This window comes from Pelomonas sp. Root1444 (assembly GCF_001426885.1).
In the GTDB taxonomy this organism is placed as follows: domain Bacteria; phylum Pseudomonadota; class Gammaproteobacteria; order Burkholderiales; family Burkholderiaceae_C; genus Pelomonas.
The window spans coordinates 880,141-922,689 of record NZ_LMFP01000003.1; the positions used below are offsets into that span (position 1 = coordinate 880,141).

Here is a 42,549-nt window from a genome sequence, read left to right on the forward strand (position 1 = left end):
ACATCTTGCTCGACGCGATCGGCATCGAGGGCCAGCAGCGCCTGCTCGACGCCAAGGCGCTCATCGTCGGCTCGGGCGGCCTGGGCTCGCCGGTGGCGCTGTATCTCGCATCCAGTGGCGTCGGCCGCATCACGCTCGTCGACCACGACGCCGTGTCGCTGACCAACCTGCAGCGCCAGATTGCCCACGACATGAGCAGCCTCGACCAGCCCAAGGTCGAGTCGGCCGCCGCGCGCATGGCCGCCCTCAATCCCGGCGTGCAGGTGCGCGCGCTCAACGCGAAGGCGGACGCGGCCCTGCTGAACGCGGAGGTGCCGCGCGTCGACGTCGTCATCGACTGCACCGACAACTTCGCGACCCGCCATCTCGTCAACGCGGCCTGCGTGCGGCATGCCCGGCCACTGGTGTCCGGCGCGGCCATCGGGTTCGACGGCCAGATCAGCGTCTATGACAGCCGCTCGCGGGAGCAGCCCTGCTATGCCTGCCTGTTCCCGCCCGAGTCGGGCTTCGAGGACGTGGCCTGCGCCACCATGGGCGTGTTCGCGCCGATGGTGGGCATCATCGGCAGCATGCAGGCCGCCGAGGCGCTGAAGCTGCTGGCCGGCGTGGGCGAGCCGCTTGCCGGGCGGTTGCTGATGCTGGACGGCCGGCGCATGCAGTGGAGCGAGATCGCGATGCAGCGCGATCCGCAATGCGCCGTCTGCTCTGGATGAAATCCCGCGGGGCCGCGGCAACGCGGCACAAAATCCGGCGTTGACCTGCCCACAATCGCCCCTCTCATGAAGCCCACCGACGTCCCGACGCGCAACTTCCCGACCGCCAAGGAAGAGTGCCGCAACCTGCCGCCCCACCCCGAGTACGACGGCCCCGGCAGCGCCTACGAACTGGCCTTCAAGGACGAGAGCTTCCTGCTGCGCCAGGACATGCGTCACGTGCGCATGCAGCTGGAGCTGATGAAGCCCGAGCTGATGCTCAACGAGCAGGGGGTCAAGTCCACCATCGTCATCTTCGGCAGCGCGCGCATCCTGTCGGCCGACGCCGCGCATGACCTGATGGCCGCGGCCGAGGCCAGCGGCGACGAGGCCGCGCTGCGCATCGCGCGCAGCAAACTGCAGATGAGCCGCTATTACGAAGAGGCCCGCCGCTTCGCGCAGATCGCGACGACCGGATGCGCCGAGCGCGGCCGCCCCGTCGTCGTCGCCACCGGGGGCGGCCCCGGCATCATGGAGGCCGGCAACCGCGGCGCCTACGAGGTGGGCGGCAAGAGCGTCGGGCTGAACATCGTGCTGCCGCACGAGCAGTACCCCAACCCGTACATCACGCCGGAGCTGTGCTTCCGCTTCCACTACTTCGGCCTGCGCAAGATGCATTTCCTGATGCGCGCGGTGGCCCTGGTGTGCTTCCCCGGCGGCTTCGGCACGCTGGACGAACTGTTCGAGACGCTGACGCTGATCCAGACCCGCAAGAGCCGCCGCCGCCCCATCCTGCTGTTCGGGCGCGAGTTCTGGAGCAAGCTGCTCAACATCGAGCTGCTGCTCGAAACCGGCATGATCAGCCCGGGCGACGAGAAGCTCTTCCATTACGTCGAGACCGCCGAGGAAGCTTGGAGCGTGCTCGAGGCCGAACCCGAACTCTCCAGCGTGACTGCCCCATGACCAAACTACGCAATGTCTCCCTGATCGGCGCGCCGACCGACGTCGGCGCCGGCGTGCGCGGCGCCAGCATGGGCCCCGAGGCCATCCGCGTGGCGGGCCTGGCCGAGGCGCTGCGGGCGCGCGGCGTGGACGTCGTCGACCGCGGCAACCTGGTCGGCCCGTCCAACCCCTGGGCCCCGCCGGTGGCCGGCTACCGCCACCTCGACGAGGTCGTGGCCTGGAACCGCATCGTCCACGACGCCGTCTACCAGGAACTCAAGACCGGCCGCATGCCCATGCTGCTGGGCGGCGACCACTGCTTGGGCCTGGGCTCCATCGCCGCGGTGGCCCACCATTGCCGCGACACCGGCAAGAAGCTGCGCGTGCTGTGGCTGGACGCGCACACGGACTTCAACACCAGCGCGCTGACCCCCAGCGGCAACATCCACGGCATGCCGGTCGCGTGCCTATGCGGCTTCGGGCCGAAAGAGCTCATCGAGATCGGTGGCCATGTGCCCGCCGTGAGCCCCAAGTGGATCCGCCAGATCGGCATCCGCAGCGTCGACGAGGGCGAGCGCGCCTTCGTGCACGAGCACGACCTGGAAGTGTTCGACATGCGCTTCATCGACGAGATGGGCATGCGCCACACGATGGAGCTGGCGCTGGCGACGCTGGACGACAACACCCACCTGCACGTCAGCTTCGACGTCGACTTCCTCGACCCCGTGATGGCGCCCGGCGTCGGCACGACAGTGGGCGGCGGCCCGACCTACCGGGAGGCGCACCTGTGCATGGAAATGATCAACGACACCGGCCGGCTGGCGTCCATGGACGTGATGGAGCTGAACCCGGCACTGGACGAGCGCAACAAGACGGCGCTGGTGGCGGTCGACCTCGTTGAATCGCTGTTCGGCAAGAGCACGCTGATGCGCAAGTAGCCAGGGCCGAAGCACCTCGCGCCCGATTCATCCGCATAGTTCACGAACGCCCGCGGCCGCGCTGTCAAGACGCGGCGCACCCGCCCGAAGATGCTTCCAAAGGAAGTGTCTGCCGTGCTGCGTCGCCTGTTCACCACCCTCGTCCTGCTGTCCGGCGCGCTGTCGCAGGCGGCGCTGTCCGCCGACCTGACCGCGCAGGAAACGCGCTGGCTGCAGGGCATCTGGCCCGTCGTCAGCCACGCGCGCGAGGCGCTGGCGCTGCCGCTGGACCTCGTCGTCCAGCCGCAGGACGCACCCGGCCACGCCCCGCTGGCGCTCGGCTTCGTCGACGGCCGCTGCAAGCTGGTGCTGTCGATGCGCGGCAACCCGCAGGTCCAACGCCAGCTCGACAGCATCGACCCGGCGCTGCTCACTGCCACGCTGGAACTGATGGCCGCCCATGAGCTGGGCCACTGCCGCCGCTACCTCGACGGTGCGTGGCACGGCACGCCGGCCGGCTTCGTGGCGGCCCACGCGCCCGACAACCTGGCGCCCGACCTGCGCCAGGCTTGGCTCGCGATGCGATCCACCCGCCGCGAGGAAGGTTATGGCGACCTTGTCGGCCTGGCCTGGACGCGCGAGCGCCACCCCGAGCTCTACGCCAGGCTGCACGCCTGGCTCGTCGCCGAACGCTCGGCCGAACTCATCCCCGGCAGCCACCACGACACGCTGGACTGGCTGGCCCTGGCCAAGGACCCGGCGGCGCTGGCGGGGCGAACGATGTTCGAGGCCGCCCACGGCGCGTGGATGCGCGGGCTGAAAGACTGAAGCGTCACCTCACGCGCCGACGATCCACCCTTCGATCGGGTCCACGCCCGGCGGCCAGCTGTAGTCCGGCTGCTCGGCGGCCCAGGCGGCCTGCAGCATGGCCAGCACCGCGTCCAGGCCGTCGCCGCTCGCATCGGCCACCAGCGCGTCGCGCTGCGCGTGGCTGAGCTTCAAGCGCAATCCCAGCCGTGACCGCCCCTGCTCCAGCGCATCGACCAGCCCCAGCCGCGCGATCAGCCGCTCCGGCGTCTGCGCCGCCTTGCTGTCGCTCTTGTACGAACGCCGCCCGATCAGCTCGCGCGCCAGCAGGCCCGGATAGGCTTCCAGCGCCACGCGGCTCGGGTCGCCGGCGAGATGGCCGGGCAGATGCACGCCCGCTGCGATCAGCCGCGGCAGGCCGGCGTGCAGCATCCAGGCCACGGGCGGGTTGACCCACTTCATGCTGGTGCTGGCGCCGGCTGGCGCATCGCAGGCGCGGTGGGCGAACTTCGCGCCCACCGGCCGCGCGTCGCAGAAGGCGGCAAAGCGGTCGCGGATCTCCGCGCGGCTCAGGCTGGCGTAATGGCTCATCAACGCCGTGTAGTCGGTTGGCCAGCCCAGGTGCTCGACCAACTCGCGCGGCAGGCCGAACGGCAGGTCGAAGCCGCCGACCCAGGGCCCCGGCCGGGCCAGCCAGGCAGAGAAGGCGTCCAGGCTGTCCAGCGCTGTCAACCCAGCCAGCCGCACGACGCTGCCGTGGCGGTGACCTTCGGCGACGCGGATGGGCTTGGCACGGCGGGGCGCACTCGTGAAGTCGATCCCGAAAATGGTGCGCATCGTCATGGCCGGCATTCTGGGGCTAGGCAGAATCGCCAGCTTCCCATGTCAGACCTGCTAGACCTCCCCAGCCTGCCCGCGGACGGCCGCGGCTTCGACGCCGCCGCGTTCGACGCCGCCTTCGCCGTGCAGCGCCAGCATGCGCAGGCCGGGGCCTACGAGGCGTCCAGCGAGGCGCTGGAGCAGTTGCTGCTGACGTGCCCACCGGCCGAGCTGCGCCGTCGCGGCGAGACGCTCGCGCTGCTGGCCCACCAGTACCCGCGCGTCGGCCGGCTGACGTCGAGCGCCCGCTGCGCCACGGAGGCCCTGGCGCTGGCCGAGCGTCTGGGCGACGACAGCCTGCTGGCCGATGCGCTGACGTCGCAGTCCTTCGTCTATGGTCAGCTGCTGATGGGCCGCGAGGCGCTGGCGTCGGGCATGCGGGCGCTCGCCGCGGCGCGCCGGGCCGGCGACGCGGTTCGCGAGGCCTGGGCGCTCAATCGCGTCGGCGTGGCCTATTCAAGCCTGGAGAACCTGGCCCAAGCCTGCGCCTCGGCTGAGCAGGCGCTGGAGATCGCCGCGCGTGCGGAGGCCGCCGAAGTGCTGTTCTCCTGCCACAACAACCTGGCCTATTTCTGGCTGCGCCGCGTCGAGGAGGCCCAGGCGATCGGCGACACGGCAGCGCTGGCCGACGCGGTGGCCCACGCACGCCGCACCGCCGAGCAGGCCACCGTGCTGGCGCGCCGCTCGGCCAGCCCGTTCAAGGTGGCGGTGGCCGTCTCCAACCTCGTCAACGCGCTGCTGGCCGGCAACCGGCCCGACGAGGCCCTGCCGCTGCTCAACGAATTCGGCCACCTCGCCCACGACCACGGCTACCGCCCGCTGGCGGTGGAGGCCGATGCGCAGCGCGCCACCTTCCTGCGCCTGAAGGGCGAGCCGCTGCAGGCCGCGGCCATCCTGGAGGCCTTGCTGCATGCCGCTGTCGAGCCGCCGCCCAAGCTGCGCCGGCTGCTCATCCGGTCGCTGTACGAGACGCACAAGGCCAGCGGCCAGCACCGCGAGGCGCTCAAGTGGCTGGAGGCCCTCTTCGGCCTGGACCGCCAGATCAACCGCGACAACCTGGTGCTGCAGACCGAGGTCATCCTGATCCGCGAACAGGTCGAGCAGGCCCAGGCCCGCGCCGACAGCGCCGATGCCGACGCCCGCCGCGAGCGCGCCCGCGCGGCGCATCTGGAGAACGAACAGCAGCGCCTGCGCGAGCACGCCATGGCGCTGGACCGTGCCGCCCATGAAGACGTGCTGACCGGCCTGCACAACCGGCGCCACGCCGAGTTCGCGCTGCCGCTGCTGGTCGAGGGCGCGCGCATGGCCGGCCAGGTCATCAGCGTCGCGGCGCTGGACGTGGATCATTTCAAGAAGATCAACGACACCCACGGCCATGCGGTGGGAGACGCCGTGCTGCAGCAGCTCGCGCAACTGCTGCGCCACCGCCTGCGCAGCGCCGACCTGATGGCCCGCACAGGCGGCGAGGAGTTCATGGCGGTGCTGGTGGGCATCGCGCCGCAGCAGGCCGCCGAAATCTGCGAGCGCCTGCGCCTGGCCGTGGCCGAGCACGACTGGGCGGCCGTCACGCCGGGGCTGGGCGTGCGCATCAGCGTCGGCATCGCCGGGGGTGCGCCGCCGCTGGCGGCCGACAGCCTGCTGCACCGCGCCGACCATGCGCTCTACGCCGCCAAGCGTGGCGGCCGCAACCGCGTGCACGTGGACTGAGTCCGGGGCCGGCAGTCAGCGCGGCAGTTCGCGGGCGAGCAGCGCCACCACCCAGTCGATGAAGACACGCAGCCGCGCGCTGACATGCGGGTTGGGCCGGTAGGCCAGGTACAGCGGCATCGGCGCCAGCGTCCAGTCCTCGAACAGCGGCCGCAGCGCGCCGGCCTCCACATGCGGCCCGGCCATGTAGTGCGGCAGCCAGAGCACGCCGATGCCGGCCAGCCCGGCCGCGAGATAGGCATTGCCGTCATCCACCGACAGCAGCGCATGGCCTTGCACGTCCAGCTGTTCGTCGCCGCGCGTCATGGCATACGACAAGGGCCGGCCCGCGCGCGGGCTGCGGAAGCCGACGACACGGTGGTGGCTGCTCGCCAGCTCGCCGGGATGGGAGGGCACGCCGGCACGCGCCAGATAGGCCGGCGCCGCATAGACGCCAAGCAGCAGCTCGCCGACGCACCGCGCCACCAGCGACGGGTCGCTCAGCTCGCCACCGCGCACGACGCAGTCCACGTTCTCGCCGATCAGGTCCACCAGCCGGTCGCTGACGCCCAGCTCCAGCTGCAGCTCCGGGTAGCGCGCATGGAAACCCGGCAGCGCCGGCACCAGCACCAACCGCGCCAACGGCGTGGGCACGTCCACCCGCAGCCGGCCGCGCGGCGCGTCGGACGCACCGGACAGGCTGCTCTCCACCTCGTCCAGCTCGGCCAGCAAGCGCAGCGCCCGCGCGTAGTAGGCGGCACCGTCGGCCGTGGGCTGCACGCGGCGCGTCGTGCGGTTCAGCAGGCGCACGCGCAAGCGGCCCTCCAGCTGCTGCACGAGCTGCGTCACGCGCGCACGGCTGAGCTGCAGCACCTCGGCCGCCTTGGTGAAGCTGCCCGTCTCCACCACCCGCACGAACGCCTGCATGGCATCGAAGCGATCCATCGCGGCCCTCCTTCGGCCGGGATTGTCCAGCGACACCAAACACTGCTGTCCGCCGCGGCGCCTAGATCGGCCGGGCACCGCTGCCTAGAGTGCAGTGACCGCTTCTTCTTGGAGATTTCAATGACTCGACGCGACGTCGTCTTCCCCGCCGGGCGCCAGGCCTTGTATGAGCGCAACCGCTACTCGCCGGCCGTGCGCGCCAACGGCCTGCTGTTCGTGTCGGGCCAGGTCGGCAGCCGGCCCGACGGCTCGCCCGAGCCCGACCTGGCGGCCCAGGTGCGCCTGGCTTTCGACAACCTCAACGCGGTCCTTGCCGCCGCGGGCTGCAGCTTTGCGGACGTGCAGGACGTGACGGTCTACATCGTCGACCCCGAGGCCAACTTCGAGAAAATCTGGGCCATCGTGCCCGAGTACTGGGGCGAGGCGCCCTACCCCACGCTGACCGGCGTCGGCGTGACCTGGCTCTACGGGTTCCAGTTCGAGATCAAGGTCGTCGCCAAGCTGCCGCCGGCCGCCGAGGAGGTTTAGGCTCGCGCCTTTGCCACCTCACGAGCGGCCATGAACCCCGTCCTCATCGAAGTGCTGCGTGGCGGCACCGTCGAATCGCGCCATGCCGGCGCGCTGGCCATCGTCGATGCCTCCGGCGCCGTGCACACGGCGCTAGGCGACATCGAGCGGCCCATCTTCCCGCGCTCGGCCGTCAAGCTGCTGCAGGCGCTGCCGCTGGTGGCCAGCGGCGCGGCCGAGGCCTTCGGGCTGACCGACGAGGAGCTGGCCCTGGCCTGCGCCTCGCACAGCGGCGAGCCCGCCCATGTCGCGACCGCCGCCGGCGTGCTGGCCAAGCTGGGGCTGGACGCCGGCGCGCTGGAATGTGGCACCCAGTGGCCCAGCCGCGAACCGGTGCTGCGCGCGATGGCCGCGCGCGGCGAGGTGGCCACGCCGCTGCACAACAACTGCTCGGGCAAGCACGGCGGCTTCGTCTGCGTGGCCTGCCTGATGGCACGCAATGCCGGCGCCGAGCCGGCCGAATTCGCGCGCGGCTACGTCGCGGCCGGGCACCCCGTGATGCGTGAGGTGTCGGCGGCGCTGTCGATCGCCACCGGCGTGGACGTCGAGCAGGCGCCGCGCGGCATCGACGGCTGCTCCATCCCGACCTTCGCGCTGCCGCTGCGCTCGCTGGCGCTGGCCTTCGCACGCGCCGGCACGGGTCAGGGCCTGTCGGCGGGCCATGCGCGCGCCGCGCGCCGGCTGCGTCAAGCCGTGGCCGCGGCGCCCTTCATGGTCGGCGGTACCGACCGCTTCGACACCCGCGTCATGCAGGCGTTCGGCGAGCGGCTGTTCTGCAAGATCGGTGCGGAGGGCGTCTATTGCGCGGCTTTGCCCGAGCTGGGCCTCGGCGTGGCGCTGAAGATCGACGACGGCGCCGCCCGCGCGGCAGAGGCGGCGATGGCCGCCGTCGCGCAGCGGCTGCTGAAGAGCGAGGACGAGGTCTTGCGCGGCTACAGCCACCTCGTGCTGCGCAACTGGCGCGGCACCGAGGTTGGCGCGCTGCGGCCGGCGGCGAGCCTCGGCTCGGTCTGAAGGCGCTGACGGCTGGCGCGATCGGCGGGCCAATCTCGCGCGACGATGCTGGCGACACGGGTCTCATCGGCTCGGCAACTCGGAAGCACCATGACCCTCAACGACCCATTCTCTTCTTCCATCGTCACCATTCAGCCCCTGGGCATGCCTTGGGCTGGCGACGTTTACCGCAGGCAGTGGGGTCCCAGGTCGTGGCGAAAGGTTCGCAACTTGCGCTGCTTGGCCTTGATCTCGGCAAAGGCAGCCGGGATCGGGGTTTGCAGCATCTAGCCCCTGGGCCGCCGCTTCGGACCAGTGGGCGAGCAGCGCGCCCAGCACGTCCTGGGCGACTTCGAAGCGATGCCGCGGGTGAACGTCGTGGTCATTTCTTGCAGTGCTCGCTGGGACTCGACAGGATTGGCGTTGGGGTCAATGACCCCAACCTACCGGGCTGAGGTGACCGTCTGGTCAGCGATGAGGAATTTGTGTGGGGCATGGAGCGTTGGGGTTCGCTGCGCTCACCCCAACCTACCGGGCTGGAAGCGATGCTCACCGCGTACTGAAAGGCCTACAACCACCACATCCCGCAACGCTCGCTCGACCACCGCTCACCCGTGCAGACCCTTCAGGCTTGGCAGGTCTCCCACGCCCACTTATTCAAGCGCGCTGTATACAAACAGGCGGGTCTTGACACGAGCTGAAAGGTCGGCGACCTTCTTGCTATCCCTACTTCTTGGTGCGCATTAAGACGGAGATTCTAATGAATGAAATCGAAGGAATAGCTTGCCCCGACTGCAATTGGCGACCGGACCATTTGGATAGGTGGGAATGCGACCCCGAATGCGGAGCACTATGGAACACATTTTGGACACATGGCATCTGCCCAGGTTGCGCCAAGCACTGGCAAGAAACGCAATGCCTGCACTGCGGAAAAATATCACCTCATCCCAAGTGGTATAAGTATCGCTCAATTAATTCAGCAGATAGCAAAGCAGAAAACTCACGAGAATCTAACTGACTCCGCCAGATCTGCAAACGCATTTCTGGTTTCTCCGCGCGGGCCTCCAAGATGGCCCATGATCCGGTCCACTGCTTTCAATGGCCCCGCTTAAAGGCGCACATTGGCGGGCGCACGCTTCCTCATGGGTCTTTGGCCCATCGCCGCCAACCATATACCAAAACATCATTCCAAGATACATTAGAAAGCACAATACCACCAAAAGCCGTTTACGGTGCTTAGTCATTTTGGGCACATTTTAGGTGTATCAGGCACCCACAATTCAGTTCTTCGCGGATTAACAAGATCTTCCCAGGCATTGGGCACGCTTGGATGTCTAAACAAAGACGAAGATCCAGTTAATGTAGCGACAGTGTCAGCTTGGGCCTCATATTTCTCCATCAGACGTTCGTAGCCTCGATTCATCTGGGACTCAAATTCGAGCTGACGTTGATAGTTTCTAAGAAAAATCAGTTCCTGCCGCATCAACTGCTGCCTAAGCATTAATTGTTGCGCAGGACCTCCGACTCTGGGTTGCTTTTGAAGACCATCACTATCAAAGTTTCCAATCGGGTCCCCGCCCACATATGCGTAAGTGTTGATGCCGCCTGCCAATCCAATGGGGTCAGATTGGGTATACCTCCCAATCGTCGGATCGTAATACCGGTTCCAGTTGTACCAAAGCCCACTCTCCGCGTCCCAATACTGCCCTGGGAATCCTACGTTAAGTCCTCCGACCGTGTCGGTGGTCACCGACCGTCCGAAGGCATGGTTGGATGCCCGCCATACGACTTGCGAGGCCGCATTGGTCAGCACTTCGGGCCGCCCCAGGTGATCGTTATGGCTGGCGTAGAAGGCACCTCCACGCATGATTCCCAGCAACTGGCCGCCCAGCCATATGTAGGCGGTGCTGCCCTGCGGCCCGCGCTCGTACAGTAGTTCACCACTCGGTGCGTTGGCATAAACGGTTACGCCAGCCATGGTGCTCTTCCAGAGCCGCTGGTTGGCGGCGTTGTAGCCGTAGGTGGCCACCACGCTGCCATTGCGGGTGACTTGGCTCAACCGATCGAACGCGTCATAGGTGAGCGCTTGGGTGATGGCGCCGTTCACGTCCTGCGTCAGGTTGCCCGCAGCGTCGTAGCTGAAGCTGCGCGAGGTACCAGCGCCGCTGGCGCCCCTGAGCCGGTTGCTCGCTGGATCTACGTCATAGCTGTAGCTGACTCCGACCAGCGTGTGGCTGGTGCGATTGGCCACCGCATCAAGGCCAAAGGCTTGGTCCGCGCTGGGGCGAGTGGTTGTAATCAAGCGGTCAACAACGTCGTAGCCAAACGACGACGAGTTCTGGCTGCCATACACGTTGTCGCTGATAGAGGTCACGGTGTCCAGGTTGGGGGTGTACTGAAAGCTCAGGTCGTGCGCCGCGTCGCTTTGCAGGCGGGTGACACGTCCATCGGCATCACGGGTCTCCATGCGAGGCAGTCCATTACCAAACCGCCATGCGTACAACCGCTCTGTGGCGGGCTGATACAGCAAGTTGTCTGCCAAGGTCAGCGAGCCACCGCCCGCATTGCCCCGTAGGAGCGACACGCGACCGTAGCCGTCATACTGAACGGACAGCGTCTGCCCATCGGGATAAGTCAGTCCTGCAAGCCGCCCCAGCGCGTCATAGGACCATCCGACGGTGAGAGACTGGCCTTGTGCCGCGACCGTCAAGGCCTGCAGCCGCCCTGTTGCTGCATAGCCATAAGTCACAGCGCCCGACGGGCCGCTCATGCCTGTCAAGCGCCCTGCGCCGTTGGCGCTCTGGCCGTAGTTCAGGGCCTCCGTCACACCGCCGGAGCTTCTCGACGTCATCCGACTTGCGGCATCCCAGCCGTAGCTGATGTTTTTGCCGTTCGCGCGGCTCTCCCCATTGACGCGGCCCGCCACGTCATACCTGTAGGCCGTCACGCCAGTGTCGGGGCTCGTTCGCGTTGTGACCTGACCAAAGCCGTTGTACGCGTAGGAGGTCTTCAGACCACGGGCATCGATCACGCTGTCAAGGAAACCGTCCGGACCATATGTGTAAGTCGTCTTGCTCCCGTCTGCTTGGGTTTGCGAGGTCAAGTGATTAAGCGCATCAAAGGCATTTGTGATGGTGCGGTTCGCCGCATCAGTGATCGTTTTTACATTACCGCTGGCGTCAAACTGGACAATCTTGAACTGCCCAGAATTTCCCCAAACCTTGGATGGAAGTCCCAGTACCTTGTCTAGCGTCACGCGTTCAGAAAATTCGCCACTCGGCGTCGCCACAACTGCGCCTCCACTAAAGGCCGGAATATTTCGGGTTGTGCGGGTAACTTTCTCGTTGGTTGTCGCATTGAAGTCAAACCAAACGGTTTCCCCTAGCGCATTGGTGCTGGCGGTCGGTCGTCCGGAAGATGAAAGCGAATGCGTGGCGGACCACCCGTCAGAACGACTAGCCTGCGTCAGCTGGCCGTCCCCACCATAACTGGCCGTTATCGTTGCCGAACCGGGAGCGCTGCTGCCGATTTGATTCCCCCTCGCATCGTATGAAAGGCTAGTTGTCCACCCGTTTGCGTCGGTGACGCTTTCCGGAAAACCAAGCCCGTTATACGCAGCGTAACTTATCGTCTCTCCGGCGGGATTCTGATAACTCATCAGATTACCCGAACTATCATAGGTATAAAGGGAAGTGGCGGTTCCACCCGGTAGCGGTTCGCTGACAGTTTTTGTCTTCGGAATGCCCGCGCTGTAATATGTGTAGCTGTAACTGGTCGTTCTGGTTGGCGCGCCGCTCTTCAGGTCAACAACAGAAACCATGACTGGAAGCCGTCCCACCGCAGAGTCAGTATAGCTGTAGTTATATTGCAAGACGCCAGCACCGCTCGCATCCGTAATCTTCAGACTTGCGATATCCAAAGAAAAACCATTATCTGTGACGGCATAAGTGTAAGCTTCAGTTTGCGACAACGCCGTGCCTGCTGCAATCGTCTTGCTTAACAGGAAACCGTCATTATCGAATGTAAAAGCCGTTTTTTCGCCGTTTCTGCCAAAAGCCTCCTTTACATAACCGTTTGAATCGTAAACCTGCATCGCGACGGCAGCAGGCTTGGCGTACCCGCGGTGTTTGTGCTAACCCACTGTTTGTGACCGTTCACTACAGAGAAATTATGTGTAGAAACTTGTCCGCGCACGTCCGTCTGCACGGTCGCATTATCAGAGTACGAAAAATTATCCGAAAATGTTCCATCTAAAGCGGCACTGTTGACGACCCTTCCTTGGGCGTCATAGATATACCGAGTCGCGCGCACACCGTCGATCGCATATCCGGTCAACCAAGCGGCATTTGTAGAATTTTCATAGAAATATGTATAGATTCCAGCCGAGGGCTGCGGCGGCGTCACAGCCGCGAGAACGCCGTTGTTGTAAGAGTAGTTCCAGACCAAGCCACTTGGCGCAGTGACGCTCGTAACTCGGGAACCGTCAGATGACCAACCAAACTGGACGGTGGCACCAAATGCATTTGTAATGGACTGCAGCCGCCTTGCTGCATCCCTATTGTATGTATAAGCAACCACTCCACGACTGGAGATGGTATCCAGCTTATATTCTGTATCACTTCCGGCCCGAGACGTCAATGTGTAAATGCGACCATTAAGTCGCACCTCCATCTTTCGCTGCGAAGGCCAGAGAAGTATCGAGATCTTCTTTTTAAGGGCGTTGGGATAAAAGTTCGATGTGTTCCATGTTGCCGCCTCGGCCATGGCACTGGGCGGCACGTAAGCCAACATCGTAGAATACTGGTTTAGCGGCCATGGCGGCGTAATATAGTTCAGCGTGTATGATGACCCATCCGGCAAATCAACAGTCAGGTATGACGCTGCGCAGGTCTGATTACAAGACCAATACCCGCTAACGTTGAACTCGTACCCCGACTGCCATCCTGATCCGAACATGGCGCCGACAGCACGATCTGACTGATATCGCCTCAGATTCGCAAGTGGAAGCGGTGAATTGTGGACGAAGTCAGTTTGCTGCCAAGTTTTTCTTCCCGTTGCTAGAATTACAGGGTTACTTTCGGTCGGATTGGGACTGCCAGCCCCCTCCGTTGAGCTACAACGCGCCGGCGCGGCCTTGCCATTGCCGCCCCCCTTAGTGACATTCTTGTTGACAAGCCGATCAAACCCGGTGTTTACAGGACCTCCACCGCCCGCCATGCCCGGCGGAAGTGATGGACCACCAGCAACAAGATATCCATTTGATGGGCCATCGTTGTTCCGGCTTCCGGTTACCTCGATTCTATCCAAACTTTCAGCGCCGCCTCCGGGACGATTCCCAAAAGGGTCGTGCCGAATAATATGATGGAAGTCAAAACAACGGCCTGGTGGCGAGCTCTAGATTCTTTTGTGGTGCGGGTATGCCTACCCCATTCACCATCCCAGCCGAGCATGAGCCGCGCCAAGCCCGCACGGCGAAGTTTCAAGAACGGCAGCATGTTAACTCTCCCTATAGGGCGCCATCGCGCCACAGATAATGCCATTGGATATGACTGCGCTCAGGGTCGGCTCTAATATTTACCCCACTCTTAAACAATGTACCGCGCAAGCAACCGTTGTTCTGCTAAAGCGAACCTGTCCATAAAAATTGGGACTCCATTTCCCTAAGAGCGTCGCTTGATTGACGAGTGCCTGAAGTGCAACTGCCTTCGCTCTTTCCCGCAGTGCCCGGACGTCGAGCAGGCGCGACGCGGCATCGGCGGCTGCGCAGTCCCGACGTTCGGGTTGCGGCTGCGCGAAGCGGTCGCCGCGGCCCTTCATGGGCGCGGCACCGAGGTTGGCGCGCTGCGGCCAGCAGCGAGCCTCGGCTCGGTCTGACGGTTAGGTCGCCAAGGGCGTGGTCTGCGCCGACGCGATGGCCCAGCCGCCGCCTTGCCGCACGACAACATACGTCATCACGCCGACACGGCCCGGCAGGGCGCTCTGGTCCCCCACCGCCCGGTGGTCGTGGACGGTCTTGGTGCAGGACACCAAGGCGCAGTCGTGCGTGAGGAAGCGCACCCGATCGACGACGGTGGCGGTGGAGACATGCTGCAGCGGGGACGCCAGCGCCTGCGACATTGCTGCCTCGAAGGCCTGCTTGCCGAACAGCCTGCGCCCGGCCATGTTGACGATGACCGCATCGTCAACATGCAGTTTCATCAGCTCGGCCACATCGAACTGATACTTCTGTGCGTCTGCAACCAGCTGGTGTATCTGCGCTTCTTGCGGACTCATTCAAGCTCCTTCCATGGCGTCCCCAAAAGCGTAATGGAACCCGGGAAAGCCCATGACTGCCGACGACTCTCGCCCTTCCTCCATCCTCGCCGTCCAGCCCCTGGGCATGCCCTGGGAGACGCTGGACCCGTTCCTGTTCTGCGTCCACCACGACGACGCCTACCCGCCGGGCAACGGCCGCCACGGGCCGGATGCGTCGCTGCTGTCGGGCCGGCAGATGGGCTCTGACTTCTCGGGAAAGGACGGCTGGAGCATGTACCACGGCCAGCAGGTGCCCGGCTTCCCGGCCCATCCGCACCGCGGCTTCGAGACCGTGACCATCGTGCGCCAGGGCCGTGTCGACCACGCCGACTCGCTCGGCGCCGGCGCGCGTTTCGGCGGCGGCGACGTGCAGTGGCTGACGGCCGGCAAGGGCATCGTCCACGCCGAGATGTTCCCGCTGCTGCGCACCGACCAGCCCAACCCGTTGGAGCTGTTCCAGATCTGGCTCAACCTGCCGGCGGACAGCAAGATGGTCGAACCGCACTTCACGATGTTCTGGTCGCAGGACATCCCGCGCCGCCGCTTCTTCGATGAAGCGGGGCACGCCACCGAGGTGGTGCTCATTGCCGGTGACCTGCCCGCCGCCACTCAGCCAGGTGGCGCCGGCAGGCCGCTGGCGCCGCCGCCCGACTCCTGGGCGTCACGGTCGCAATCGGACCTGGCCATTTGGACGCTGCGCATGGCGCCCGGCGCGCAATGGGTGCTGCCGGCGGCAGCGGGCGACGCCACGCGCCGCAAGCTTTATTTCTTCGCTGGCGCACAGCTCAAGGTCGACGGCCACGCGGTGCCCGCCGGCTCCGCCATCGAGGTGCGCGGCGGTGCCGCCGTCGCGCTGGTCAACGGTCCAGAACCCGCCGAGCTGCTGATGCTGCAAGGCCGCCCGATCGGCGAGCCGGTGGCCCAATACGGCCCCTTCGTCATGAACACCGAGCAGGAGTTGCGACAGGCGTTCGAGGACTACCGGCGCACGGAGTTCGGCGGCTGGCCCTGGCCCGATGCGGCGCCGGTCCACGGCGACGACGGGAGCCGATTCGCCCGGCATGCCGACGGCCGGATGGAACGGCACCCGGCCGAGGAATAGGCGGCCACGCCCGGCGGGCCGGTCAGCTGCCGTCGGGCTGCCACAGCTCGCGCATCGCCGCCTCGAAGGCGTCGCCCACGCGCTGCGGCGCGCGCCAGGGCCGCGCGCGGCCGGCCACCCAGACCGATTGCCACGGCGAGCCGTTGCTGCCGAAGACGACCGCGTCCAGCAGTGCCTCGTCGGGCAGGCCGCGCAGGCCGTCGGCCTCGCGGTTGAGCACCAGCGCGTCGGCGCGGGCGCCGGGCGTCAGGCCCCAGGCCGCAAAGCCGGCCGCGCGGGCACCGCCGGTGGCGGCCGCATCGAACAGGCGCGCCGCGCTGGACGGCTGCATGCCGGGCAACGATGCGATGTTGCGCTGGCGGCGCAGCAGCCGCTGGCCGTACTCCAGCCAGCGCAGCTCCTCCACCCAGCCCCGCGTGACCTGGCTGTCCGACCCCACTGTCAGCGGCACGCCGGCCGCGAGCCAGCGTGGCAGGTCGGCCAGGCCGTCGCCCAGGTTGGCCTCGGTGCCGGGGCAGATGACGATGCCGGCGCCGCTCGAAGCCACGGCCTCGATCTCGGCCGGCTCGGCGTGCGTGGCATGCACCAACTGCCAGCGCGGGTCGAGATGACCCTGCTCGGCCAACCATTGCAGCGGGCGCTTGCCGGTGGCCTGCAGGCAGTCGGCCACCTCGGTGGTTTGTTCGGCGATGTGGATGTGGATGGGCAGGTCCGCACCGCCGACCAGGCCCAGCAGCCGCGCGATGTCGGCCGCCGAGGCACCCCGCAGCGAATGCAGCGCCACGCCGGCATTGACGCGCGGCAGGCCCGCGGCCATGACGCGCTGGCAGGCCCGCCAGGCCCAATCCGCGTCGGCGGCGAAGCGGTGCTGGTCGGCGCGCAGGCCGTCTGCGCCGAAACCACTGCGCGTGTAGACCACCGGCAGCAGCGTCAGGCCGATGCCGACGTCCTCGGCCGCCGCGGCCAGCGCCCAGGCCATGTCGAGCTCGTCGTCGAAGTCCTGACCCTCCGCAGCATGGTGCAGGTAGTGGAACTCGCAGACCTGCGTGTAGCCGCCGCGCAGCAGCTCGGCATACAGCTGGCTGGCCACCGCGCGCAGCTGCTGCGGCGAGATGCGCAAGGCCAGCGCATACATGCGATCGCGCCAGCTCCAGAAGTCGTCCTGCCCGGCGTCGCGGCGCTCGGCCAGGCCCACGAAGGCGCGCTGGAAAGCGTGGCTGTGCGCGTTGACGAGGCTGGGGATCAGCGGGCCGGCCAGCTTCTCGGCCTCCGGCGGCAGTGCCGTGTTGACGGTGATCTCGGCCCAGTGGCCGGTCGCATCCACCGTCAGCAGCACGTCGCGCTGCCAGCGGCCGTCCACCCAGGCCAGCGGGGCGTGGAGTCGCTTCAGCATGGCAGCGCCGCCCGGCCGCCCGAAGGCGCTGGCGCGCCCCCGCGGGGGGCTGATCCCGCGCACGCACCGTCCAGTGGACGGCGTGTGGCTGGCGAAGAACCGGGCTGGCCCGGTGCGGCCTGCAAGGCGTCGAGCAAGGCGAGCGTGTGGGCTGTCACCCGTTGCATGCGAGCATCTCCGTCAACATCTGTTCGATCAGCGGTGCCACCTCGGCGGCCGCGGTTTCGTCGTAGGCGGTGCGCGGGTCCAGCGCTTCGTCCATGTAGCAGCGCTGGCACATCTCCAGTTGCACCGCATGCACGCCCTGCCCCGGCTGGCCGTAGTGGCGCGTGATGTAGCCGCCCTTGAAGCGCCCGTCGACGACATGGCTGAACTTCGTCTGCCCGGCCAGCAACGCGGCCAGCCGCTCGGTGATGGCAGGCGCGCAGGCCGCGCCGTCGGCGGTGCCGAGGTTCAGCGCCGGCAGCTCGCCCTCGAACAGCCAGGGCAGCTCGGAGCGGATGCTGTGGCCGTCGAACAGCAGCGCATGGCCGTGCTCGGTGCGCAGGCGCGCAAGCTCCGCCGCCAGCGCCGCGTGATAGGGCCGCCAGTAGGCCTCGCGGCGTGCGGCGACGGCCGCAGCATCGAGCTCGGCGCCGTCCAGGTAGAGCGGGTCGTCGGTGAAGAAGCGCGTCGGCACCAGGCCGGTGCCGCCCGCGGCGCCGGGGTAGAGCGGCTGGTCGTCGGGCGGCCGGTTGAGGTCGATGACGTAGCGGCTGTAGCGCGGCACGATGAGGCTGGCACCGAGCGCCTGGGCGATGGGCCGGTACAGCCGCTCCAGGTGCCAGTCGCTGTCCTCGCTGATCAGCGCACGCGGCACCAGGCGTTCGCCGATCTCCGGCGGGATCTCGGTGCCGACATGCGGCAGGCTGATCAGCAGCGGCACGCGGCCCTGCTGCAGTTGGAAAACGCTCATGCTCCTCCCCGGAGGCCTTGTTGGACCCGCTCTTTCAGCGGGTTATGACCGAAGCATGCTGCCAGCTCGCGCGGATGTTCGCCATCCCAGACGCAGAAATCGGCGCGCTGCCCTGCCACGAGCCGGCCGCGGTCCGCCAGGCCCAGCGCCCGCGCGCCGTTGACCGTCAGGCCGCGCAGCGCCTCCTCTGGCGTCAGCCGGAACAGCACGCAGGCCATGTTCAGCATCAGCAGCGGCGACAGCGTCGGCGAGCTGCCGGGGTTGTGGTCGGTGGCGATGGCGATGGGCACGCCGGCCTCGCGCAGCGCTGCAATCGGCGGCAGCTGGGTCTCGCGCAGCGCATAGAAGGCGCCCGGCAGCAGCACGGCGACGGTGCCGGCCTGCGCGAGCGCCTGCACGCCGGCCGGGCTGAGGTATTCGAGGTGGTCGCAGGACAGCGCGCGGTGCGCGGCCGCGAGCTGGGCGCCGCCCTGGTCGCTCAGCTGCTCGGCATGCAGCTTGACGGGCAGGCCCAGGCGCCGGGCCGCGTCGAACACGCGCGCGACCTGCGCCGGGCTGAAGGCGATGTGCTCGCAGAAGGCGTCGACCGCGTCCACCAGCCCCTGCTCGAACAGGTCGGGCAGCCACAGGCAGACGGCGGCGATGTAGTCGTCGGCATCGGCGAACTCGGGCGGCAGCGCATGGGCGGCGAGGTAGGTGGTGCGCACCGTCAGGCCCAGGCCTTGCAGCTGGCGCGCAACGCGCAGCATGCGCGCCTCGGTCGCGGCGTCCAGGCCGTAGCCCGACTTGACCTCCAGCGTCGTGACGCCCTCGGCCATCAGCGCCCGCGCGCGCTTGGTGGCCGCGGCCAGCAGCTCGGCCTCGCTGGCCGCGCGCGTGGCAGCCACGGTCGAGCGGATGCCACCGCCCGCCTTGGCGATGTCGGCGTAGCTGGCGCCATGCAGACGCTGCTCGAACTCATGGGCGCGGCTGCCGCCGTAGACAAGGTGAGTGTGGCAGTCGACGAGGCCGGGCGTGACCAGCGCACCGTCCAGCTCGATGAGCTCGGCAGCGGCGGCCTCAGGCGGCAATTCGGCCACGGGGCCGACCCAGCGCAGCGTGTCGCCGTCCACCAGCAAGGCGCCGTCGTCGATCAGCCCCCAGCCGCTGTCGCCGGCCAGCGTGCACAGCCGGCCGCCGTGCCACAACTGCATCACTCACCACTCCAGGTCAGCCACCAGGCATGGCTGCCGGTGACGTCGGGGCCGGTGAAGACGCAGCTCTGCACGGCCGGCGCCTCGCACCAGGCCAGTGTCAGCGGCGCCAGCGGCATGGCGCGGTGGCCGTGTTCCAGCAGGCCGCCTTCGACGGTGAACAGGCCCACCCAAGGCGTGCGCGGCAGCAACACATGGCTGGCCGATTGGACATCCAGGTTGCCGCGCCGCTCCATCACGTTGAAGACCTCGGTCTCGCCCTTGATGAGCTCCGCCGCGGGGGCCAGGCCGCCGTCGAAGCGCAGCGGCTCGTCGCCCAGGCTTTGCGGCCAGTCGAACAGCCGCAGGCCGGCGCCGCCGATGACGGCCAGCCAGCGGTGCACGCCGGGGAAGGCCGAGAAGGGCCCGTCGCGCTCGACACGGGCGACGCTGATGCGCAATGCCCAATCATGCGCATGCGGCCAGGCGAGCAACTCGCGGGTGGTGCCGCCCTGGTTCTTCCAGGCCTGCGGCTCGACGTCGGCCGCGCTGACCCTGCTCCAACTCATGTTCTTGTCCTTACGCCTCGCTCCGGGTAGCTGCGCATTCTCCGCAGCTCCAGGCGACGAAGCTCATGCCGAGAAGCTCCCTTGCAATTGGTAACGTACTCCGGGGTGGGTCAGCTTGACGCTGGTGACGGCGACCCCGCGGCTGTAGGTGATGCGCTTGACCACCAGGCAGGGGTCGCGCCGGTTGATGCCCAGCAGCTTGGCCTCCACCTCGCCCGGCAGCGCCGCCTCGATCATGTAGCGCGCCTCGGACAGCGGCGCAACGTCGAGCAGGTAATGCGTCGGCGTGATGCGGGTGAAGTCCTGCGACAGATAGTCCGGCGCGCAGGCCGGGTTGACGGCGCGCTCCTCGCACTGGATGACGACGCCGTTCTCCAGGTGCGTGATGAGGCTGAGGAACACCGGCGCGCCGCGCTTGAGGCCCAGCTCGGCCGCCTGCTGGGGCGTGGCCTTCCCGCGGGTCAGCGCGTGCACGCGGGCCTCGTGCGTGCCGCCGCGCTCGACGATCTCCTCGTGCACGTCGCGCACGTTCAGCGTCGACGAGATGCGGTGCAGCTGGGCGACGAAGCTGCCGACCCCCTGCACCCGCTCGATCAGTCCCTCCTGCACCAGCTCGCGCAGCGCCCGGTTGACCGTCATACGGCTGACCTCGAACTGGGTCACGAGGGCACCCTCGCTGGGCAGCAGGTCGCCAGCCACCCAGTGGCCGCTGGAGATGCCTTCCCGCAGATGGTTCTTGACCTTGAGGTACTGCGGTTCTGGACTGGTGGCGGCTCTGGACATGCGGCCATCCTAGTTGACTTGACTTGTATAGACAACTAGAGTCCGCCCCACTTTCAGGAGATGCCATGACCGCCCTGCCCCGCCCTGTGAAGGCCCCCACCGGCACGCAGCTCAGCTGCAAGAGCTGGCTGACCGAGGCGGCCTACCGCATGCTGCAGAACAACCTCGACCCGGCCGTGGCCGAGAACCCGGACGCGCTGGTCGTCTACGGCGGCATCGGCAAGGCCGCGCGCAACTGGGACGCCTTCGACGCCATCCTCGAGGCGCTGCGACAACTGGAGGACGACGAGACGCTGCTGATCCAGTCCGGCAAACCGGTGGGCGTGTTCCGCACGCATGCCGATGCGCCGCGGGTGCTGCTCGCCAACTCCAACCTCGTGCCGGCCTGGGCGACCTGGGAGCACTTCCACGAACTGGACCGCAAGGGCCTGATGATGTACGGCCAGATGACCGCAGGCAGCTGGATCTACATCGGCAGCCAGGGCATCGTGCAGGGCACGTACGAGACCTTCGTCGAGGCGGCCCGGCAGCACTACGGCGGTGTGGCCAAGGGCAAGTGGGTGTTGACGGCCGGCCTGGGCGGCATGGGCGGCGCGCAGCCGCTGGCGGCCACCTTCGCGGGCTTCTGCTCGCTGAACATCGAATGCCAGCAGTCGCGCATCGACTTCCGGCTGAAGACCCGCTACGTGGACGAGCAGGCACGCGACCTGGACGACGCCTTGGCCCGCATCCACGCCCACACGGCCGCTGGCCGCGCGGTGTCCGTCGCGCTGCTGGGCAATGCGGCCGAGGTGCTGCCGGAGCTGGTCAGGCGGGGCGTCAAGCCCGACCTGGTCACCGACCAGACCAGCGCCCACGACCTCATCCACGGCTACTGCCCACCGGGCTGGAGCGTCGAGCAGTGGAAGGCTGCGGCCGCCGAGCCGGCGCGCCATGCCGAACTGAAATCCGCTGCCGCCGCCGGCTGTGCCGTGCACGTGCAGGCCATGCTGGCCTTCAAGGCGAACGGCATCCCGACCGTCGACTACGGCAACAACATCCGCCAGGTCGCCAAGGACCAGGGCGTGGCCAACGCCTTCGACTTCCCCGGCTTCGTGCCCGCCTACGTGAGGCCGCTGTTCTGTGAGGGCAAGGGCCCGTTCCGCTGGGTGGCACTGTCGGGCGACGCCGAGGACATCCGCAAGACCGACGCCAAGCTCAAGGAGCTGTTCCCCAGGCACGAGGCCCTGCACCGCTGGCTGGACATGGCCGCCGAGCGCATCGCCTTCCAGGGCCTGCCGGCACGCATCTGCTGGCTGGGCCTGGGCGAGCGCCACATCGCCGGCCTGGCCTTCAACGAAATGGTCAGGACCGGCGAGCTGAAGGCCCCAATAGTCATCGGCCGCGACCACCTGGACAGCGGCTCGGTCGCCAGCCCCAACCGCGAGACCGAGGGCATGAAGGACGGCTCGGACGCCGTGTCCGACTGGCCGCTGCTGAACGCGCTGCTCAACACCGCCGGCGGCGCGACCTGGGTCAGCCTGCACCATGGCGGCGGCGTCGGCATGGGCTATTCGCAGCACTCGGGTGTCGTCATCGTCTGCGACGGCACGGACGCTGCCGCGAAGCGCATCGAGCGGGTGCTGTGGAACGACCCTGGCACCGGCGTCATGCGCCATGCCGATGCGGGCTATGAATCGGCCGTCGCCTGCGCCCAGAAGAACGAACTGAACCTGCCCTCGCTATGAAACTCATCCCCGGACAACTCACGCTCGCCCAACTCGCCGACATCGCAGCCAGCCGCGCCGCACTGCAGCTCGACGACTGGGCGCCGGTCGACCAGAGCGCCGCGCTGGTCGCGGCGGCGGCCGCGGGCGACGCGCCCGTCTACGGCGTCAACACCGGCTTCGGCAAGCTGGCCAGCACCCGGATCGCGAAAGACCAGCTCGCGCAGCTGCAGCTCAACCTGATCCGCAGTCACTCGGTGGGCGTGGGCGCGCCGATGTCACCCGAGGTGGTGCGGCTGATGCTGGCCACGAAGGCCGGCAGCCTGGCGCGTGGCTTCTCGGGCGTGCGGCGGGCCGTGATCACGGCATTGCTGGACGCCTTCAACGCCGGCTTCATCCCTTATGTGCCGGCGCAGGGCTCGGTCGGCGCGAGCGGCGACCTCGCGCCGCTGGCCCACCTGACGCTCGCGCTGATGGGCGAAGGCGAAGCCCTGGTGGCGGGCCAACGCGTGCCGGCGCGCGACGAGCTGGCGCGCCTGGGCCTGCAGCCGCTGACGCTGGCCGCCAAGGAAGGGCTGGCGCTGATCAACGGCACGCAGGCCAGCACGGCACTGGCGCTGCATGCGCTGCTGCGCTTCGAAGGCCTGTTCGCGACGGCGCTGGCAAGCGGCGCGATGACGCTGGATGCGGCGCGCGGCAGCGACGGCCCTTTCGATGCGCGCATTCACGCCGTTCGTGGCCAGCCAGGGCAGATGGAGGTGGCCGGCGTCTACCGCGAGCTGCTCGCCGGCAGCGCCATCCGCGCCAGCCATCGCGAGGGTGATGAGCGCGTGCAGGACCCGTATTGCCTGCGCTGCCAGCCGCAGGTCATGGGCGCCTGCCTGGACCAGGCGCGACATGCGGCCCAGGTGCTGGTGCGCGAGGCCAACGCGGTGACCGACAACCCGCTGGTGTTCGACGACGTGATGATCAGCGGCGGCAACTTCCACGCCGAGCCGGTGGCGTTCGCGGCGGACAACCTGGCGCTAGCCATTGCCGAAGTCGGCGCCATCGCCGAGCGCCGCATCGCGATGCTGATCGACCCGGGCATCTCGCGCCTGCCGCCGTTCCTGACTGCCGACGCCGGCCTGCACAGCGGCTTCATGATCGCCCACGTGACCGCGGCCGCGCTGGCCAGCGAGAACAAGAGCCTGGCCCACCCGGCCAGCGTCGACAGCCTGCCGACCAGCGCCAACCAGGAGGACCATGTCTCCATGGCCACCTTCGCCGGTCGCCGCCTGCACGCGATGCTGGACAACACCGCGCACATCATCGCCATCGAGATGCTGGCCGCGGCGCAGGGCATCGACTTCCTGCGGCCGCTGCAGAGCTCCGCGCCGGTCGAGGCCTTGCACACACGACTGCGCGCCGACTGCGCCAGCAGCCCGGCGGACCACTACCTGGCGCCCGACATCGAGCGGGCTGCGGCGCTGGTGCAGGCCGGCGTGCTGCAGCCTCCGCACGCACCGCGCTTCAATGGCTAGGCACACATCTCAACGCGTTGCGCCTCCTGCGCTGCAGGGTTCCAGCGATGACCATGAAGCCCGAGGCATACAGCCACCCGGCCGGCGGCGCGGGAACAGCGGACGCAACGAAGTTGTCCAGGTAGGTGTTGTTCGCGTCAGCGGTCGTGGACGCCAGCACGTAGGCGATCGGGGTGCTGGCTGAAACGACCGTCGTTCGCGCAACGACGCCACGCGGCAGGAAAGCGGTCGTGGCCGTAGCCAGCAGCTCACCAGCGCCGCTGAACGCGCGCAGCAAACCCTGGGTTTGCGGATCGCCGAGGACATCGCAGCATCCGATGAAGTCGATCGCCACCGCATGGATCGTGACGCCGAAGTCGGCCCGCAGGACGCCGCTGCCGTAGTTGAAGAGCGGCCCTTCGCCCAAGGCCGAAGCGGCACCGAACACGCGGGAGCCCGTGCTCGCCGTGCCGCCATAGGTGCCGGACGAGATGATCTCGAAGTCCGGCCTCTCCGCGCCGTCGAACATGGCCAGCGACAGCGTCACGCCCGGCGCAGCATGCGTCAGCGCCGCCCTCAACGGGTAGTCGTCCGGTTCGACACGGACGTCGGCTGCGGCCGCGGCGCAGAACGCGAGTGCGGCGATCCCCAAGGCAAGTTGCTTCATGACATCGGAGTCTGAGCGCGGGCGCGCATGGCGCCCACCCTGCGGGATAGGGGTGGGCAGCGCGAAGACTCAGTACCGCCCCGCCGCCCCGGCGATGCGCAGGAACACATAGGCGAACCAGGCGATCACCGCCCGGTGCAGCAAAGCGCGCAGCCCGGTGGTGCGGCGTTCGCTGATGCGCTCGGACTGCGCCAGCGCCGCCTCCACCTCGGCGGCCAGTTCCCTGGCGAAGGGCCGGTCCAGCACGATGACGTTGGCCTCCAGGTTGAGCAGCAGCGACAGCGGATCGATGTTGGAGCTGCCGACCGTGGCCCAGTGGTCGTCGATGACGGCGACCTTGGCATGCAGGAAGGCCGGGGTGTATTCGTAGATCTCGATGCCGTGCGCCAGCAGGTCGGCGTACAAGGCCTCGGCGGCCCAGCCCGCGATGCGGTAGTCGAGCTTGCCTTGCAGCAGCAGGCGCACACGCACGCCGCGGTCGGCGGCGGCACGCAGGGCCTCGCGGATGCGCTGGCCGGGATAGAAGTACGGGCAGATGATGTCGACGCTGTGGCGCGCGCCGCGGATGGCGTCGGCGTAGGCGTGCTCGATGGTGCGGCGCCGGCGTAGGTTGTCGCGCAACACGAACGCGGCGCACACGGGCGGCAGCCGCGCCAGCGGCTCGGGCAGGCGCTGCGGCCCCCGCCAGAGCTGCGTGACCCACAGGCTGAAGCGGCGGCGCAGGGGCACGTAGTCGATCAGCGCGTCGTCGAAGTCGCGCCCGAGCCAGGCACGCGACCAGATGGCGCGCACGCTTTGCGCGACCGTGTCGACCAATCCGCCGCGCACTTGCACCGCGAAGTCGAGCCGGGGCAGTTCGCTGCCGCCGTGGCGCATGTCGAAGCGGTCGTCGATGATGTTGATGCCGCCGACGAAGGCGACCTCACTGTCCACCACGCAGAGCTTCTGGTGCAGGCGGCGCAACTGCCCGGGCTGCAACCAGTGCCACCAGCGGTCCATCGGCCGGAACACCGCGAACGCGACACCGCTGCCGGCGAACCGCTTGCGCAACGCCGCCACGCTGAGGTTGCTCCCGAAGCCGTCCACCACCACCCGCACCCGAACGCCGCGCCGGTCGGCGGCGATCAGGGTGTCGGCCAGCGCCATGGAGGTGGCGTCGTTGTGGAAGATGTAGGTGGCGAGCCAGACCTCGCGGCGCGCCTGGGCGATGGCCGCTTGCATCGCGGGAAAGAGCTGGTCGCCGCCGCGCAGCAGGTCCACCTCGTTGCCGCCGACGAAGCCGGCGTCGGCGGCGTGATGCGCCCGCCGCCGCCGCGACCCCAGGCGCCTCATTCGAGGGCCAGCTCCACGACCAGTGGCAGGTGATCGGACATGCGCGCCCAGCTGGGCCCCCGGGGCACCTGCACGCCGGTGCAGCGCAGGCCGCGCACGTAGACGCGGTCCAGCGTGAACACCGGCAGTCGCGAAGGGAAGGTCGCCGCGCGCGTGCGCCCGGTCGACGGCGCCGCGCGCTTGAGGCCGTGGGCGCGCATGGGCACGTCCAGCCGCTCACCCCAGTCGTTGTAGTCGCCTGCGACGAGCACGGGCGCATTCGGCGGCACGTGCTCGCGCACGAAGGCGGCCAGGCGCTCGACCTGCCGCACGCGGCTCGAATGGATCAGGCCGAAATGCGCGACGACCGCATGCACTTCCACGCCCTTCCAGCGCACGGGCACGTGCAGCAGGCCGCGCTGCTCGAAGGAATGGTCGGAGACGTCGTGGTGGCCGATGTCGCCGATGGGCCAGCGGGACAGCAGCGCGTTGCCGTGCTCGCCGTAGCGCGTTTTGGCGTTGGTGCGGTAGGCCACCTCGTAGCCCTCGGGCGCCAGGAACTCGGCCTGGCCCTTCTCCGGCCAGCCGAACGAGGTGTGGTCGAAGTAGGCCGCTTCCCCGTGGTGGAAGAGACGCACCTCCTGCATGCAGACGATGTCGGCGTCCAGCGACGCGACGCCCGTCTGCAGGTTGTGGATCTCCAGGCGCTTGGCCGGCCCCAGGCCGCGCACGCCCTTGTGGATGTTGTAGGTGGCGACCCGCAGCACATCGCCGGGGGCATGGGGGGTGGGTCGGGCGACTGATCTCATGGCGTCATGGCGGCGACGAACCGCGGCAGCTGCAGGACCGCCTCGGCATTGGAGGGCGAGAAACAGCGATCCGCCGCCTCGTGCCAGGGCAACCAGAGCCACGATAGATGCTCGCGCGGGGCGAGCGTCGGCGTCAATGCCGACGGCAGTTGTAGGCCAAAGACGTGTTCGGTGTTGCGTGTGACGCCCGGCGCATAACGGTGCCGCCAGTGGGGATAGATGTCGTAGACGTTGGCGAGCTGCCAGTCGTGCAGCACGGTGCCCAGGGCAGTGACGTCGAAGCCGGTTTCCTCCAGCACCTCGCGCCGTGCGGTCTCGGCCAGCGGCTCGTCAGGGTGGTCCTTGGAGCCGGTGACGCTCTGCCAGTAGCCGGGGTGGTCGGCCCGCTCCAGCAACAGCACCTGCAGGTCGGCCGTGTGGATGACGACCAGGACCGACTCGGGAATCTTGTGTGGCCGCTCGGCCGCGCGGGTCTCGGACAACATGCGGCCAGCATAGCGCTGGCGCAGCGCAGGGTTCAGGTCTTGCCGCGTGTGGCCACCGCCGGCGGCAGTTCCTTGGCCTGCAGCTCGCGCACCTGCGCGACGAGCTGGTTGTGGGCGTCCATGAAGGCCGCGGCGATGACCTTGCCTTCGTTGGAGTTGCTCCAGCCCGCGCCCGCCGCGCCGCCGAGCTTGCCCAGCATCGCGCCGCTGATGCCCATGTCCGCCACCTCCACCGAGCCGGTGGCCGCGGCGATCTGCTCGGTGGTCTCGTTGTCGGTCAGCAGCAGCGCCGCCTGAGCCTGCTTGAGCTTGACATGCTCGGCCGCGCCGACGAGCTTGTTCAGGTAGGGAATGGCCTGCAGGATGCCGCCGATCTGGCGGCCGGCGTCCTGCTCGCTGAAGGTGAGGCTGGGGGTCAGGCTGTACTGCGCCTCGTAGCCCTTGCCCTTGCTCACCGTGTTGCCCTGCTGGCGCAGGATGCCGGCGTCCTTCAGCTCCTGCTCGCGCACCGTGGCCTTCAGACCGGCGGCGCGGTCGACGACGCGGAAGCACCCGCTCTGCTGGGCCAGCAGGCGCACCAGCGGCACGGGGCTGGAGGGCAGCTGGTAGCTGCTGGAATAGCTGTAGCCGTTGGGGTTCTCGACCAGCGCCAGTGTCGCCACCGGGGCGCTGCACTTGACCAGTTCCTTGCTCGCGTTGTTGGCCCCGGCCGGCCCGGCCGATCCGGTGACGACCGAGCCGCCTTCGCCCAGCGAGGTCGACGACTTGCCACAGCCGGCCAGCAGCAGGGCGGTGAAGGGAAGGACAAGCAGCAGGCGGGCGTTCATCGGCGGTGGACCTCGGGCGAAATGACGCGGCAGTCTGCCTCAGCGCCAGGCACAGCCGGCCCTAGAACGTGGGAGGGCATCGCGCGCCTCCCTCGTCCGCGGGGGGGCCTATTTGGCGTACAGGACCATTTGCGTGCAGCGGAACAGCGCCAGCGTCTTGCCGCTGCCCTGGTGCGTGACGACGGCATCCCAGACCTGGGTCGTGCGGCCCAGGTGCACAGCCTTGGCCACGCAGGCGACGGTGCCGTCGCGAGCGGTGCCGAGGTGGTTGGACTTCAGCTCGATGGTCGTGAAGCCGACCGCGCCCTCGGGCAGGTTGGCCACGCAGCCGTAACCGGCGCAGGTGTCGGCCAGCGTGACGATGCTGCCGGCATGCAGGAAGCCGTTGGGCGCCATCAGCTCGGGCCGCACCGGCAGTTCGGCATGGACTTCGCCGCCCTCCACCCGCGTGACCTCTATGCCGAGATAGCCGGGCAGGTGCTTGGCACCGAACTGGTTGAAGTGCGCGCTGTCGGGCATGAGGCCTCCTCGTGAAGGCGGCCATCCTAGTGACAACGAAAAAGGCCGGCATGGCGGCCGGCCTTGTGCGTCGGTGCGGCCCGATCAGGTGCGCGTCATCGTCGCCTTCAGCATGCCGTTGAGCAGGTCCAGCGATTCGGCCAGATGCGCCCGCGTTTCGACCGACAGCCCCGGTTTGCTGGATGCCGTGCGCAGGTCGTTGGCCAGCTGGCTGGCGTGGTAGCGGGCCATCGAGAAGGCGTCGGCGTACACCGTCGCTCCGTTGGCCGAGCGGTTCAGCTGGGCTTGCAGGCGCTTGAGGTACTCGCGCTGCAGGCTGCGGCGCATGCGGTCGATCTCGGCGCCGGTCTTGAGCTCGCTGAAGATGGCCTGCTGCAGCGTGCCGTAGACCTCGCTGAGCGAGACGGCGCCCTTGCGCTGGCTGTCGGACAGATAGCTGCTCTGCTCGATCAGGCGGCGGGCGGTGTTGGGCGACATCAGGCGGTCCAGCACGCGGCCCTGCAGCGCGCTGACGCTGTCGGGGATGGACAGCGGCAGGCCGCGCTCCCATTCGTTGTAGTCCACTGTCTGGGTCGCCAGGAACTCGGGACTGAACTTGAACGCGTTGCTCGACAACAGGCCGCCGGCGATGAAGCGCAGGGCCTCGCGCTGCTGCGCCGCGTCGACGGGCTTGAAGGCGGTGGCGGGCGTCACCCCGGGCACGACGCGCTCGGCATACATGCCGCCGACGTACTTGCTGACGTTGTTGGCCGTCATGCCCAGCTGCCGGAACGACTCGAACACCGAGCGGCGGGCGCGCAGCGGGTCTTCACCGGGCTGCGGCTTGCGGGCCTGCACGCGCTCCCACAGCTCCTGGCTGAGCTTGAGGCGCTTCCTGGCGTAGGCCAGCGGGTCGTCGCCGAGGTCGCGCTGGTTGGTGCGCGGGTCGAAGCCGTCGTAGGGGCCGCCGACGCCCTGGTCGAAGTCGTCGCCGTAGGCCAGCTGCGGCTCGGTCGAACGGGCGGCAATGCGGCCGAGCTCGGCGGACTCCTGCTCGGCCGGGATGGGCTTGTAGGCGTACTCGATGGCCCAGTAGTCGTAGGCGCCCAGCGTCGTGTTGGTCAGGCTGGCCCTGGGCTCGCCCTTGAGCGGCAGGTTGTAGGCGTTGTAGTCCATCACCGAGTTGGAGATGCCATGCGCCTCGGTGAACGCCTTGTCCCGGAGCTGGGCCTGCGTGATGGTGGTGGACGAGCGGAAGTTGTGCTTGAGGCCCAGCGTGTGGCCGACCTCATGCATGACGACGTCCTTGACGACCGCCTGGGCCAGGGCCTCGGCCTCGGGGCCGTCCATGTCCAGGCCGTCCCGCAGGGCCAGCAGGTCCAGCGCGAAGCCGAACTCGGTGGCCTGGTCGGCCATGTAGGTGCACAGCTGCTCGGACAGCGCCACGCGGCTGCGCTCGCCCATCCAGCTGCTGCCGTGGTCGTGGCCTTCGTGGGCCGCGAGGTCGTCCGCCAGGCGGCGCGAGCCGCGGCCGAAGACGTCGCTCATGCCGATGTCGGCGTCGAGGATCTCGCCGGTGCGCGGGTCCTTGTTGCTCGGGCCGATGGCGAAGCCCACGTCGGAACCGGTGAACCAGCGGATGGACGCATGCGTCGAGTCCATGTTGTCCCAGTCGGCGTCGTCAGGCTGCTGCTTGGCCTGCACGGCATCCTTGAAGCCGATCTTCTCGAACGCCTTGTTCCATTCCACGATGCCGGCCTTGACCGCCTCGCGGTACTTGGCGGGGATGTTCTTGTCCATCCAGTAGACGATGGGCTGCACCGGCTCCGACAGGGCGGCGTTCGGGTCCTTCTTCTCCAGGCGCCAGCGCGCCACCATGTGCACGCGCGGGTTGGCCTTCACGTCGTTGCCCAGGTCGCTGTAGCTCTCCATGAAATGACCCAGGCGTGGGTCGGCGCGGCGCACGGCGGCCGGCGTCTCCGGCAGCGCGCGGAAGTTGTAGACGAAGCTGAAGAACATCGAGCGCGGGTCGGGCGTGGCCTGCGGCGGCGTGGGCATGGGCACCGGCAGCGGCGTCAGCGGCGGCGCCGGGATGCGCTGCGTGGCGAAGTGCACGCGAGAAGTCAGCGTCGACAGCTGCGCGTCGGCGCGGGTCGACTCGATGTAGGAGTTGGCGCGATCGGGCGCGTAAGGCAGGCGGAAGGCGGCCTCCAGGCGCGTCGAGTAGCCGGGGATGTCGCCCAGCAGCAGGTTGCTGGCATCGACCAGCACGGACTTGCGGTCCGGGTGCTCGGCGCTGGCCGCCGGCGCGCCGGCGATCAGGCTGGGCGAGAAGGACTGCTCCATGGCCAGCTTGCTGCTGGCGGTGTCGGTGCGGAACTTGGTGTTCAGCGCGATCAGCTGGATCTGGTTGCCGACGCGGCGCCACTCGGCCAGATCGTCGCCCAGCATCTGGCTGGCGTACAGGCCGCGCTCGCCAATAGAGTTGGCGACGTTGACGCTGAACAGGAAGGGCTTGTTGAAGGCTTCCTTCGGGATCTCGATCCAGGTCTTCTCGTCCTTGCGCCAGATGGGGAACAGGCCGGGCTGCTCCTTGGCGCCCTTGATCACTTCCGCAAAGGGCTTGGGCGCCGTCGGGTCGGCCGGCGGGCGGGCCGCGGGCATGCCCGGGGCGGACGCAGCGCCAGCGGGCGCGGATGCGGCGCCGTTGGGGGCCGGCGGGGTCTGAGCTTGCGCAGCGACGGACAGGACAAGCAGCGTGGCCGAGGCCAGGGCTGTGCGGGACATCGGGATCATGAGGGTGTGTCCGAAGGAAACGAAAAAAACGCACTTTGGCGGCCGGCGACACTCGCGTCAATCCGCTGAGCCCCCCGTCGCGGGCGCACAAAACTTCACATCAAAACTTCCGTCATGGATCTCACACATCTGCTGTATCTGCATGGCTTCCGCTCCTCGCCTGGCTCGGCCAAGGCGCAGCGGATGGCGGCCTGGGCGGCGGGCCAGCCGGGGCTGACCTTCGCCTGCCCGCAGCTGCCGCCGTCGCCGCTGGACGCCATGGCGCTGGTGCACCGCCTCGTCGCCGGCTGGCCGGCCGAAGGCGCCGCCGTCATCGGCAGTTCGCTCGGCGGCTTCTATGCCACGGCGCTGGCCGAGCAACCCGCCCACCGCGGCTGGCGGGTCGCGGTGCTGAACCCGGCCGTGGACCCGGCGCGCGACCTGGCGCGCCACATCGGCACGCTGACCGCCTGGCACGACCCGACGCTGAAGTTCGACTTCACCGCCCAGCACGTCGCCGAACTGGCGGCGCTGACGCCGCCGGCCCGGCTGACCCGCCCGCTGCGCTACTACGCGCTGATCGCCAAGGGCGACGAGCTGCTGGACTGGCGCGAGATGCTGGCCCGCTACGCCGGCTGCGACGGCGAGGTGGTGGAAGGCAGCGACCATGGCCTCACCGACTTCGAAGCCCACCTGCCGGGTTTGCTCAGGCACCTCCAAGGCTGAGGCGACAATCGCCCTCCTATGTTTGCGCTGTTTGATGACGCCGGGAAATTCCATGCCGGCCGGGTGATGTCGGAGGCCGATGCCTCGCTGCAGGTGGAGCTGGACTCCGGCAAGCGAGTCAAGGTCAAGTCGGCCAATGTGTTGATGAAGTTCGAGCAGCCGGCGCCCGCCGCGCTGCTGGCGGACGCCCGGGCGCTGGCCGACGACATCGACCTGGACCTGGCCTGGGAGTTCGCCCCGGAGGGCGAATTCGGCTTCGCCGACCTGGCACGGGACTATTTCGACGCCAAGGCCGGCGTCGTGCAACAGGCGGCGGCGCTGCTGCGCCTGTACGACGCGCCGCACTACTTCCGCCGCGCCGGCAAGGGCCAGTTCAAGAAGGCGCCCGAGGAGACGGTCAAGGCCGCCCTGCTGGGCATCGAGCGCAAGCGCCAGCAGCAGCTGCAGATCGAGGCCTGGGCGGAGCAGCTGGTCCAGGGCAGCTGCCCCCAGCCCATCCAGGACCAGATCTACAAGATCCTCTTCAAGCCGGACAAGAACGGGCCGGAGTACAAGGCCGTCGTCGAGGCCGCCAGGCGTTCGCACAAGGCGCCGCTGGACCTGCTGCAGGGCGCGGGCGCCATCACCAGCGCCTATCAGTTCCACTGGAAGCGCTTCCTGTTCGAGAACTTCCCCAAGGGCGTGGGCTTCCCTCAGCTCACCGCGCCGGAGATCAAGGATGAGCTGGCATTGAGCCCGGCGCAGGCCTTCTCCATCGACGATTCGCAGACCACCGAGATCGACGACGCGCTGTCGGTGCAGGGGCTGGGCTCGGGCACGGTCACCTTCGGCGTGCACATCGCCGCACCCGGCCTGGCCATCGCGCCGGACTCGCCCGTCGACAAGGTCGCCCGCGAGCGGCTGTCCACCGTCTACATGCCGGGCTGGAAGCTGACCATGCTGCCCGACGACGTCGTGCAGGCCTACACGCTGATCGAAGGGCGCGACTGCCCGGCCGTGTCCATCTACTTCACGATGGACGAGGCGACGTTCGAGATCAAGGCGAAGGAAACCCGGCTGGAGCGCGTGCACATCGCCGCCAACCTGCGCCACGACAAGCTGGACGGCATCGTCACCGACGCGACGCTGTCTGGCGACGCGCCGGCCGACTACGCCTTCGCGCCCGAGCTCGCCTTCACTTGGCGGCTTGCCAAGCATCTCAAGGCGCAGCGTGAGGTGGTGCGCGGCAAGCCGGAGAACTTCAACCGGCCGGACTACAACTTCCGCCTGGCCGGTGAACGCAGCGAGCCGCCCAACGGCACGGAGTCCGTCGAGATCGGCGTGCGCGCCCGCGGCAGCTCGCTGGACCTCATCGTCGCCGAGGCCATGATCCTGGCCAACTCCGCCTGGGGCGGCTGGCTGGCGGAGCTGGGCCTGCCCGGCATCTACCGCAGCCAGGCGAGCCTGGCGCCCGGCATCAAGGTGCGCATGGGCACCAAGGCCCTGCCGCACGCCGGCATGGGCGTGGCGCAATACACCTGGGCCACGTCGCCGCTGCGCCGCTATGTGGACCTGGTCAACCAGTGGCAGATCATTGCCTGCGCCCGCCACGGCCGCACCGCCGCGCTGGCCGCGCCGTTCAAGCCCAAGGATGCGCAGCTCTTCTCCATCATCTCGGGCTTCGAGTCCGCCTACGCCGCCTACAACGGTTTCCAGAATGCGATCGAGCGCTTCTGGACGCTGCGCTGGCTGCAGCAGAACGGCCTTGCGGATCACGGCGAGCTGACGGCGACCGTCATGAAGGAAGGGCTGGTGCGCGCCGACGACCTGCCGCTGGTCTTCAAGGCGCTGGGCTGCGAAAGCCTGCCGCGCGGCAGCCACGTGAAGGTGCGCATCACCGGCCTGGATGAGATGACGCTGGACGTGCATGCGACGCTGGTCGAGCGGCTGGATGAGGTGGCGGTGGCCGACGAGGCCGAGGGCGAAGACGAAGACCTGTCGGCTGCGGCGCCGATTGCGCTGGCCATCGACCTGAACGACAGCTCAGGCGAGCCCGAGGCCGCACCCGCCGCCACCTGACGATGCGCCGCCTGAGCACCTTGCAGATCGCGCTGGCGACTTCGCTTGGCGTGCATGCCGCATTGCTCAGCCTGCGCATCGCCGCGCCGGAGGCCTTCAACCGCATCTTCCAGGACACGCCGCTGGAGGTGGTGCTCGTCAACACGCGCTCCAGCGAAGCGCCCGTCAAGGCTGCGGCACTGGCCCAGGCCAACCTGGCCGGCGGCGGCAACACCGAGACGGGCCGCGCCACCTCGCCGCTGCCCCCTGCCCGGCGCAACGAGACCGGCGACGCGGCCGAGGCCCAGCACACCCAGATCACGGAGTTGCAGGAGCAGCAACAGCAACTATTGACTCAGGTGCGCCGTGAACTGGCCCTGCTGCCGCCGCCCGACCCGCGCCGCGAGAAGACCGACGCCGCCGAGCGCGCACTGGCGGAGAAGCGCCGCCAGCTCGTCGACCTGCTGGCCGAGATCGAGAAACGCGTCAACGAGGAGAGCGCCCGGCCGCGCAAACGCTACGTCAGCCCCGCCACGCGCGAGGTCGTCTATGCGCAGTACTACGACGCGCTGCGCCGCCGCATCGAGGAGCGCGGCACGCGCGACTTCCCGCAGGCGCGCGGCCGCAAGCTCTATGGCGAGTTGACGATGAACATCCACATCGACCACAAGGGCCGTGTCATCGAGACCGAGGTCGTGGCCTCCAGCGGCAACCCGGCGCTGGACAAACGCGCCATCGCCATCGTGCAGGCCGCCTCGCCCTTCGGCAACTTCAGCAGCGACATGCTGCGCGGTGCCGAGGTGCTGGTGATCACCTCGCGCTTCAAGTTCACTCGCGACGAGGGGCTGGAGACAACTTTGACAGGGCAGCAGCCATGAGTGATTCCTATGCGGTGGTCGGCAACCCGGTCGAGCACAGCCGCTCGCCGGCCATCCATGTGATGTTCGCGGCGCAGACCGGGCAGCAGTTGACGTATGAGCGGCTGCTGGCCCCGCTGGACGGCTTCGAGGCCACGCTGCGCGCCTTCGCCGCCGCGGGCGGCAAGGGCTGCAACGTCACCGTGCCGTTCAAGTTCGACGCCTTCGCGCTGGCGGCCGTGCGCACCGAGCGCGCGCGCCTCGGCGGCGCAGTCAACACGCTGCGCTTCGACGCCGACGGCTGGACGGGCGACAACACCGACGGCGCCGGCCTGGTGAACGACATCCAGCGCAACGCCGGCCGCACGCTGGCCGGCCTGCAGGTGTTGCTGGTCGGCGCGGGCGGCGCGGCGGCGGGCGTGCTGGGCAGCTTGATCGCGGCCGCGCCGGCGCGCATCACCGTCGTCAACCGCACGGTGGACAAGGCGCAGGCGCTGGTCGCCGGCCACGCCCACCTCGGCGTGCCGCTCCACGCCGCGACGCTCGCGGACGCACCGGCGGAACAGGACATCCTCATCAACGCCACCAGCACCAGCCTGGCTGGCGCCGCCTCACCCGTCGATGCGCGCGTGCTGGCCCGCGGCGCGCTGGCGCTGGACATGATGTACGGCCCCAAGGCGCAGGGCTTCCTGGACTGGGCCGCCGCCCATGGCGCCGAGCCGCGCGATGGCCTGGGCATGCTCGTCGAGCAGGCGGCGGAGGCCTTCTTCTTCTGGCGCGGCGTGCGGCCGGAGACCGCGCCGGTGCTGAAGACGATGCGCAGCGAACTCGGGGAAGCACTGTGATGCTGCGCCACATCGGCCGCCTCGTCGCCGTGCTGGCGCTGGCGGTGCTGTGCCTGCAGCTCTGGTTCGCCGGCCGCATCGCGCTGATGAACTGGATCGCACCGCAGTCCACCAGCTTCCAGCGCAGCGAGGCGCTGCGGCTGATGAAGGAGAAGCAACAGGTGCCCTGGGCGCAAGCCTGGGTGGACGATGCGCAGCTGCCTAGGACGCTCAAGCGCGCCGTCATCGCCAGCGAGGACGACGGCTTTGCCGAGCATGGCGGCGTGGACTGGGACGCGCTCAAGGGGGCCTGGCACAAGAACGAGAAGGCCCAGGCCCGCGCCGAGGCGCGCAAGGCCAAGGCGCCGCCCAAGGTCATCGGCGGCTCGACAATCACGCAGCAGCTGGCCAAGAACCTGTTCCTGTCCGGCGAGCGCACGCTGCTGCGCAAGGGGCAGGAGCTCATCATCACGCTGATGCTCGAAGGCTTGCTGAGCAAGCAGCGCATCCTGGAGATCTACCTGAACAGCGTCGAATGGGGCGAAGGACTGTTCGGCGCCCAGGCCGCAGCGCGCCACTACTTCCACATGGACGCCGCCCGCCTGGGCAGCTTCGAGGCGGCCCGGCTGGCGGTGATGCTGCCGGCGCCCAAGCGCTTCGAGCGCCAGCCAGGCTCCGCCTACGTCATCAACCGGGCCGGGCTCATCGTCGGCCGCATGAACAGCGCCCAGGTGCCATGAGCGCCGTGCCGGGCCGTTCCAAGCAAGCTCGCTCCCCCGCGGGGGGACCGGCCGCAGGCCGAAGGGAGCACCAATGAACGACCTCACCGAAGAAATCGCCGCCGCCGCGGCCCGTCTCATCGTCGACGAGGGCATGGACTGGGGCCCCGCCAAGCAGCGCGCCGCGCGCGACCTCGGCGCGCCACGCGCGGCACTCCCGGGCAATGACGAGGTGGAGGACGCGGTGCGCGAGCACATCGCCATCTTCCATGCCGACACCCAGCCGGCGGAACTGCGCGCGCTGCGCGAGCTGGCCGCACAGTGGATGGACCGCCTTGCCGCCTTCCGGCCGCACCTGACCGGCACGGTCTGGCGCGGCACGGCGACAAGGCTGTCCAACGTCCACCTGCAGCTCTATTGCGATGACAGCAAGGCCGCCGAGATCGCGCTGCTGGATCGCGGGGTGAACTTCGACGTCGCCGAGGCGAACGGTCCCAAGGGCCGCGCCGTCGACATGCTCGTGCTGGACGCCCCGTGCCCCGCCCTGCAGGAGCGGGTGACGCTGTGCCTGACCATCCTGGATTTCGACGACCTGCGCGGCGCGCTGAAGCCCGACGCCCGCGGCCTGGCCGAGCGCGGCGACCTGGCCGCGCTGCAGAAACTGCTGGACGCGAAAGCATGAGCCCTGCATGAACCCCATCACCCGCCGCCTGCTGCTCAGCGGCGCCGGCATTGGCGCTGCCGCACTGGGCGCCTCGTTCGCCTGGCGCCAACTCAACCCGCCGGTCGCGTCGCCCGTCGTCCAGGCCTTCTGGGCCCGGCGCTTCGACGGCCTGGACGGCACGGCGCTGGACGTCGGCCGCTGGCGCGGCCGACCGCTGCTGGTCAACTTCTGGGCGACCTGGTGCCCGCCCTGCGTGAAAGAGCTTCCCGAGATCAACCAGTTCTACAAGGAGGCGAAAGGTCAGGGCTGGCAGGTGTTGGGCTTGGCGGTCGACCAGCCGGGGCCGGTCAAGGCCTTCCTGGAAAAGACGCCGCTGGACTTCACCATCGCGCTGGCGGGGCCAGAAGGACTTGGGCTGGTGCGCGAGCTCGGCAACCCGGCCGGCGGCCTGCCTTTCTCGGTCGTCTTCGATGAAACCGGCGAGATCAGCTGGCGGCGCCTGGGCGTCACCAGCCTCGTCGACCTGAGAAAGCTGGCTCGCACCTGAATTTCCCTATCCAACGGGAAATCGGCGCCAAAACGCGTAAAGTTCGGCCTTCCTCAATTTAGTGGTGGCCCCCTAGACCTTAGGGCTCGGCGCGCGCCACCTGTTTGATGCAAGTTCTCGTCCTGCACGGCCCCAACCTCAACCTGCTCGGCACCCGCGAGCCGGAGGTCTACGGCGCGCAGACCCTGGCCCAGATCGACGCGGAACTGAGCGCGATCGCAGCCGATGCAGGCGCTCAACTGGTCAGCTTCCAAAGCAACCACGAAGGCGCGCTCGTCGACCGTATTCAGGCTGCGCGTGGCGACGGTACCGGCTTCATCATCATCAACCCGGCCGCCTACACCCACACGAGTGTCGCGATCCGCGATGCGCTGGCCGCCGTCGCCCTGCCCTTCATCGAAGTCCACCTGTCGAACATCCACCGCCGCGAGGCCTTCCGCCATCACAGCTACCTGAGCGACCTGGCGGTCGGCGTCATCTGCGGCCTGGGCGCCAACGGCTACCGCCTGGCACTGCGCCACGCCCTTGAATCGTTGGAAGCCGGCGCCTGACCCTTTCGGGCGCCGCCTCTCTCTTTCCCCCACAACAACAACACAGCCTGGAGCCAAGATGGACCTGCGCAAGCTCAAAACCCTGATCGACCTGGTCTCGGAATCCAACATTTCCGAACTGGAAATCACCGAGGCCGACGGCAAGGTCCGCATCGTCAAGTCCGATCCGGCCGCGGCCGTTGCGGTGCAGCCGGTCTATGCCCCTGCGCCGGTTGCCAGCGCGCCGGCCCAGCCCGCAGCGCCGGTGGCCGCGGCAGCCCCGCCGGCCGCGCCTGTCGAAACCGGCCATATCGTCAAGTCGCCGATGGTCGGCACCTTCTACCGTGCGTCCAGCCCGAACGCCAAGCCGTTCGCCGACGTCGGCCAGCAGGTCAAGGAGGGCGAGGCGATCTGCATCATCGAGGCGATGAAGATCATGAACGAGATCGAGGCCGACAAGACCGGCACGATCACCAAGGTCATGTGCGAGAACGGCCAGGCCGTCGAATTCGGACAACCGCTGTTCGTCATCGAGTAAGGCCACTCGATGTTCAAGAAAGTCCTGATCGCGAATCGGGGAGATCGCGCGCAGCGCGGACGTGCCCTGGGCACGGCAGATTGCGCAGTTCGCGCAGCGAACTGGGCGATGGAGCCGAATAACCATGTTTAAAAAAGTTCTGATCGCCAATCGAGGCGAAATCGCCCTCCGCATCCAACGGGCGTGCCGTGAACTCGGCATCAAGTCCGTCGTTGTCTATTCAGAAGCCGACCGCGACGCCAAGTACGTGCGCCTGGCCGACGAAGCCGTGTGCATCGGCCCAGCGCCGTCCGCGCAAAGTTATCTCAGCATGCCGGCCATCATTGCGACGGCCGAGGTGACCGACGCCGAAGCCATCCACCCCGGCTACGGCTTCCTGTCCGAGAACGCCGACTTCGCCGAGCGCGTGGAGCGCAGCGGCTTCACCTTCATCGGCCCCACGCCCGAGTCCATCCGCCTGATGGGCGACAAGGTCTCGGCCAAGCAGGCCATGATCCGCGCCGGCGTGCCCTGCGTGCCCGGCTCGGAGGGCGCGCTGCCCGAGGACCCGAAGGAGATCATCAAGATCGCCCGCACCGTGGGCTACCCGGTCATCATCAAGGCAGCCGGCGGCGGTGGCGGGCGCGGCATGCGCGTCGTGCACACCGAGGCGGCCCTGGTGCATGCCGTGCAGACGACGCGCGCCGAAGCGGGCGCGGCCTTCGGCAATCCCGAGGTCTACATGGAGAAGTTCCTCGAGAACCCGCGCCATGTGGAGATCCAGGTGCTGGCCGACACCTTCAAGAACGCCGTCTGGCTGGGCGAGCGCGACTGCTCCATGCAGCGCCGCCATCAAAAGATCATCGAGGAGGCGCCGGCCCCCGGCATCCCGCGGCGCAACATCGAGAAGGTGGGCGACCGCTGCGCCGCCGCCTGCAAGAAGATGGGCTACCGCGGCGCCGGCACCTTCGAGTTCCTGTACGAGAACGGCGAGTTCTATTTCATCGAGATGAACACGCGCGTGCAGGTCGAGCATCCGGTCACAGAGATGGTCACCGGCATCGACATCGTGCAGCAGCAGATCAAGATCGCAGCGGGCGAGAAACTGCCGTTCACGCAGCGCCAGATCGAGATGCACGGGCACGCCATCGAATGCCGCATCAACGCGGAAGACCCGGTCAAGTTCGTGCCGTCGCCCGGCCGCATCACGATGTGGCATGCGCCCGGCGGGCCTGGCGTGCGCGTGGACTCGCATGCCTACACGAACTACTTCGTGCCGCCCAACTACGACTCCATGATCGGCAAGATCATCGTCCACGGCGACACGCGCGAGCAGGCGCTGGCGCGCATGCGCATCGCGCTGAGCGAGACGGTGGTCGAAGGCATACAGACCAACATCCCGCTGCACCGCGAGCTGATGGCGGATGCCAAGTTCATCGAGGGCGGCACTTCGATTCACTACCTCGAAGGCTGGATGGCTGCGCACAAGCGATGAGCAATCTCTTCGAGCTGGCCCTGATCTGCCGCGAGGCGGATGTCGAAATCGTCAGCGATGCGCTGATGGAGATCGATGCGCTCGCGGTGTCCGTCGAGGATGCCGATGCGGACACCGATGCCGAGCACGCCCTCTTCGGCGAGCCCGGCATGCCGGCGCCCAAGGCGGGCTGGGACCGCTCGGTGGTCAAGGCCCTCTTCCCCTCGGAGCCCGAGGCCACCGAGGCGGCGACGCTGATCCTGGCGCAGGACTGGGCGGGCGATGTGCACGTGCAGGCCGTCCAGGCGGTGCCCGAGCAGGACTGGGTGCGGCTGACGCAAAGCCAGTTCGCGCCGGTCGAGATCACGCCCGAATTCTGGATCGTGCCGAGCTGGCACGAGGCACCGCCGCAGGCCCAAGCCGTCATGCGCCTGGACCCGGGCCTGGCCTTCGGCACCGGCACGCACCCGACGACGCGCATGTGCCTGCGCTGGATCGCCACCCATGCGCAGCGCTGGCCTCGCGTGCTGGACTACGGCTGCGGCTCTGGCATCCTGGCCATAGGCGCGGCGCTGCACGGCGCGCACGACATCGATGCCGTGGACATCGACCCGGCAGCCATCACCTCGTCGCGAGACAACGCGGCGGCCAATGGCGTCACGCTCACCACCGGCCTGCCGGAGCTGGCCCGGGGCGAGTACCCGCTGGTCATCGCCAACATCCTGGCCACCCCGCTGAAGCTGCTGGCACCGCTGCTGTGCGCGCATGTGGCACCGGGCGGGCACCTGATCCTGGCTGGCATCCTGTCGCGCCAGGCCGATGAGCTGAAGGCGGCCTACGCGCCCTGGCTGGCCCTTGAAGTCAGCGATGAGGAAGACGGCTGGATCCTGATGACGGCCACCCGCGCATGAGCCTGGCAACGCGCTGCACCGCCTGCGGCACGATCTTCCGGATCGTCGAGGACCAGTTGCGCGTTTCTGATGGCTGGGTGCGCTGCGGCCGTTGCGCGGAGATCTTCGACGCGCGGGAACTGCTGTTCGACATCGAACGCGACACGCCGCCGCCCTGGCCTGCATCTTTCGCCCCGCCCGCAGAGGTTGAACCGCCGCCGCCGCCACCTCCGCCGCCGCCCGCCCCGCCCCCGGTGCAGGCGTTCGAGCCGCCGGCATGGATTCCCCCGCCCGAGCCCGAGTTGCAGGCCGACGCGCTGCCGACCGGCTGGCCCGCCGAAGTGACACGGCAGGAGCCGCGCTGGGTCGAGATCGAGCCCCCCGCGCAGGCGACGATCGCGCCAGTCCACGCGCCCGAGCCGCCGCCCATGGCCGCCGAACCCGCAGCCGCGCCGCCCGCCGTGGTGCCCGAGTTCATGCGTCGCGCGCAAAGCAGCGCACGCTGGAACCGCCGGAGCGTGCGCATCGCCCTCGGCGCCGCGTCGCTGCTGCTGGCTTTGTCGCTGGCGCTGCAGATCACGCTGCATTTCCGCGACGCCCTCGCCGCCCTGCACCCACCGTTGCGCGGCCCGTTGCAGTCGCTTTGCGCCGCCCTCGGCTGCGAGGTCAAACCGTGGCGGCGCATCGAGGCGCTGAGCATCGACGCCACCTCGCTGAATCCTGTCGGCAGCGGCGGCAGCTACAAGCTGAACCTGTCGCTGCGCAACAAGGCGGGCGTCGACGTCGCGGCGCCCTGGGTCGAACTCAGCCTGACCGATGCCAGCGGCGCCCCCTTCGCGCGCCGGGTGCTGGCGCCGGAGGCGCTGAGCCCGCAGCTCACACAGGTGAACGCGGGGTCGGAGCATGCGCTGTCGCTGAGCTTCAGCACCGGCGCCCAGCGCGTCAGCGGCTACAGCGTCAACATCTTCTACCCCTGAGCCGCCGCGGGCCGCTCCAGGCGGCGCCGGCCTTGCATCGCTTAGCCGCTCGCATCCGACACCGGCGGCCCCTTCACCTGGCAATAAAAAAGCCCGGCACGCGATGCGGGCCGGGCTTTGCGAGTGCTGGGGCAGGCGGCGCGAGCCACCCGCTCATACAAACGCTTAGGGCTTGTTGCCGGTGGGGAAGGGCCAGGCGGCTTGCGGGCTCAGCGCGGTCTTGGCCGCGGGAGCGGGCGCAGCAGCGGCAGGCTTGGCAGCAGGGGCAGGCTTGGCAGCGGCCTTCTTCGGAGCAGCAGCCTTCTTGGCGGCAGGCTTCGCAGCAGGCTTGGCAGCGGCCTTCTTGGGAGCAGCAGCCTTCTTGGCGGCGGGCTTCGCAGCAGGCTTGGCAGCGGCCTTCTTGGCAGGTGCAGCAGCCTTCTTGGCCGGAGCGGCCTTCTTGGCGGGTGCAGCCTTCTTGGCCGGAGCGGCCTTCTTGGCGGGCGCAGCCTTCTTGGCCGGAGCGGCCTTC

The 42,549-nt window shown here is 68.4% G+C and carries 40 protein-coding genes and 2 pseudogenes (1 of these 42 only partly in view); 23 read left to right on the forward strand and 19 right to left on the reverse strand.

Features of this window, described 5'->3' with window-relative positions; translation table 11 throughout:
• The 4 genes from ASD35_RS06905 to ASD35_RS06920 form a co-directional block, all read left to right on the forward strand.
• A protein-coding gene (locus tag ASD35_RS06905) for a molybdopterin-synthase adenylyltransferase MoeB (protein WP_056874131.1) crosses the window boundary here: on the forward strand, positions 1-713 show its 3' portion. Its footprint begins 34 nt before the window's first position; 713 of the gene's 747 nt are visible here — the last part of the coding sequence; the start codon falls outside the window, past its left edge; its stop codon occupies positions 711-713.
• Between the two features lie 66 nt (positions 714-779).
• Positions 780-1,655, forward strand: coding sequence for an LOG family protein (locus ASD35_RS06910; RefSeq protein WP_056874132.1), 876 nt, complete (start codon positions 780-782; stop codon positions 1,653-1,655).
• Positions 1,652-2,572, forward strand: a complete 921-nt coding sequence (gene rocF / locus ASD35_RS06915) for an arginase (protein ID WP_056874133.1) — start codon at positions 1,652-1,654, stop codon at positions 2,570-2,572. Before ASD35_RS06910 ends, rocF begins: the two co-directional genes overlap by 4 nt.
• Before the next feature lie 90 nt (positions 2,573-2,662).
• Positions 2,663-3,379: a hypothetical protein gene (locus ASD35_RS06920; RefSeq protein WP_235538258.1), complete on the forward strand. Its 717-nt coding sequence runs from the start codon at positions 2,663-2,665 to the stop codon at positions 3,377-3,379.
• 9 nt (positions 3,380-3,388) lie between these two features.
• Here the strand turns inward: ASD35_RS06920 and ASD35_RS06925 are convergent, their stop codons facing one another.
• Entirely contained in the window at positions 3,389-4,201 is an 813-nt protein-coding gene (locus ASD35_RS06925; protein WP_369819192.1) for a DUF429 domain-containing protein, read from the reverse strand.
• Between the two features lie 39 nt (positions 4,202-4,240).
• Between ASD35_RS06925 and ASD35_RS06930 the strand changes: the two genes are divergently transcribed.
• Entirely contained in the window at positions 4,241-5,944 is a 1,704-nt protein-coding gene (locus ASD35_RS06930) for a diguanylate cyclase (RefSeq protein WP_056874136.1), read from the forward strand.
• A gap of 15 nt (positions 5,945-5,959) precedes the next feature.
• Here ASD35_RS06930 and ASD35_RS06935 read toward each other — a convergent pair whose 3' ends face one another.
• Positions 5,960-6,868 carry a LysR family transcriptional regulator gene (locus ASD35_RS06935; RefSeq protein ID WP_056874137.1) on the reverse strand — a complete coding sequence of 303 codons (909 nt, stop codon included), beginning with the start codon at positions 6,866-6,868 and terminating at the stop codon, positions 5,960-5,962.
• Positions 6,869-6,988: 120 nt separating this feature from the next.
• Between ASD35_RS06935 and ASD35_RS06940 the strand changes: the two genes are divergently transcribed.
• Both ASD35_RS06940 and ASD35_RS06945 read left to right on the forward strand, forming a co-directional pair.
• Positions 6,989-7,396, forward strand: a complete 408-nt coding sequence (locus ASD35_RS06940) for a RidA family protein (protein WP_056874138.1) — start codon at positions 6,989-6,991, stop codon at positions 7,394-7,396.
• A gap of 30 nt (positions 7,397-7,426) precedes the next feature.
• Complete coding sequence (locus ASD35_RS06945) at positions 7,427-8,449, forward strand: asparaginase (protein ID WP_056874139.1); 1,023 nt, start codon at positions 7,427-7,429, stop codon at positions 8,447-8,449.
• A gap of 1,219 nt (positions 8,450-9,668) precedes the next feature.
• Here ASD35_RS06945 and ASD35_RS26490 read toward each other — a convergent pair.
• The 3 genes and pseudogenes from ASD35_RS26490 to ASD35_RS28500 all read right to left on the reverse strand — a co-directional run.
• A complete protein-coding gene (locus tag ASD35_RS26490) occupies positions 9,669-12,521 on the reverse strand; it encodes an RHS repeat-associated core domain-containing protein (protein WP_082579964.1) in 2,853 nt (950 codons plus the stop codon).
• On the reverse strand, positions 12,491-13,219 hold the full coding sequence (locus ASD35_RS27040; protein ID WP_157275415.1) for a hypothetical protein: 729 nt from the start codon (positions 13,217-13,219) through the stop codon (positions 12,491-12,493). The genes ASD35_RS26490 and ASD35_RS27040 overlap by 31 nt, the downstream gene beginning before the upstream one ends.
• A 135-nt stretch (positions 13,220-13,354) precedes the next feature.
• Positions 13,355-13,645, reverse strand: a pseudogene (locus ASD35_RS28500) (DUF6531 domain-containing protein); the annotation flags it as partial.
• Between the two features lie 456 nt (positions 13,646-14,101).
• Between ASD35_RS28500 and ASD35_RS06955 the strand changes: the two are divergent.
• Positions 14,102-14,302, forward strand: coding sequence for a hypothetical protein (locus ASD35_RS06955; protein WP_056874141.1), 201 nt, complete (start codon positions 14,102-14,104; stop codon positions 14,300-14,302).
• 3 nt (positions 14,303-14,305) lie between these two features.
• Here ASD35_RS06955 and ASD35_RS06960 read toward each other — a convergent pair whose 3' ends face one another.
• Entirely contained in the window at positions 14,306-14,701 is a 396-nt protein-coding gene (locus ASD35_RS06960; protein ID WP_056874142.1) for an SgcJ/EcaC family oxidoreductase, read from the reverse strand.
• Positions 14,702-14,753: 52 nt separating this feature from the next.
• Between ASD35_RS06960 and ASD35_RS06965 the strand changes: the two genes are divergently transcribed.
• Positions 14,754-15,824, forward strand: a complete 1,071-nt coding sequence (locus ASD35_RS06965; protein ID WP_056874143.1) for a pirin family protein — start codon at positions 14,754-14,756, stop codon at positions 15,822-15,824.
• A 22-nt stretch (positions 15,825-15,846) separates the two neighbouring features.
• Here ASD35_RS06965 and hutF read toward each other — a convergent pair whose 3' ends face one another.
• The 5 genes from hutF to hutC all read right to left on the reverse strand — a co-directional run bounded on the left by hutF (position 15,847) and on the right by hutC (position 20,696).
• Positions 15,847-17,217: a formimidoylglutamate deiminase gene (hutF, locus tag ASD35_RS06970; RefSeq protein WP_056874144.1), complete on the reverse strand. Its 1,371-nt coding sequence runs from the start codon at positions 17,215-17,217 to the stop codon at positions 15,847-15,849.
• A 154-nt stretch (positions 17,218-17,371) separates the two neighbouring features.
• Positions 17,372-18,172 carry an N-formylglutamate deformylase gene (gene hutG / locus ASD35_RS06975; protein WP_056874145.1) on the reverse strand — a complete coding sequence of 267 codons (801 nt, stop codon included), beginning with the start codon at positions 18,170-18,172 and terminating at the stop codon, positions 17,372-17,374.
• Positions 18,169-19,365 carry an imidazolonepropionase gene (hutI, locus tag ASD35_RS06980; RefSeq protein WP_056874146.1) on the reverse strand — a complete coding sequence of 399 codons (1,197 nt, stop codon included), beginning with the start codon at positions 19,363-19,365 and terminating at the stop codon, positions 18,169-18,171. Before hutI ends, hutG begins: the two co-directional genes overlap by 4 nt.
• The gene (locus ASD35_RS06985) at positions 19,365-19,913 is read right to left on the reverse strand and encodes a HutD family protein (protein WP_056874147.1); all 549 of its coding nucleotides are present in this window, start codon (positions 19,911-19,913) and stop codon (positions 19,365-19,367) included. The genes hutI and ASD35_RS06985 overlap by 1 nt, the downstream gene beginning before the upstream one ends.
• A gap of 63 nt (positions 19,914-19,976) precedes the next feature.
• Positions 19,977-20,696, reverse strand: a complete 720-nt coding sequence (hutC, locus tag ASD35_RS06990) for a histidine utilization repressor (protein ID WP_056874148.1) — start codon at positions 20,694-20,696, stop codon at positions 19,977-19,979.
• A 65-nt stretch (positions 20,697-20,761) separates the two neighbouring features.
• Between hutC and hutU the strand changes: the two genes are divergently transcribed.
• Positions 20,762-22,423 (forward strand): urocanate hydratase, encoded by a 1,662-nt coding sequence (hutU, locus tag ASD35_RS06995; protein WP_056874149.1) that lies wholly within the window; start codon positions 20,762-20,764, stop codon positions 22,421-22,423.
• Positions 22,420-23,925 carry a histidine ammonia-lyase gene (gene hutH, locus ASD35_RS07000; RefSeq protein WP_056874150.1) on the forward strand — a complete coding sequence of 502 codons (1,506 nt, stop codon included), beginning with the start codon at positions 22,420-22,422 and terminating at the stop codon, positions 23,923-23,925. Before hutU ends, hutH begins: the two co-directional genes overlap by 4 nt.
• Here hutH and ASD35_RS07005 read toward each other — a convergent pair.
• The 7 genes from ASD35_RS07005 to ASD35_RS07035 form a co-directional block, all read right to left on the reverse strand.
• Positions 23,915-24,571, reverse strand: a complete 657-nt coding sequence (locus tag ASD35_RS07005) for a hypothetical protein (protein ID WP_056874151.1) — start codon at positions 24,569-24,571, stop codon at positions 23,915-23,917. The two genes, hutH and ASD35_RS07005, sit on opposite strands and share 11 nt — an antisense overlap.
• A 69-nt stretch (positions 24,572-24,640) precedes the next feature.
• On the reverse strand, positions 24,641-25,903 hold the full coding sequence (gene clsB / locus ASD35_RS07010) for a cardiolipin synthase ClsB (RefSeq protein ID WP_056874152.1): 1,263 nt from the start codon (positions 25,901-25,903) through the stop codon (positions 24,641-24,643).
• Complete coding sequence (locus tag ASD35_RS07015; RefSeq protein WP_056874153.1) at positions 25,900-26,691, reverse strand: endonuclease/exonuclease/phosphatase family protein; 792 nt, start codon at positions 26,689-26,691, stop codon at positions 25,900-25,902. The genes clsB and ASD35_RS07015 overlap by 4 nt, the downstream gene beginning before the upstream one ends.
• On the reverse strand, positions 26,688-27,176 hold the full coding sequence (gene nudB, locus ASD35_RS07020) for a dihydroneopterin triphosphate diphosphatase (protein ID WP_056874154.1): 489 nt from the start codon (positions 27,174-27,176) through the stop codon (positions 26,688-26,690). Before nudB ends, ASD35_RS07015 begins: the two co-directional genes overlap by 4 nt.
• A gap of 32 nt (positions 27,177-27,208) precedes the next feature.
• The gene (locus ASD35_RS07025; protein ID WP_056874155.1) at positions 27,209-28,003 is read right to left on the reverse strand and encodes a CsgG/HfaB family protein; all 795 of its coding nucleotides are present in this window, start codon (positions 28,001-28,003) and stop codon (positions 27,209-27,211) included.
• A gap of 108 nt (positions 28,004-28,111) precedes the next feature.
• Positions 28,112-28,522 (reverse strand): PaaI family thioesterase, encoded by a 411-nt coding sequence (locus ASD35_RS07030; protein ID WP_056874156.1) that lies wholly within the window; start codon positions 28,520-28,522, stop codon positions 28,112-28,114.
• Positions 28,523-28,606: 84 nt separating this feature from the next.
• A complete protein-coding gene (locus ASD35_RS07035; protein ID WP_056874625.1) occupies positions 28,607-31,288 on the reverse strand; it encodes a zinc-dependent metalloprotease in 2,682 nt (893 codons plus the stop codon).
• A 123-nt stretch (positions 31,289-31,411) separates the two neighbouring features.
• On the opposite strand from ASD35_RS07035, the gene ASD35_RS07040 reads away from it, so the two are divergent.
• The 12 genes from ASD35_RS07040 (at position 31,412) to ASD35_RS07095 (ending at position 42,038) form a co-directional block, all read left to right on the forward strand.
• Complete coding sequence (locus ASD35_RS07040) at positions 31,412-32,002, forward strand: YqiA/YcfP family alpha/beta fold hydrolase (protein ID WP_056874157.1); 591 nt, start codon at positions 31,412-31,414, stop codon at positions 32,000-32,002.
• An 18-nt stretch (positions 32,003-32,020) separates the two neighbouring features.
• Positions 32,021-34,060 carry a ribonuclease catalytic domain-containing protein gene (locus tag ASD35_RS07045; RefSeq protein WP_056874158.1) on the forward strand — a complete coding sequence of 680 codons (2,040 nt, stop codon included), beginning with the start codon at positions 32,021-32,023 and terminating at the stop codon, positions 34,058-34,060.
• Between the two features lie 2 nt (positions 34,061-34,062).
• Complete coding sequence (locus tag ASD35_RS07050) at positions 34,063-34,917, forward strand: energy transducer TonB (protein WP_056874159.1); 855 nt, start codon at positions 34,063-34,065, stop codon at positions 34,915-34,917.
• Positions 34,914-35,741 carry a shikimate dehydrogenase gene (aroE, locus tag ASD35_RS07055; RefSeq protein ID WP_056874160.1) on the forward strand — a complete coding sequence of 276 codons (828 nt, stop codon included), beginning with the start codon at positions 34,914-34,916 and terminating at the stop codon, positions 35,739-35,741. The genes ASD35_RS07050 and aroE overlap by 4 nt, the downstream gene beginning before the upstream one ends.
• On the forward strand, positions 35,741-36,460 hold the full coding sequence (mtgA, locus tag ASD35_RS07060; RefSeq protein WP_056874161.1) for a monofunctional biosynthetic peptidoglycan transglycosylase: 720 nt from the start codon (positions 35,741-35,743) through the stop codon (positions 36,458-36,460). Before aroE ends, mtgA begins: the two co-directional genes overlap by 1 nt.
• A gap of 73 nt (positions 36,461-36,533) precedes the next feature.
• Positions 36,534-37,121 (forward strand): hypothetical protein, encoded by a 588-nt coding sequence (locus ASD35_RS07065; protein WP_056874162.1) that lies wholly within the window; start codon positions 36,534-36,536, stop codon positions 37,119-37,121.
• 7 nt (positions 37,122-37,128) lie between these two features.
• On the forward strand, positions 37,129-37,650 hold the full coding sequence (locus ASD35_RS07070; protein ID WP_056874163.1) for a TlpA disulfide reductase family protein: 522 nt from the start codon (positions 37,129-37,131) through the stop codon (positions 37,648-37,650).
• A gap of 104 nt (positions 37,651-37,754) precedes the next feature.
• On the forward strand, positions 37,755-38,201 hold the full coding sequence (aroQ, locus tag ASD35_RS07075; protein ID WP_056874164.1) for a type II 3-dehydroquinate dehydratase: 447 nt from the start codon (positions 37,755-37,757) through the stop codon (positions 38,199-38,201).
• Between the two features lie 58 nt (positions 38,202-38,259).
• Positions 38,260-38,718, forward strand: coding sequence for an acetyl-CoA carboxylase biotin carboxyl carrier protein (gene accB / locus ASD35_RS07080; RefSeq protein ID WP_056874165.1), 459 nt, complete (start codon positions 38,260-38,262; stop codon positions 38,716-38,718).
• Between the two features lie 124 nt (positions 38,719-38,842).
• Positions 38,843-40,192: an acetyl-CoA carboxylase biotin carboxylase subunit gene (gene accC / locus ASD35_RS07085; RefSeq protein ID WP_056874166.1), complete on the forward strand. Its 1,350-nt coding sequence runs from the start codon at positions 38,843-38,845 to the stop codon at positions 40,190-40,192.
• Complete coding sequence (prmA, locus tag ASD35_RS07090; protein ID WP_056874167.1) at positions 40,189-41,082, forward strand: 50S ribosomal protein L11 methyltransferase; 894 nt, start codon at positions 40,189-40,191, stop codon at positions 41,080-41,082. Before accC ends, prmA begins: the two co-directional genes overlap by 4 nt.
• Positions 41,079-42,038, forward strand: coding sequence for a zinc-ribbon and DUF3426 domain-containing protein (locus ASD35_RS07095; protein WP_056874168.1), 960 nt, complete (start codon positions 41,079-41,081; stop codon positions 42,036-42,038). The genes prmA and ASD35_RS07095 overlap by 4 nt, the downstream gene beginning before the upstream one ends.
• Before the next feature lie 165 nt (positions 42,039-42,203).
• Here ASD35_RS07095 and ASD35_RS26495 read toward each other — a convergent pair.
• Positions 42,204-42,549 (reverse strand): annotated as a pseudogene (locus ASD35_RS26495) (histone); the annotation flags it as partial.

Excerpts from the sequence above, each read along its gene's own strand:
- ASD35_RS06910 (WP_056874132.1), top strand. The coding sequence starts at position 780 with ATGAAGCCCACCGACGTCCCGACGCGCAACTTCCCGACCGCCAAGGAA.
- rocF (WP_056874133.1), top strand. The coding sequence starts at position 1,652 with ATGACCAAACTACGCAATGTCTCCCTGATCGGCGCGCCGACCGACGTC.
- ASD35_RS06920 (WP_235538258.1), top strand. The coding sequence starts at position 2,663 with ATGCTTCCAAAGGAAGTGTCTGCCGTGCTGCGTCGCCTGTTCACCACC.
- ASD35_RS06925 (WP_369819192.1), bottom strand. The coding sequence starts at position 4,201 with ATGACGATGCGCACCATTTTCGGGATCGACTTCACGAGTGCGCCCCGC.
- ASD35_RS06930 (WP_056874136.1), top strand. The coding sequence starts at position 4,241 with ATGTCAGACCTGCTAGACCTCCCCAGCCTGCCCGCGGACGGCCGCGGC.
- ASD35_RS06935 (WP_056874137.1), bottom strand. The coding sequence starts at position 6,868 with ATGGATCGCTTCGATGCCATGCAGGCGTTCGTGCGGGTGGTGGAGACG.
- ASD35_RS06940 (WP_056874138.1), top strand. The coding sequence starts at position 6,989 with ATGACTCGACGCGACGTCGTCTTCCCCGCCGGGCGCCAGGCCTTGTAT.
- ASD35_RS06945 (WP_056874139.1), top strand. The coding sequence starts at position 7,427 with ATGAACCCCGTCCTCATCGAAGTGCTGCGTGGCGGCACCGTCGAATCG.
- ASD35_RS26490 (WP_082579964.1), bottom strand. The coding sequence starts at position 12,521 with ATGCAGGTTTACGATTCAAACGGTTATGTAAAGGAGGCTTTTGGCAGA.
- ASD35_RS27040 (WP_157275415.1), bottom strand. The coding sequence starts at position 13,219 with ATGTTGGCTTACGTGCCGCCCAGTGCCATGGCCGAGGCGGCAACATGG.
- ASD35_RS06960 (WP_056874142.1), bottom strand. The coding sequence starts at position 14,701 with ATGAGTCCGCAAGAAGCGCAGATACACCAGCTGGTTGCAGACGCACAG.
- ASD35_RS06965 (WP_056874143.1), top strand. The coding sequence starts at position 14,754 with ATGACTGCCGACGACTCTCGCCCTTCCTCCATCCTCGCCGTCCAGCCC.
- hutF (WP_056874144.1), bottom strand. The coding sequence starts at position 17,217 with ATGCTGAAGCGACTCCACGCCCCGCTGGCCTGGGTGGACGGCCGCTGG.
- hutG (WP_056874145.1), bottom strand. The coding sequence starts at position 18,172 with ATGAGCGTTTTCCAACTGCAGCAGGGCCGCGTGCCGCTGCTGATCAGC.
- hutI (WP_056874146.1), bottom strand. The coding sequence starts at position 19,365 with ATGCAGTTGTGGCACGGCGGCCGGCTGTGCACGCTGGCCGGCGACAGC.
- ASD35_RS06985 (WP_056874147.1), bottom strand. The coding sequence starts at position 19,913 with ATGAGTTGGAGCAGGGTCAGCGCGGCCGACGTCGAGCCGCAGGCCTGG.
- hutC (WP_056874148.1), bottom strand. The coding sequence starts at position 20,696 with ATGTCCAGAGCCGCCACCAGTCCAGAACCGCAGTACCTCAAGGTCAAG.
- hutU (WP_056874149.1), top strand. The coding sequence starts at position 20,762 with ATGACCGCCCTGCCCCGCCCTGTGAAGGCCCCCACCGGCACGCAGCTC.
- hutH (WP_056874150.1), top strand. The coding sequence starts at position 22,420 with ATGAAACTCATCCCCGGACAACTCACGCTCGCCCAACTCGCCGACATC.
- ASD35_RS07005 (WP_056874151.1), bottom strand. The coding sequence starts at position 24,571 with ATGAAGCAACTTGCCTTGGGGATCGCCGCACTCGCGTTCTGCGCCGCG.
- clsB (WP_056874152.1), bottom strand. The coding sequence starts at position 25,903 with ATGAGGCGCCTGGGGTCGCGGCGGCGGCGGGCGCATCACGCCGCCGAC.
- ASD35_RS07015 (WP_056874153.1), bottom strand. The coding sequence starts at position 26,691 with ATGAGATCAGTCGCCCGACCCACCCCCCATGCCCCCGGCGATGTGCTG.
- nudB (WP_056874154.1), bottom strand. The coding sequence starts at position 27,176 with ATGTTGTCCGAGACCCGCGCGGCCGAGCGGCCACACAAGATTCCCGAG.
- ASD35_RS07025 (WP_056874155.1), bottom strand. The coding sequence starts at position 28,003 with ATGAACGCCCGCCTGCTGCTTGTCCTTCCCTTCACCGCCCTGCTGCTG.
- ASD35_RS07030 (WP_056874156.1), bottom strand. The coding sequence starts at position 28,522 with ATGCCCGACAGCGCGCACTTCAACCAGTTCGGTGCCAAGCACCTGCCC.
- ASD35_RS07035 (WP_056874625.1), bottom strand. The coding sequence starts at position 31,288 with ATGTCCCGCACAGCCCTGGCCTCGGCCACGCTGCTTGTCCTGTCCGTC.
- ASD35_RS07040 (WP_056874157.1), top strand. The coding sequence starts at position 31,412 with ATGGATCTCACACATCTGCTGTATCTGCATGGCTTCCGCTCCTCGCCT.
- ASD35_RS07045 (WP_056874158.1), top strand. The coding sequence starts at position 32,021 with ATGTTTGCGCTGTTTGATGACGCCGGGAAATTCCATGCCGGCCGGGTG.
- ASD35_RS07050 (WP_056874159.1), top strand. The coding sequence starts at position 34,063 with ATGCGCCGCCTGAGCACCTTGCAGATCGCGCTGGCGACTTCGCTTGGC.
- aroE (WP_056874160.1), top strand. The coding sequence starts at position 34,914 with ATGAGTGATTCCTATGCGGTGGTCGGCAACCCGGTCGAGCACAGCCGC.
- mtgA (WP_056874161.1), top strand. The coding sequence starts at position 35,741 with ATGCTGCGCCACATCGGCCGCCTCGTCGCCGTGCTGGCGCTGGCGGTG.
- ASD35_RS07065 (WP_056874162.1), top strand. The coding sequence starts at position 36,534 with ATGAACGACCTCACCGAAGAAATCGCCGCCGCCGCGGCCCGTCTCATC.
- ASD35_RS07070 (WP_056874163.1), top strand. The coding sequence starts at position 37,129 with ATGAACCCCATCACCCGCCGCCTGCTGCTCAGCGGCGCCGGCATTGGC.
- accB (WP_056874165.1), top strand. The coding sequence starts at position 38,260 with ATGGACCTGCGCAAGCTCAAAACCCTGATCGACCTGGTCTCGGAATCC.
- accC (WP_056874166.1), top strand. The coding sequence starts at position 38,843 with ATGTTTAAAAAAGTTCTGATCGCCAATCGAGGCGAAATCGCCCTCCGC.
- prmA (WP_056874167.1), top strand. The coding sequence starts at position 40,189 with ATGAGCAATCTCTTCGAGCTGGCCCTGATCTGCCGCGAGGCGGATGTC.
- ASD35_RS07095 (WP_056874168.1), top strand. The coding sequence starts at position 41,079 with ATGAGCCTGGCAACGCGCTGCACCGCCTGCGGCACGATCTTCCGGATC.